We start from the raw sequence: 56,246 nt of genomic DNA on the forward strand, positions 1-56,246 counted from the left end.
TCTGGCGCAAGTGACACCGCCTCTGGCGCAAGTGACACCGCCTCTGGCGCAAGTGACACCGCCTCTGGCGCAAGTGGCACCGCTCTGGCGCAAGTGACACCGCTCTGGCGCGGGCGGCACCAGCTCAGGCGAGCGAGACCAGCTCGGCGTACTGGGGGTTCCAGAGGTCCTCCACGCCGTCCGGCAGCAGCAGCACCCGGTCGGGATCGAGGGCGTTCACCGCGCCCTCGTCGTGGGTGACCAGCACGACGGCCCCGGCGTAGGTTCTGATCGCCGCCAGCACCTCGGCACGTGACGCCGGGTCCAGGTTGTTCGTCGGTTCGTCGAGCAGCAGCACGTTCGCGCTGGACACCACGAGCGCTGCCAGGGCCAGCCGTGTCTTTTCCCCGCCGGAGAGCACCGACGCCGGCTTCTCCACGTCGTCGCCGGAGAACAGGAACGAGCCGAGGACCTTGCGGACGTCGGTGTCGTTGAGGTTCGGCGCCGCCGACTTCATGTTCTCCAACACCGAGCGCGAGGTGTCGAGCGTCTCGTGCTCCTGGGCGTAGTAGCCGAGCCGCAAGCCGTGGCCGGGGACCACACCTCCGGTGTCGGAGGACTCGACGCCGGCGAGGATCCGCAGCAGCGTCGTCTTGCCCGCCCCGTTCAGCCCGAGGATGACCACCTGGCTGCCCTTGTCGATCGCCAGATCAACTCCGGTGAAGATCTCCAGCGAGCCATAGGTCTTGCTCAGGTCTTCGGCCATCAGCGGCGTCTTCCCACACGGCGCCGGCTCGGGGAACCTGATCTTGGCCACCTTGTCCTGGGCCCGGACGTCGTCCAGCCCCGACATCAGCTTTTCGGCCCGCTTGGCCATGTTCTGCGCCGCCACGGCCTTCGTGGCCTTGGCCCGCATCTTGTCGGCCTGCGCCATCAGGTGACCGGCCTGTTTCTCGGCGTTCTGCCGCTCGCGACGACGCCGCTTCTCGTCGGTCTCCCGCTGTTGCAGGTAACGCTTCCAGTTCATCGCGTACACGTCGAGCTCGGACCGGTTCGCGTCCAGGTGGAACACCTTGTTGACCGTCTGCTCGAGCAGGCCGACGTCGTGGCTGATCACGAGCAGGCCGCCTGAATGGCCCTGCAGAAAGCTGCGCAGCCAGACGATCGAGTCCGCGTCGAGGTGGTTGGTCGGCTCGTCCAGCAGCATCGTCTGCGCGCCCGAGAACAGGATGCGCGCGAGCTCGACCCGACGCCGCTGACCGCCCGACAGGGTGTGCAGCGGCTGGTGCAGGACGCGGTCGGCCAGGCCGAGGTTGCTCGCGATCCGCGCCGCCTCGGCCTCGGCCGCGTACCCGCCGGCCGCCGCCAGCTCGGCCTCGGCCCGCCCGTACGACAGCATCGCCTTGTCCCGGACCTCGTCGGAGTCGTCGCCCATCGCCAGCCCGGCCCGGTTCAGCCGCTCGATCACCGTGTCCAGGCCGCGCGCGGAGAGGATCCGGTCCTTGGCCAGAGTGTCCAGGTCGCCCGTCCGCGGGTCCTGCGGTAGGTAGCCCACCTCGCCGCCGCGCGTGATCGTCCCGGCCGCCGGCGACGCCTCGCCGGACAGGATCTTGGTCAGCGTCGTCTTGCCCGCCCCGTTGCGCCCGACCAGGCCGATCTTGTCTCCCGGCCCGACCTGGAACGACACCCCCTGAAGGAGTAGGCGCGCTCCCGCGCGCACCTCGACATCCTTTGCGACCAACATGAGTTCTTGTCTGACTTTCTTCGGGTCTTGCTCGTGGCTTGCGGTGATGTGGCTGGGTCCGGCGCGGCGATCCGTCGATGGGGCCGGCCGCGAAACCTGCCCCTCAAGACCCGTGGAGACCGCGGCGTCGCTGGACTCAGGACTAACCCCATCTTAGGTTGAGCGGCCGGCCTCCATCGCCAGCTCGCCTCGCCTCGTGCCAAACGCGCGTGGGCGCCGAAAAAGTCCACGACGGTGCCGGCTTGGTCGTCGATCAGGGTGTCGGCGAGCGTGTGCAGCGGCTCGATCGGGGGCTGAGCGCGCCACAAGGAGCCAGAACTAGCGTGGGGCAGCAATTCTACGTTCGCGCAGATGACGACGGTCGCCTCTCGTGACCGATCTCGAGACGCTCGCGGGAGCGACCACCGGCGACCTGGATGGCACCTCTGGATCGCCGCCATCGCCCAAGCGAACGGGATGGACGTGGTCACCCAGGACGACGACTTCGACATCATCGAGGCCGCGGGCGGCCCCTCCGTCATCCGGCTCTAACCACAGAAAACAAGAAGCGCAACCTCTTCGAGGCCGACGACCACGCTCAGGGCGCGTCGACCGGTAAGCACCAACCGCAGGACAGGCCGCGACCCACACCTGAGGAGAGATCACCGAGGACGGCCGCCACCACCCGCGCTCGACCAACGCGACCACCGTAACCAGCGGAGCCGGGATCGTGAGGAGAGAGGGGGCCGGCCGCACACCTAAGATGCCGTCATCACGAGAGGCGCAGAGCGAGCGAGCGCAGCGAGATGAGGGGCAGGTTTCGGCCGGCCCCCTCTCTCATCACGAGCCCGGCTCCGCGGGACCACCAGCAGACTCAGACGTTGAAGCCCAGCGCGCGCAGCTGGTCGCGACCGTCCTCGGTGATCTTCTCCATGCCCCACGGGGGCATCCACACCCAGTTGATCGCAAAGTTCTCCACGAGGCCCTCGAGCGCGGTCGCGGTCTGGTCTTCGATCACGTCGGTCAGCGGGCAGGCGGCCGAGGTGAGGGTCATGTCGATGGTCAGGCTGTTGTCGTCTTCGAGGTTCAGCCCGTAGATCAGCCCGAGGTCGACGACGTTGATGCCGAGCTCGGGGTCGACGACGTCCTTGAGCGCCTCGGTCAGGTCCTCCACGGTGGCCCGGGCGCTCGGCACGTCCGCCGGCAGCTGGTCGCGGACCAGGTCTGAGGGTCGGCTCTCGCCACTGGTGATGGTCTCGGTCTGGATGTCGGTCATCGGACAGCTTCCTGCTCGTCGTGGATCTCGGTCGTGGGGGTCGAGGCCTGGGCCTGCAGGGCCGCGTCCTTGAAGGCGGACCAGCCGAGCAGCGCGCACTTCACGCGGGCGGGGAACTTCGAGACGCCGGCGAAGGCGATGGCGTCATCGAGGCGGTCCCCCCAGTCATCCAACACCGCCGGCTCCAGGGTGCCCTTGCTCTGCATCAGGGTCAGGAACTCCGCGTGCAGCTCGAGCCCGTGCTCGACGGGCCGACCGATCACCAGGTCGCTCATCACCGAGGTGGAGGCCTGGGAGATCGAGCAGCCCTGACCCTCGTACGAGACGTCGGTGACGGTGCCGCCGTCCAGGTGGACCCGCAACGTCACCTCGTCGCCACAGCTGGGGTTGACGTGGTGCACCTCGGCCTCGAACGGGTCGCGTAGACCGCTGTGGTGCTTGGCGCGGTAGTGGTCCAGGATGATCTCCTGGTACAGGTCCTCGACTCTCACCTGGTCCCTCCGAAGAATCGCATCGTGTAGCCCAACCCGTCGACGAGGGCGTCTATCTCCCCGCGCGTCGTGTAGAGGTAGAACGACGCCCGGGTGGAGGACTGGACGCCGAAGCGCTCGTGCAGCGGCCGGGCGCAGTGGTGACCGCCGCGGACGGCGATGCCGCGTGAGTCCAGCAGCTGGCTGACGTCGTGCGGGTGGACCTGGTCGCCGCGGGCGTCGGTGAGGGTGAACGAGATCGCCCCGCCGCGGTCGACCGGCTCGCTGGGTCCGAGGACCCGTAGGCCGGGGATGGTCGCCAGGCCCTGCAGCGCGTACGCGGTGATCTGCTGCTCGTGGGCGGCGATCTGGTCCATGCCGAGGTCGGTGAGATAGCTGGCCGCAGTCGCCAGGCCGACGGCTTGGGCGATCGGCGGCGTACCGGCCTCGAAGCGGTGCGGCGGCGGCGCGTAGGTGGAGCCCGCCATCGTCACGATCTCGATCATCTCGCCTCCGCCGAGGAACGGCGGCAGCTCGGCGAGCAGGTCGTAACGGCCCCAGAGCACGCCGATGCCGGTCGGGCCGACCATCTTGTGCCCGGTGAACACCAGCAGGTCCGCCCCGAGGGTCGACACGTCCACCGGCAGCTGCGGCACGGCCTGGGAGGCGTCGACCACGACCACCGCACCGACGGCGTGCGCGGCCGCGGCGATCTCTGCGACCGGGTTGAGAGTGCCGAGCACGTTGGAGACGTAGGCGACCGAGACGATCTTGGTCCGCTCGTTGAGCAGGCCGTCGCGGACCGCAGCGTCGAGGTCGAGCCTCCCCTCGTCGGTCACGTCGTACCAGCGCAGCACGGCGCCGGTCCGAGAAGCCAGCAGCTGCCAGGGCACGATGTTGGAGTGGTGCTCCATCACCGAGATGACGATCTCGTCGCCCGGCCGCAGCCGTGCGCCGAGCGTGTGGGCGACCAGGTTGAGCGCCTCGGAGGCGTTCTTGGTGAAGACGATCTCCTCGGAACGCTCGGCCCCGATGAAGGACGCCAGCGTGGCCCGGGCGCTCTCGAACGCCTCGGTCGCCTCAGCCCCCAGCAGGTGCATGGCCCGGGCGACGTTGGCGTTGTGGTTGAGGTAGTGGTCCTCGATCGCCTCGACGACCACCCGCGGCTTCTGCGAGGTGTTCGCACTGTCGAGGTAGACCAGCGGCAACCCGTCCGGCGTGGTGCGCTCCAGGATCGGGAAGTCGCCGCGGATCGCCTCGACGTCGAAGGGGATGGCCTCGTCGTGGGGCAGCTCCCCGACCGTCGCCGCGCCGACGGGCACGGTGAGCGGGTACTCGGGCAGCGTGCGGGCCGCCCCGACGTCAGTGCTCATGTCCTTACTCCGCTCCGGCCGTCGCCGCAGCGGCAGCCTTGACGTAACGGTCGTAGCCCTCGGCCTCGAGCTGCTCGGCCAGCTCCTGGCCGCCCTGCTCGGCCACCCGGCCGGCAACAAACACGTGCACGAAGTCGGGCTTGATGTAGCGCAGGATCCGCGTGTAGTGGGTGATCAGCAGGACGCCCCTCGCCTCGGAGGGGCTCCCTCCGGTCGCGGGGTCGCCCTGGGCCGAGAAGCGGTTGACCCCCTCGGAGACGATGCGCAGGGCGTCGATGTCGAGGCCCGAGTCAGTCTCGTCGAGGATGGCGAAGCGCGGGTTGAGCAGCTCGAGCTGGACGATCTCGTGCCGCTTCTTCTCACCGCCCGAGAAGCCCTCGTTCACGCTGCGGTTGGCGAACTCCGGGTCCATCTGGACCTTCGACATGGCGGAGTTGACGTCACGCACCCAGGTGCGCAGCTTGGGCGCCTTGCCGTCGATGGCGGTCTTGGCGGTCCGCAGGAAGTTCGACACCGAGACCCCGGGTACCTCGACCGGGTACTGCATGGCCAGGAAGAGCCCGGCCCGGGCACGGGCGTCGACGCTGAGGGAGAGGATGTCCTCCCCGTCCATGGTCACGCTGCCCGAGGTCACCTTGTACTTGGGGTGGCCGGCGATGGAGTAGGCCAGAGTGGACTTGCCGGAGCCGTTCGGGCCCATGATGGCGTGCACCTCACCGCTGTTGATGGTGAGGTCGACCCCCTTGAGGATCTCCTTGGGCCCGGACTCGGTGTCGACGGACACGTGCAGGTCGCGGATCTCGAGTGAGGTCATGGGTTCAGGACTCCTGTGTGTTCGATGAGGCACGTTCGGGCTGGTACGGGGCGGACACGTCGACGAGCAGGTCGTCGCCGTCCACCTGGGTGCGATAGACCGGCACCGGCTCGGTGGCGGGCAGCCCGAGGGGCCGACCGGTACGCAGGTCGAAGAGCGAGCTGTGCAGGAAGCACTCGATAGTGCCGTCGACCACCTCGCCGTCCGACAACGGGATGGACGCGTGCGAGCAGAGGTCCGCGATCGCGTAGTAGGCGTCGCCGCTGCGGACGACCGCCACCTCGGTGCCGTCGATCTCGACGGCCAGGGCGGTGTCCTCGGCGAGCTCGGCGAGCGCGCAGGCGCGTACCCAGCGGTTCGGGGTAGCGAGAGTCACGAGGACAGCTCCGAGCTGCCCGTGCCCAGCGGGATGCCGACGTTGACGGCGAGCTCGGCCTCGACGGCTGCGAGCAGCCGGCCCTCGACCGAGGGAATGCCGATCTTGCGGATGATGTCGGCGAAGAAGCCGTGCACCACCAGCCGTCGCGCCTCGTTCTCGTCGATGCCGCGGCTGCGCAGGTAGAACAGCTGCTCGTCGTCGAAGCGGCCGGTGGTGGAGGCGTGCCCGGCGCCGGCGATCTCGCCGGTCTCGATCTCAAGGTTGGGTACCGACCACGCGCGGCAGCCGTCGGTGAGCACCAGGTTGCGGTTCGACTCGTAGGTCTCGATGCCCTCGCCGGCCTTGCGGATCAGCACGTCACCGATCCAGACAGTGTGCGCATCCTGGCCCTGCAGCGCGCCCTTGTAGTCGACGTTGCTGATCGTCCGCGGCTGGTTGTGGTCGACGAAGAGCCGGTGCTCGAGGTGCTGGCCCGCGTCGGCGAAGTAGAGCCCGAGCAGGATGGCTTCGCCGCCGGGTCCGGCGTAGCGAGCGTTGGCGTTCAACCGGACGACGTCACCGCCGAAGGTGACCGCGGTGTGCTGGTAGTGGGCGTCCCGGCCGACCCGGGCCTCGTGCTGGCCGACGTGGACGGCGTCGTCGTCCCAGTCCTGGATCGAGACGACCTTGACGGTCGCACCCTCGCCGACGACGACCTCGAGGTTGCCGGCGTGGACGCCAGAGCCACGGTGCTCGAGCACGAAGGTGACCGAGGAGAACGGTGCCGCTTCGAGCACGGTGTGGGCGTGGCTGCGGCCACCGTGCCCGGTGACGGTGACCCGTACCGGCTCGTCCAGCACCAGCTCGGCCGGCACCCGGACGTGCAGACCCTGGGCGGTCCCGGCGGAGGCGATGGCCGCGGCCCGGTCGCCCGGGACCAGCGCCGTGCCCCGGGGGGCCTGGCCCGGCGCGAGGCGGCCGAGCTCGACCCCGGCCGGCGCCTCGACGTCGACCGTCGCAGCACCGGCGTCGTCCGCCAGATCCTCCACAGACAGGGGCTCCAAGACGCCGCGGAGACGCTTCAGCGGGGTGAAGCGCCAGATCTCCTCACGGCCGGTCGGCTGCGGGTGGTCCTCGACGGGGAACGAGGTCTGCGGGTGCAGGTGACTCGCCACCTTGTCCGACGTCTCGAGCGCCGCGGCTACGGCGCTGAGCGCCTCCTCGGCGGTCTGGTCAACGATCGTCACGATGTGTCTGTTCTCTTCCTGGTGGTGCGGGAGCGCCCTTCGACGGGCTCAGGGAGCGTCGGGGCGGCCTCAGCCGACCGCGCCCTCCATCTGCAGCTCGATCAGCCGGTTGAGCTCGAGGGCGTACTCCATCGGTAGCTCGCGGGCGATCGGCTCGACGAAACCGCGGACGATCATGGCCATCGCCTCGTCCTCACCCATCCCCCGGCTCATCAGGTAGAAGAGCTGGTCGTCGCTCACCTTGGAGACCGTGGCCTCGTGGGCCATCGACACGTCGTCCTCACGGACGTCCACGTACGGGTAGGTGTCGGAGCGGCTGATCTGGTCGACCAGCAGCGCGTCGCACTTGACCACGGACTTCGAGTGCGAGGCACCTTCCTGCACCTGGACCAGGCCGCGGTAGGACGTACGGCCGCCGCCCCGGGCCACGGACTTGGAGATGATCGAGCTCGAGGTGTACGGCGCGCAGTGAACCATCTTGGAGCCCGCGTCCTGGTGCTGGCCCTCGCCGGCGAAGGCGATCGACAGCGTCTCGCCCTTGGCGTGCTCACCCATCAGGTAGACGGCCGGGTACTTCATGGTGACCTTGGAGCCGATGTTGCCGTCGATCCACTCCATGGTGGCGCCGGCCTCGCAGGTCGCGCGCTTGGTCACCAGGTTGTACACGTTGTTCGACCAGTTCTGGATGGTCGTGTAGCGACAGCGCGCGCCCTTCTTGACCACGATCTCGACCACGGCGGAGTGCAGCGAGTCCGAGGAGTAGATCGGCGCGGTACAGCCCTCGACGTAGTGCACGTAGGCGTCCTCGTCGACGATGATCAAGGTCCGCTCGAACTGGCCCATGTTCTCGGTGTTGATCCGGAAGTAGGCCTGCAGCGGGATCTCGACGTGCACGCCCTTCGGCACGTAGATGAAGGAGCCACCTGACCAGACGGAGGAGTTGAGCGCCGAGAACTTGTTGTCTCCCACCGGGATCACCGTCGCGAAGTACTCGCGGAACAGCTCCGGGTACTCCTTCAGCGCGGTGTCGGTGTCGAGGAAGATGACGCCCTGCTTCTCGAGCTCGGAGTTGATCTTGTGGTAGACCACCTCGGACTCGTACTGAGCGGCCACACCCGAGACCAGACGGGCCTTCTCGGCCTCCGGGATGCCCAGCTTGTCGTAGGTCGACTTGATGTCGGCCGGCAAGTCGTCCCAGGTGGTGGCCTGCTTCTCGGTGGAACGGACGAAGTACTTGATGTTGTCGAAGTCGATGCCGTCGAGCTCGGCACCCCAGGTCGGCATCGGCTTGCGCTCGAAGAGCCGGAGGCCCTTCATCCGCAGGTCGAGCATCCACTGGGGCTCGCTCTTGAGCGCGGAGATGTTGGCGACCACCTCGGGGGTCAGGCCGCGCTTGGCGGTCGAGCCGGCGACGTCGGAGTCCGACCAGCCGAAGCGGTAGCGGCCGAGCGCCTCGAGGTGCTCGTCCTGGGTGTGCCCGGTGCCGACCGGACCCGCGGGCGCTGCGATGGTGTCGGGAACGGCAGCAGTGGGTTCAGCGATCTGGGTCATAGGACGGGCCTCTCCTCAGGGGTGGTCATCTCAGGGTCGTGCTGGTTCGTACGCGGGACATGAGTCGTGCAGACACCGTCGCCGTGAGCGATGGTGGCGAGCCGCTGGACGTGAACGCCCAGCAGCCGGGAGAACATCTCGGTCTCCACCTCGCAGAGCTGCGGGAACCGCTCGGCCACGTGGGCCACCGGGCAGTGGTGCTGACAGAGCTGCTCCCCCAGGGCCGACGGTCGGACCGAGGCGACGTACCCGTCCCCGGTCAGTGCGCCGGCCAAGGCGTGCGCCGGACTTGAGCTGGTGCTGCCGGCCATGACGTCGGCATAGCGAACTTCGGCCGAGGCAACCCGACTGGACGCAAACTTTCGTACGGACTCTGAACCTGCCTCGTCGGCCAGGAATTCCAGCGCGGCGATGGCCAGGTCGTCGTAGGCGGAGTAGAAGTCGGCCCGGCCGGCGTCGGTGAGGGCGAAGACCTTGGCGGGCCGGCCGCGGCCGCGGGCGCCGTAGACCCGCTGCTCACGCGCCACGAGCAGACCACGGTCGAGCAGCACGTCGAGGTGACGGCGGACGGCGGCGGCGGTCAGACCGAGCCGCTCGCCCAGCTCCGCCGCGGTGGACGGGCCGTGCTCGAGGATCGACTGCGCGACGCGGTGCCGGGTGGAGGCGTCGAGATCGGGCGTCCGAAACCCAGGAGCGCGCTCGACGACCTCGCGCGACAGATGCTGGGTCGTTTTCACTACGCCAGTGTGCGCTTATTCAACAGGCCCGTTCAAGCAAGGCGGGCCTTACTTCCGCCTCACTGACGGTGGCTGCCCGCGAGGATGTCGGCGAGGTCGTAGGTGACCGGTTCCTCGAGCTGGGCGTACGTGCACGAGCGGGGTTCACGGTCGGGTCGCCACCGGTTGAACTGGGCGGTGTGACGAAAGCGGTCGCCTTCCATGTGCTCGTAGCGCACCTCGACCACCAGGTCGGGCTGCAGCGGGACGAAGGACAGGTCCTTGCCGACGTTCCAGCGGCTGTACTCGGAGCTGCGCGGCGTCCGGCTCGTCTCCTGCTCACCGCCCCAGGCCCAGGGGTGCCCCTCGAACGTGGTCACCAGCGGCTGCAGCTCGGTGAAGAGCTCCTTGCGGCGCGCCGCCGGGAACGCTCCGATCACCCCGACGCTGGCCAGGTCGCCGGCGTCGTTGTAGAGGCCGAGCAGCAGCGAGCCGATGCTGTCGGGGCCGCTCTTGTGCACCCGGTAGCCGGCGACGACGCAGTCGGCCGTGCGCTGGTGCTTGATCTTGAACATGGTGCGGAGGCCCGGCTGGTAGGGGCCGGCCAGCGGCTTGGCGACGACCCCGTCGAGCCCGGCGCCCTCGAACTGGGCGAACCACTCCTGCGCGAGCGCGGAGTCGCGGGTGGCCGGGGTGAGGTGGATCGGCGCCTGCACGTCGGCCAGCGCCTCCTCCAGCGCGGCCCGGCGGACGGCGAACGGTTGACCGGTGAGGTCGTCGTCGCCGAGCGCGAGCAGGTCGAAAGCCACGAAGCGGGCCGGGGTCTCCTTCGACAGCTTGGTGATCCGGCTGACCGCCGGGTGGATGCGCTGCTGCAGCACCTCGAACTCCAGCCGGCCGTTCGCGGCGATGACAATTTCGCCGTCGACGACGCAGCGCTCGGGCAGGTTCGCGCGCACCGCGTCGGCGACCTCGGGGAAGTAGCGCGTCATCGGCTTCTCGTTGCGCGAGCCGATCTCGACCTCGTCACCGTCGCGGAAGACGATCGAGCGGAACCCGTCCCACTTGGGCTCGTAGGACAGCTCGCCGGTGGGGATGGTGGGCACCGACTTTGCCAGCATCGGCTTCATCGGGGGCATCACGGGCAGCTGCATCCGCCCATTGTGGCGCTGCACCGGATTGTGTGTTCACTTTCGTGGCGTAGTCGCCACGAAAGTGAACACAGTCAGCACTCGGGAACGGGCCGGTCAGCCGCGACGCGAGCTGCGGCTGAAGCCGGCGGCGCTGTGCGGCCGGGACGAGCTGGCGGAGCCGGAGGAGGACAGACCCGGGCTGGAGGTGGTGTAGACCGACGGCGCACTGCCGCCCGAGCCACCGCGACCGCCGCGGCCCTTGGCCGGGGCCGCGGAGCGTCCGCTGCCCTGGCCCTCGGAACGGCGGGGCTGACCGGGACCGCGACGACCGCGGCCGCCACCTCCGCCGTTAGCCGCGTTGCTGCGCTGGGCCGAGCCGGAGCTCCGGCGACCGGGGCCCTGCGGCTCGGGGACGTGGGAGCTGACCAGGCCGCCGGGGACGAGCACCCGCTCGCCCGGCGCCAACGTCTTGAGCACCGGGTGGTCGATGCCGGAGACCCGGGTGGTGGTCGGCTTGATGCCGGCCGCCCGGGTGAGCGCGCGGACGTCGGAGACCTGGTCGTCGGTCATCAGCGTGATGACGGTGCCGTCGTTGCCGGCGCGGGCGGTCCGGCCGGAGCGGTGCGTGTACGCCTTGTGCTCGACCGGCGGGTCGGCGTGCACGACGAGGGCCACGTCGTCGACGTGGATGCCGCGAGCCGCGATGTCGGTGGCCACCATCGTGCTGGCCGAGCCGGAGTGGAAGGCGTCCATGTTGCGGGTACGGGCGTTCTGGCTCAGGTTGCCGTGCAGCTCGACCGCGGGGATACCGCGAGCGTTGAGCTGCTTGGCCAGAGCCTTGGCGCCGTGCTTGGTGCGGGTGAAGACCATGGTCCGGCCGGGCGCGCTGGTCAGGTCCGCGAGCACGTCGATCCGCTGGTCGCGGGCGACGTGCAGGACGTGGTGCTCCATGGTCGAGACCGGCGACTGCGCGGAGTCGGCCTCGTGGGTGGCCGGGTTGTGCAGGAACTTGCGCACCAGGCCGTTGATCGCACCGTCGAGGGTGGCGGAGAAGAGCATCCGCTGGCCGTTCGACGGGGTCTGGCCGAGCAGCCGGGTGACCGCGGGCAGAAAGCCGAGGTCGGCCATGTGGTCGGCCTCGTCGAGGATCGTGACCTCGACCGAGGCGAGGGTGCAGGCGCGCTGCTTGATCAGGTCCTCGAGCCGGCCGGGGCAGGCCAGCACGATGTCCACGCCGTTGCGCAGCCCGGTCACCTGCGGTCCCTGGCTGACGCCGCCGAAGACGGTCATCGTGGTGAGGCCGGCGGTGGCCGCGAGGGGCTTGAGCGCCGCCTCGATCTGGCCGACCAGCTCACGGGTCGGGGCGAGGATCAGCGCACGCGGCGCCTTGGAGGTACGGCGGACCCGCGATGCGGTGAGCCGGGCCACCAGTGGCAGCAAGAAGGCGTACGTCTTGCCCGAGCCCGTGCGGCCGCGGCCGAGCACGTCGCGGCCGGCGAGGGAGTCGGCCAGCGTGGCGGACTGGATGGGCGTGGGGGTCTCGATACCGAGACCGGTGAGGACCTGGACCAGCTCAGCAGGAACGCCGAGCGCGGAGAAGGTGGTGGAGGCAGGCAGGGTCGTCATGTCGACAGACAGGGAGATCACGTTTCTTTGGCGTCTCACCAGAACAGGGTCGCGCCCCAGGACAGAACCAGGGACACGGTGCAGCAGTGCACAGCAGCGAGGAAGGAGCAGGTCGCTCACCATCACAGGTGCTTCGCGGCGAGACTCAGCGAGGCACTGTGGCCAACAATAGCGCACGGTCCTGGCGAGCGCCGACGAACGGGGGTCTCGCCGGGCGATGACGCCGCGTGAGAGCGTCGAGCCACCCAGCCTCCTACCCCACCTGATCGGAGCGTCCTCCTCATGCGCGGTGTCTTCCTGCCCGGTGACTCGACCACGGAGATCCGGGAGGTGCCCGACCCGACGCCGGGACCTGGTCAGGTGCTGCTGGCGATGCGGGCGTCCACGATCTGTGGCTCTGACATCCGCGCCATCTATCGCGAGCACCTGCAGGGCGACCCGGCCGAGATGTACCAGGGCGTCGTCGCCGGTCACGAGCCGGCCGGCGAGGTGGTCGCGGTCGGACCCGGGACCGTCCGGCTGGCCGTCGGGGACCGGGTCTGCGTCTACCACATCAGCGGCTGCGGCCAGTGCGACGACTGCGTCCGCGGCTACCAGATCAGCTGCACCTCCCCGCACCGGGCGGCGTACGGCTGGCAGCGCGACGGCGGCCACGCCGACCTGATCCTTGCTACGGAGCGCGACTGCATCGTGCTGCCCGACTTCGTCACCTTCCTCGACGGCGCCTGCGTCGCCTGCGGGTTCGGCACCGCGTACGAGGGCCTGCTCCGCGCCCAGGTCAGCGGCCGCGACGCCCTCGCGGTGGTCGGGCTCGGCCCGGTCGGCCTCGCCGCCGGACTCCTCGGCGGCAAGCTCGGCGCCACCCCCCGCGCCGGTTTCGACCCCAGTCCCGAACGCCGCCAGCTCGCCGTGGAGCTCGGCGCCGTCGACGTCGCCTACGCGCCCGACCAGGTCGACGACGCCCGGACCGCGCTCGGCGGCGGCGCCCACGTCGCCGTCGACTGCTCCGGCAGCGAACCCGGCCGTGCCACGGCCATCGCCGTGACCCGCGCCCGCGGCCGCATCGTCCTCCTCGGTGAGGGGAACGGGATGTCGGTGCCTGAGGTGAGCCCCACCCTGATCCACCCGACGATCACCATCATCGGCTCCTGGGTGACCAGCCTCGAACACATGCGCGAGCTCGTCGAACGCCTGCCGGTGTGGAACCTGCACCCCGAGATCGTTGTCTCCGACACCTTCGGCATCGCCGACGCCCAGGCGGCCTACGCCCTCGCCGACGCGGGACGCTCGGGCAAGATCGCCCTCGTCCCGTGAACGCGTCCGGCGCGTTCGCCGGCGGCCGCTCGACACGGCGACCTGGGTTTTCTAGGCGCCTAGACTGCATCGGTGCCCACCCCTCCTGCCGCTCTGGTGGTCACCGACCTCCGGGTCGCGTACGCCGGCCGGGCGGTGCTCGACCGTTTGGAGCTGACCGCGCAGACGAGCCAGCTGACGGCCGTGCTCGGGCCGAACGGCGCCGGCAAGACCACCCTGGTCCGCTGCTGCACCGGCCTCGTCGCCCCGGACGCGGGCACGGTCACCGTGCTCGGCCAGCGGGCCGGCGACCGTCGCACGACGAGCCGGGTGGGCCTGATGCCGCAGAGCGCGGGGGCGTGGTCGGGGATTCGGGCCGGTGAGCTGCTGCGCTACCTCGCCAGCCTCTACGCCACCCCCCACGACGTGGACGCACTCGTCGACCGGCTGCGCCTCGGCAGCTTTGTCCGCACCCCGTACCGGCGGCTGTCCGGCGGGCAGCAGCAGTCGGTCAACCTCGCCGCGGCTCTGGTGGGCCGGCCCGAGCTGGTGTTCCTGGACGAGCCGACGGCCGGGATGGACCCGCACGCCCGCCGCGCCACCTGGCGCCTGCTGCGCGAGCTGCGCGCCGACGGCGTCAGCATCGTCTTGACCACCCACGCGATGGACGAGGCCGAGGCGTTGGCCGACCAGGTCTTCATCCTCGACCGTGGCCGGGTGGCCGTGCAGGGCACGGTCGCCGAGCTGACCCGGGGCGGCTCGAGCCTGGAGGACGTCTTTCTCTCCCACACCTCGGTCGGGGCCGGCTGATGACCACGCTCAGCTTTGCGCCCGCCGCCGGGGCGGCACCGGCGTACCGGCGCGTTGTCCGGCACGCGCTGGTCGAGGCCCGGCTGCTCGTCCGCAACGGCGAACAGCTGCTGCTCGCGCTGGTCATCCCGCTCGCCATCCTCGTCGCCGGCCGGGTGCTCGGCGGCCGCTTCGGCTCGCTGACCACCCTCGCGCCTTCGGTGCTCGGACTCGCCGTCTGGTCCTCAGCGTTCACTTCCGTCGCGATCGCCACCGGCTTCGAGCGGCGGTACGGCGTCCTGGAGCGCCTCGCCGCCACCCCGCTGGGCCGCTCCGGACTGCTCGCCGGCAAGGCGCTCGCCGTCGTTCTGGTCCTGCTCGGCCAGCTCGTCGTGCTGTCCGCCGCCGCCGCGCTGCTCGGCTGGCGGCCCGCGTACACGGCCGCCTCGCTGGCGCTCGCCGTGCTGGTGGTGGTGCTCAGCACCGCGGCGTTCGTCTGCCTCGCGCTGCTGCTCGCCGGCCGGCTGCGCGCCGAGGCCATACTCGGCCTGGCCAACCTGATCTACGTCGTGCTGCTGGTCGGCGGGGGTCTCGTGCTGCCGCTCAGCCGGTATCCGGCCGCCGTCCGTACCGTGCTCGAGGTGCTGCCGACCGCGGCCCTCGGCGAGGGGCTGCGCGCGGCCGCCGTCGGACAGCTGCTGACCTGGCCGCTGCTGACCGTGCTCACCTGGCTGGTGCTGGCCGGCGCCGCCGCTTGGAAGGGATTTCGATGGACAGCGTGACCGAGCGGGCTCAGGTCCGCGAGCAGCGTACGGAGACTCCGCCACCCGGGCTGGGCGGCCGACTCCTTCGGGTCGTCCGAGGTCCGCGGGCCGTCGCCCGCTGGGCGGTCGCGTCCCTGGTGGTCAACATCGTCATCGTGGTCACCGGTGCCCTGGTCCGGCTGACGTCGTCGGGTCTGGGCTGCCCCACCTGGCCGCGTTGCACCACGGACTCCTACACCACCCACCCGGCGCTCGGTCTGCACGGAGCGATCGAGTTCGGCAACCGACTGCTCACCTTCGTGCTGGTGATCGTGGCCCTGCTCACCTGGGTGGCCGCGCTGCTGCACCGCGACGAGCGGCGGCCTGAGCGAGGTGGACGGCGCCGCGACCTGCGGTGGATCGCCGCCGGACTCGCCTTCGGCATCCCGGCCCAGGCCGTGATCGGCGGGATCTCCGTCCTCACCCAGCTCAACCCCTTCGTGGTCGGGCTGCACCTGCTGGTCTCGATGGTGCTGATCGCGCTCAGCGTCTGGCTAGTCCGACGCACCCGTGGCCTCGAGCCCGTGCCGGTCGGCCGCGGCGCCTCGCTGGCCGTCCGCGCGACGTTCGTCGCGATGTTGGTCGCGGTCTGGCTGGGCACCATCGTGACCGGCAGCGGGCCGCACGCCGGCGACGAGAACGCGGCCCGGACCGGCTTCGACGGTTCGTTCGTCACCCACCTGCACGCGGCGGCGGTGTACGTGGTCGTCGCCACCACGCTGGTCGCAGTCTGGCTGCTGCGCAGCCGGGCGGCGCTGCTGGTGCTCGGCGTCGTGGTCGCGCAAGCCGTCATCGGCATCGTCCAGTACGAGCTCGGGGTGCCGGTCGTGCTCGTCATGCTGCACCTGTTGGGCGCCTCGCTGGCCACCGCCGCCAGCGCCAACCTCTTCCTGTCGGTCCGTCGGTCCAGCCCGACGCCATCACGTCTTGGTACCAGTCCGGCGCGTTGACCGCAGGGTGACCCTCTGTATTCTTAGGCTCCGGGGGCACGGTCACTCTCACAGGAAGTCACTTCGTTGAGCAACCCCTACGGCCAGCAGCCCGGTTACGGCCAGGCTCTCCAGCAGGACCCGAACAACCTGGACGCCCCGCTCTACGGCGCGTCGATCGGCCAAGCGGTCACCCGCTTCTTCAAGAAGTACGCCACCTTCTCCGGCCGCGCGAGCCGCAGCGAGTACTGGTGGTGGACGCTGGTCAGCACCGTCATCGGTGCCATCCTGGGCGCCATCAACAGCGCCACGACGACCCCGGTGGCAGGCGACGCCATGAGTGCGTTCGGCCCGGTCTACGTCGTACTGGTCCTCTTCAGCCTCGCCACGCTGGTTCCTGGCCTAGCCCTGTCGATCCGTCGGCTGCACGACACCAACCGCAGCGGCTGGTGGGTCTTGATCGCGCTGATCCCTTTGATCGGCGCCATCGTCCTGATCGTGTTCTACGCGTCGGGCCCCAATCCCGCCGGCGCTCGCTACGACCTCAACGCCGGCACCGCCTACCCGAACGGGGCCTACGCCGGCTGAGCCTCTTCCCCGCTGCGCTAGCGTGAGGGCATGACCGACCCGGTCGCCCTGCTCACCCGACGGGCAGTGCTGACCTGGTGCACGCTCGCCGCCGGCCTCGGCCTCCTTGGTGGAGGCCTGGCCGGCTGCGGTGCGTCCGGGTCGACTCTGGTCAAGGCCGAGGTTGGCCGCCGGCCGGCCGACCAGGACGCCGCAGACGGCGCGGTGACCGCCGTAGCCGACTTCAGCCGGGACCTGCTGCGTGCGCTGGCCGACGACGCCAACCTGGTCTGCTCCCCGTTCTCGGTGCTGGTCGTCCTGGCCATGGTCCGGAACGGGGCGACCGGCGTGACCGCCCGTGAGATGGACCAGGCTCTCCACCTGCCGGACCTGGCCGCGCTCAACGCCGGGCTGAACGCGGTCGGCCAGACGCTCGCCAGCCGGAGCGGCAGCCGGCGGGACGCCCACGACGGCAAGGCCAAGGTCGAGCTGTCGGTGGTCCAGCAGGTGTGGGGCGACCAGCAGGACGTCTGGCAGCCGGCGTTCCTCGACACCCTCGCGGCCGACTACGGCACGGGCGTGCGGACCTCCGACATCGCCGGCAACCCCGAGGCTGCGCGCCAGACCGTGAACGACTGGGTCGCGGACGCGACCGCCGACCGGATCACGGAGGTGCTGCCATCCGGCAGCGTCAACGAGATGACCCGGCTCATCCTCGCCAACGCGCTGTACGTGAAGGCGCCGTGGCACGAGAAGCTCGACCCGGTCGGGACGCAGCCCTTCCAGACCCCGCAGGGACCGGTGTCGGCCGAGATGCTCAAGGTCACCCTGACCGCCGGCGGTCGCCGTGGCTCCGACTGGACCACCGCCTGCCTGCCGCTGGCCGGCCAGGACCTGGCCCTCACGGTCGTGCTGCCGGACGGGACGCCCGCGGACCTGTTGCGGCGGGTGACCGGTGCGGAGCTGGTCGACCTGCTCCGGCCGACGAAGTCCTCGGTCGACGTGACCATGCCGGCCTTCACCTTCCGCTCGAGGTTCTCGCTGCCGGAGGTGCTGCATACGCTGGGGATGACGCGGGCGTTCTCCGACGAGGCCGAGCTCGCGGGTCTCACGGCGACGGAGCCGCTGCGCGTCGCCCGGGTCGAGCACCAGGGCTGGATCGCCGTCGACCAGGACGGGCTGGAGGCCGCTGCGGCGACGGCGGCCACGGTTGAGGCCACCAGCGCGCTGCTGCCGCAGGTGAAGCTGGTCCTCGACCGCCCGTTCCTGTTCATCGTCCACGACGTCGCCCTCCGGCTGCCGCTGCTGGTCGGGATCGTCGCCGACCCGGCCGCCACCGGTGACTGAGCCGGCGGCGCTCGCGACCCTCGTCGACCGGGTCCCGGACGGCTGGACCGCGGTGGTCTACGCCCGCCGCCCGTACGGGCTGAGCCGCCGCGACCACGCCGACGGCCGCAGCGTCAGCCTCTACGCCGAAGAGCTGGGCGGCACCGACGTGGTCAGCACCAACGTCTACCGCACGGGGGCGGGCGTCCTGCTGCGTCCGTGCGAGATGCCCGCGGCGAAGGTGCTGGACTTTCTGCGCGACTGGACTCCCGCCTGATCCCGCTGGCTGTCCCGAGCCGGGGGGTCAGTGGCTGTGCCGACCCCGCGCGCTCTGCAGCACCGGCGCGATCCACCGGTCCGCCACCACGCCGGTCACCGTCGCGTAGACCGCCTTGTGCAGCACGTCAATGACCTGCTCGCCCGTCGGCCACGTCGTCGGGGGGGCGCCGACCCCGGTGACGTTCTCCACGGTCTGGTCGAAGTTGAGCCGCGCGACCGTGTGCCAGGCGTTCATCGCGGGTCCACGCATCCCGGTCACGGCCCAGACCCCGCGCAGCGCGCCGAGCACGGCCCCGGTCCCCCAGTGCATGGCGTAGTTCCACCCAGCCGGCCGGTCGCTGTCCCCGGGCTGCTGGCCGAGCGCGGTGAGCAGGGCCCGGGCCGGGACGTAGGAGTTGCGACGGTGCGTGACCGCCTGCTCGACCTTCTCGCTGGCGGTCATCGCCGCCACCCCGACGAGGCCGGCGGCAACGCCCATCGCGGCGGCTCGGGCGAGCGTGGCTACTCGGTCTTCAGACATGGGACTCCTTCGGATCGGGGGCACGGGTCGAGGGGCTTCCGGCCATGGTCTCCTACCCCGAAGGCCGCCGGGTCAGACGCACCGCAGCCGATCGGCCACCACGGTGACGCCGGCCAGCACCTCGGCGTAGGAGGTGCTGAGCGGGCTCAGCCCCAGCCGCAGTCCCGCCGGCGACCGGAAGTCCGGGATCACGCCGCCGCGCCAGAGCTCGGGCAGCAGCGTCCGGAAGCCCGGGTGGTCGAGGGTCAGGTGGGACCCGCGCCGGCCGGGCTCGACCGGCGTAGCCAGCTCGGCGCCGAGCGGCAGCAGCCGCGCCCGGCAGAGCTCCTCGGCGAACGCGATCAGGCCTTCCGACTTCGTGCGCACGGCCGGCATCCCGACGTCGGCGATCAGGTCGAGCATGTCCTGCATCGCCAGCATGCCGAGCACCGGCGGCGTCCCGCTGACCACCCGCTGGATCCCCGCGGCCGGGGTGTAGCCGGCGCCCATCTCGAACGCGTCCGCCCGGCCCATCCAGCCCTGCACCGGCTGGACGAACGCGTCCAGGTGGCGGGCGGCGACGTAGCCGAAGGCCGGTGAGCCGGGGCCGCCGTTGAGATACTTGTAGGTGCAGCCGACCGCCACGTCGACCTCCCACGCGTCCAGCTGCAGCGGCACCGAGCCGACCGAGTGAGAGAGGTCCCAGAGAACCAGCGCACCCACTCCGTGAGCCAGGGCCGTCAGCTCGGCGGCCGGGGCCAGGTGGCCGGACCGGTACGCGACGTGGCTCAGCAGCACCAGGGCCGTCCGGTCGCTGAGCGCCGGCGCCAGGTCGGCGACCTCAACGCCGGATCGCGGGTCGGACTCGACCCAGCGGACCGTCAGGCCGAGCTCGGCGGCGATGCCCTCCATCACGTACCGGTCGGTCGGGAAGTTGTCGGTGTCGACGACCACCTCGTCGCGACCGGGGCCTCGCTGCTGGCGGCTGAGCGCCACCCCGCCGCGGGCGAGCTTGTAGAGCAGCACCGTGGTGGAGTCGGCGACGGTGGTCTGGCCGGGCGCCGCGCCGAGCACGGTGGCGCCGATCCGGTCGCCGAGGGTGCTCGGCAGCGCGAACCACTCCTCGTCCCAGCCGCGGATCAGCCGGCCCGCCCACTGCTCGGAGACGAAACGGGCGATCCGGTCGGCGCTGGCCTTCAGCGGCCGACCGAGGGAGTTACCGTCCAGGTAGGCCAGCACGTCGTCGTCTGGACCGAGCAGGAACCGCTCACGGTGCTGGGCCAGCGGGTCGGCGGCGTCGAGCTGCGCCGCACGTCGGGTCCAGTCCTGCTCGCTACCGGTCACGTCGGCGACCCTACGGCGCCCGGGGCACCCGGCGGCGTCCGGACCGCTCCTCGTGTGGCACGGTGACCGGGTGACTGCACCCCGAGCCGTCGTGGCCGGAGGGTCCGGCTTCCTCGGGCCACCGCTGATCGCGGACCTCACCCGGCGAGGGTACGAGGTCGGCGTCATCGGCCGCCGCGGCCCAGACGCCCGTTGGGACACACCGGAGCGGATCCACGCGTTGGTCGACGGCGCGGACTTGGTGGTCAACCTGGCTGGGCGCAGCGTGGGCTGCCGCTACACCGACCGGAACCGCCACGAGATCTATGACTCCCGGGTCGACACCACGACGGCGTTGCACGAGGCCGTCGCCGGTTCGGCCCGGCCACCCCGGCTCTGGCTCAACGCCAGCACCGCGACGATCTACCGCCACGCGATGGACCGACCCCAGACCGAGGCCGACGGCGAGCTGGGCTCAGGCTTCTCGGTCGACGTGGCCCGGGCCTGGGAGAAGGCGTTCTTCGCCGGCGACCTGCCGACGACGCGCCGGGTGTCGCTGCGGATGGCGATCGTCCTCGGCGACGGGCCCGCCCTGGAGATGCTGGCGCGGGCGGCGCGGCTCGGCCTGGGCGGCCCCCAGCTGGACGGCCGCTGGTTCCCGCACCGGCGCTACCGCGGCATCGGCCCGGACGCCACCCCGGCGGCGCCCCCGCACCGGGCGACGCACGGGCGCCAGAAGTTCAGCTGGATCCACGTCGACGACGTCGTCGCCGCGGTCGCGTTCCTCGACGAGCACGCCGAGGTCGAGGGCCCGGTCAACCTGGCGGCGCCGGGGACCAGCACGAACGCCGAGCTGATGGCCGCGCTGCGCCGAGCGGTCAACGCCCCGGTGGGGATCCCTGCGCCGCGCTGGCTGCTCGAGCCCGGCATGCTCGTCCTGCGCCAGGAGTCCGAGCTGGTGCTCAAGAGCCGGTGGGCCGTCCCGGCCACCCTGCTGGCCGCGGGCTTCACCTTCGGCTGGAACGACCTGCCGGAAGCGATCGACGACCTGGTCGGCTGAGGCCGGCCCTCGCCCGGTACCTCAGCAGGGTCAGGTGTGCTCGACGGCCGCGCGCTGCACGGGCAGGGCCGCGACGAACCGGTCCGTGTACGCCGCAAAGCCCGCGACGTCGGCGGGGTCCGGCTCGGCGGTCTCGAGGGCGGCGTCGCCGAACACCTCGGCGTCGAGGAAGTCGCTGAGGCGCTGCCCGTCGGTCCGGCGGGCGCGAAAGGCCGCGAGCACCGCGATCCCCCAGGCGCCCCCCTCGGCGGCGATGTCTCCCACCACCACCGGGGTGTCGATTGCGGCCGCGAGGAAGCGCTGGGCCACTCCCTTGGTGGTGAAAAGCCCGCCGTGGGCGAACATCCGGTCCAGCCGGACGTGCTCGACGTCGGTCAGCACGTCCATCCCCAGCCGGAGGGTGGCCAACGAGCCGAACAGCTGGGCGCGCATGAAGTTGGCCAGCGAGAAGGTGCAACCAGGTGAGCGCAGCACCAGCGGCCGGCCCTCCTCCAGCTCGGTGATCGGCTCACCGGAGAGGTAGTTGAACGCCACCAGGCCGCCGCCGTCGGGCTCACCGTCCAGCGCGGCCCGGAAGAGTGTGCCGAAGGCCTGGGAGCGCTCGACCGGCGCCCCCGCCGCGGCGGCGAACTCGCAGAAGAGACCGACCCACGCGTCCAGCTCGCTGGCCCCGTTGTTGCAGTGCACCATCGCCACCGGGGCGCCGTCGGGGGTCATCACCAGGTCCAGCTCGCGGTGCGCGCCGGTCAGCGGACGCTCCAGCACGACCATGGCGAAGATGCTCGTGCCCGCGCTGATGTTGCCGGTCCGGGGTGCCACCGAGTTGGTGGCCACCATGCCCGTCCCGGCGTCCCCCTCGGGCGGGCACATCGGCGCGCCCGGCTGCAGCCGGCCGCGGGGATCCAGCAGCGCGGCCCCGCCGGCGGTCAGCTCGCCCGCGTCCGCACCCGCCGCCAGCACCTCCGGCAGCAGCGCGGTCAGCGACAGATGGGCGCCGGCCTCGGCGACCAGCTCGTCGGTCCGGGCGAGCAGCGCGGCGTCGTAGGTGCCGGTGGCGCTGTCGATCGGGAACATGCCGCTGGCGTCGCCCACCCCCAGCACCGGCCGGCCGGTCAGCCGGCGGTGCACGTACCCGGCGAGCGTGGTCAGCGAGGCCAGCCGGCCGACGTGCTCCTCGCCGTCCAGCACCGCCTGGAAGACGTGCGCGACGCTCCACCGGTGCGGGATGTTGACGCCGAGCTCCTCGCTCAGCCGCTCCACCGCCGGCCCGGTGTGGGTGTTCCGCCAGGTGCGGAACGGCACCAGCAGCTCACCGTCGGCGTCCAGGGCGAGGTAGCCGTGCATCATCGCCGAGACGCCGAGGCCGCCGACCGTCGTCAGCTCGACGCCGTAGCGGTCGGTGACGTCCGCGGCCAGAGCCGCGTAGCACTGCCGGATGCCGTCCCAGACCGCCTCGAGGGAGTAGGTCCACATCCGGTCGACGTACTGGTTCTCCCAGCCGTAGCCACCGACGGCCAGCGGCTGGGCGTCCGCGCCAACCAGCACCGCCTTGATCCGGGTCGAACCCAGCTCGATGCCGAGGTACGTCCGGCCGGACTCGAGGTCTTCCTGCGCGGTGGTCATCACCCGACTCTAGGAGGGTGGTGTCGAACGGCGGCCGTAGCGAGCAGGTGCCCGGGTACGTGCCGGGCAAGGCGCCGGAGGAGTCGGATAGCGGGGTTCTCTCCGCGACGACGGCAACGAAGCCCGGTGCGTGCCCGGGTGCCGCGCAGTAGGTCGGCGTTTGACACCACCCTCCTAAAAGCCCAGGCCGAGGCGGTAGGCGGCTTGGTTCCAACGGATCTCGTTGCCGAAGTTGCGTTGGTTGGTCGCGCCGTCGATGACCAGCAGCTCGACCCCGATGATGCGGGCGAAGTCGGTGAGCTCCTCGGTGTCGACCGACTGGGACAGCACCGTGTGGTGCGGGCCACCCGCCATCAGCCACGCCTCGGCGGAGCCGGCCAGGCTGGGCTTCGGCTCCCAGACCGCGCGAGCGACCGGCAGGTTGGGCAGCGGCTGGTCGGGCTCGACGACGTCGACCTCGTTCAGTACCAGCCGGAACCGGTCGCCCAGGTCGCAGATGCCGACCACCGCGGCCGGTCCGGTCGCTGCGTCGAAGACCAGGCGGACGGGGTCCTCGCGGCCCCCGATGCCCAACGGATGGATCTCGACGCGTGGCCGGCCGGACGCGATGGTGGGACAGACCTCGAGCATGTGCGCGCCGAGGATCTTCGGTGTGCCCGGCCCGAGGTGGTAGGTGTAGTCCTCCATGAAGGAGGTGCCCTGCGGCAACCCTGCGCCCATCGCCTTGATGGTGTGCAGCATCACCGAGGTCTTCCAGTCACCCTCGCCGCCGAAGCCGTAGCCCTCGGCCATCAGCCGTTGGACGGCGAGTCCGGGCAGCTGGCGCAGCCCGCCCAGGTCCTCGAAGTTGGTGGTGAACGCGCCGAAGCCGCCGGCGGTGAGGCAGGAGCGCAGGCCAGCCTCGATCCGGGCGCCGTAGCGCAACGACTCCTGCCGTGCGCCGCCCGGGGCCAGCTCAGGTGCGATCTCGTACAGGTCGGCGTAGTCGGCGACCAGCGCGTCGACGTCGGCGTCGCTCGCGCCGTCCACCGCCTCGACCAGGTCGTTGACGCCGTAGGTGTTGACCGAGGCGCCGAACCGCAGCTGGGCCTCGACCTTGTCGCCCTCGGTGACGGCGACGTCGCGCATGTTGTCGCCGAACCGGGCGAGCTTGAGGGAGCGGACGGCGGCCGCGCCGACGGCCGCGCGCTGCCAGGCCGCGACCCGGGCCAGCACGGTCGGGTCCGACACGTGGCCGACGACGGTCTTGCGGGCCACCCCGAGCCGGGTCTGGAGGTAGCCGAACTCGCGGTCGCCGTGCGCGGCCTGGTTGAGGTTCATGAAGTCCATGTCGATCTCGGACCACGGCAACGACACGTTCGCTTGGGTGTGCAGGTGCAGGAACGGCGTCCGCAGCGCGTCCATGCCCGTGATCCACATCTTGGCCGGCGAGAAGGTGTGCATCCACGCCATCACCCCGACCACACCGGCGTCGGCGTTGGCCTCGAGCACGGCGGCGTGGATCGACCCGGAGTCGGTCAGCACGGGCCGCCACTCGACCTCGAGCGGCAACGCACCGAAGGCGTTCAGCTGGCGGACGATCTCTTGCGACTGCTGCTCGACCTGGGCGACGGTCTCGGGGCCGTAGAGGCCCTGGCTGCCGGTCAGGAACCAGACCCGGCGCGAGGTGGGGGTCATGATCAACTCTTTCGATCGTGGTGCGGGAGCAAGATCAACTGAAGAGCGAGCAAGATCATCAGCGCTGGCCGTAGGCGTTCTGGTAGCGGTCGTACAGCCGGTCGACGTCGGCGTGCGGGATCGGCAGCGGCTCGCCGAGCTGGCGGGCGATGTGCACGGTCCGCGCCACCTCCTCGCAGAGGACGGCGGCCTTGACCGCGGCCTTTGCGCTGGCGCCGACGGTGAACGGGCCGTGGTTCTGCATCAGCACGGCCCGGGAGCGGTGCGCGCGCAAGGTGGCGACCAGCCCGTGGCCGATCGAGTCGTCGCCGATCAGCGCGAACGGGCCGATCGGGATCTCGCCGCCGAACTCATCAGCCATCATGGTCAGCACGCACGGAATCGGCTCGCCGCGCGACGCCCAGGCCGTGGCGTAGGTCGAGTGGGTGTGCACGACGCCGTTGACCTCGGGCAGGTGGGCGTAGACGTACGCGTGCGCGGCGGTGTCGGACGACGGGGCGTGCTCCCCCTCGACCAGCCGGCCCTCCAGGTCGCAGACCACCATGTTCTCGGGCGTCAGCTCGTCGTAGGAGACCCCGGACGGCTTGATCACCAACAGGTCCGCGCCGGGGACGCGCGCCGAGACGTTGCCGGCCGTCCAGGCGACCAGTCCGTTGCGCGGCAGCTCGGCGTGCAGCAACGCCACCTCGCGGCGGACGTCAGCCACCGCTGCGGCAACCGCGGCCGAGATGGTCATGCCTGCTCCATCGCTTTCGACACCCGTGGATGTTAGCGTTCACAAAACTTGAGGGTCAAGGTGCGGGCGCCCGCCGTGAAACTTGTGTTGAGAAACCCCTCGTAGTCGAGGGGTTTCTCAACACACCATGTGATCGGACCCCAGCGGCACAGCCCATCACGAGGGCCGGTGACAATCATCGACTGGTTCAGCAGCATCCCCGCCCTGCCGACGGCGTGGTTCGAGCGGCAGCCACGCCGTCGCGTCACGCGGCGTGACTGGGAGCAGCCAAGGTCGGGTCTGGCCACCTTGATCCCCGCCGCCGAGTCCGGCCCCGTCGCCGTCGAGTGGCTGATCGAGGCGCCGGACGGGCCGTTCGACAGCCGCGGCGGCTTCACCTGGTGGTGGCTGATCCGTCGGCCGCCCGGGAGATCGTCGAGCGGCCTGGGTCCGAGGACTGACCGGGGCTCGCGGCGCTGGCCCGGACGACCAGCTCGGGCTCGATCAGTGTCGCCGGGGGCGGGTCCTCCCCCGCCAACCGACGCAGTAGCAGCTCGACCGCCGCCCGGCCGAGCGCGCCGAAGTCCTGGCGCACGGTGGTGAGCGGCGGCCGGACGTACCCAGCCGCGTCGATGTCGTCGAAGCCGACCACCGAGACGTCCTCCGGCACCCGCCGGCCGCACTCGGTCAGCCCCCGGATCAGCCCCAGGGCCATCAGGTCGTTGGCGGCGAACACGGCGGTGACCTCGTCGGGCAGCCGGGTGGCCGCGGCGTATCCGCTCGCTGCCGTCCAGTCCCCGGCCAGCGGGCCGGGTGCGTCCAGTCCGTGGCTCTCCAGCTCCGATCGCCACCCGGCCAGCCGCTCGCCGGCGTCCAGCCACTCCGGCGGACCGGCGAGGTGCGCGATCGTGCGATGCCCCTGTTCGACGAGGTGCCGGACGGCGATCCGCGCGCCTTGGCGCTGGTCGACAGCGACGTGCACCCCACGGTTGGTCGGCAAGGGTGGCGCCATGATCACCATCGGCAGGTCGAGCGCCACCGAGGCAGCCGCCCGCACGGCGGCGTCCACCGGCGCGATGGCGATGATGCCCTCGACCCCCTGGTCGAGGAAGTGGTCGAGGGCCGCATGCACCGATGCCGGGTCGTACAGGCCGAGGCTGACCACGCTGACGTAGAGGCCGGCCGCCCGGGAGGCCTCCGCGACGGCGACCAGGGTGGAGACCGGACCGCCGAGGTTGGACGTGGTGGCCAGCAGCCCGATCGTGCCGCTGCGGTTGGTGGCCAGGGCGCGGGCGGCGGAGTTCCGCCGGTAGCCGAGGCTGCCGATCGCCGCCTGCACCTTGGCCCGGGTCTCGGCGCGGACGCTCGGATGGTCGTTGAGCACCCGCGAGACGGTCTGGTGCGAGACGCCCGCGAGCCGGGCGACGTCCTGCATCCCCGGGGCCCGCGCCATGCGGCGCACTCTATCCACGGCAATCTCGGACTTGTCAGAGCCTGACGGGGCTGGAGCACCGTGAGCGTCTGACAGCTCCGGTTCGAGAGGTCAGCGGAGGAGGGGGTCGACCGCGGCGGCCACGAAGACCAGCGCCAGGTAGGAGTTGGTCCAGTGGAAGAGCCGCATCGGCTTGAGGGCCGCGTCGGTCAGCCCGCGGCGGGCCCGGACCAGGAGCTGGAACGACTCCCAGAGCAGCGCCGCCCCGGTGAGCGCAGCGACGGTCGGGTAGAGCCAGCCGGTCCCGGCCACCGGCCACAGCGCCAGCGACACCGCGACGGTGACCACGGAGTAGATCATGATCCGGGCGGCGACGGCCGGGGCCGCCATCACCACGGGCAGCATCGGCACCTCGGCGGCCGCGTAGTCCTCGCGGTAGCGGAAGGCCAGCGCCCAGGTGTGCGGCGGGGTCCAGAAGAAGACGATGGCGAAGAGCACGAACGGCGCCCAGGCGAGGTGGCCGGTGACCGCGGTCCAGCCGATCAGCGGCGGGAAGCAGCCGGCGATCCCGCCCCAGACGATGTTCTGAGCGGTCCGGCGCTTGAGCCAGAGCGTGTAGACGCCGATGTAGAAGGCGTTGGCCGCCAGCGCCAGCCCGGCCGAGAGCCAGTTGACCCAGAGGCCGAGCGCCAGCGTGGCGGCGATCCCGAGCACGGCCCCGAAGAGGGTGGCGGCGAGCGGTCCGACCGCGTGCCGGGGCAGCGGCCGACGTCGGGTCCGGCGCATCCGCTCGTCGATGTCGCGGTCGAGCACACAGTTGAAGACGTTCGCACTGGCCGCAGCGAGACAGCCGCCGACCATCGTGGCCAGGACCAGCCGCAGCGAGGGCACGCCGCCAGCGGCCAGGAACATCGCGGGCACGGTGGTGACCAGCAGCAGCTCGATGATCCGTGGCTTGGTCAGGCCGACGTAGGCGCCGAGGACGTCTGTGAGGCTCGCCCGTGCGGCATCGCCGGCGGGTTGCCGGTCGACGTCGATCGGTGCCCGATCCCCGGCGGCAGGCCGCCCCGACACGTCGATACTCGCCACTCGCCCTCTTCATCCACCGTTGACCGCTGACTCACGGACCAAGGTCCGCCGGACGCTCCAACCCGTCGTCGGGAGAGCACCGCCGCCGAGTCTATGACGCGACCTGCGGAAAACCACCCCACCCGCCGAGGGCGCGGGCCGACACCGCGTTCCCCGCCAGAACCGTCCCCGATAGGCTCGGCGTGTTCGTGGCTCACCATGGGCTGCCTGCGCTCTCGGAAGGGAACCTCCGCCTGTGACCGACACCTCAGCATCCACCGCCGTCGTACCCGAAGGCTGGACCGACCTCGACAGCCGTGCCGTCGACACCGTCCGCCTGCTCGCCGCCGACGCCGTCCAGAAGGTCGGCAACGGGCATCCCGGGACGGCGATGAGCCTCGCCCCGGTGGCCTACCTCCTCTTTCAGAAGGTGATGCGGCACAACCCGGCCGAACCGCACTGGCCGGGCCGGGACCGTTTCGTGCTGTCCTGCGGCCACTCCAGCATCACGCTGTACATCCAGCTCTACCTCGGCGGCTGGGGCCTCGAGCTCGACGACCTGAAGGCCCTGCGCACCTGGAACTCGGCGACGCCGGGCCATCCCGAGTACGGCCACACCAAAGGCGTCGAGATCACGACCGGCCCGCTGGGCCAGGGCATCGCCAACGCCGTCGGGATGGCCATGGCCGCCCGCCGCGAGCGCGGTCTGCTCGACCCCGACGCCGCGCCCGGCAGCTCCCCGTTCGACCACCAGATCTTCTGCCTGGCCTCCGACGGCGACATCGAGGAGGGCATCACCTCCGAAGCGTCGTCCCTGGCCGGCACCCAGCGGCTGGGCAACCTGACCGTCATCTACGACCACAACCACATCTCGATCGAGGACGACACCAACATCGCCCTGACCGAGGACACCGCCGCGCGCTACGAGGCGTACGGGTGGCACGTCCAGAGCATCGACTGGACCAACGGCGAGACCACGTACGAGGAGAACGTCGCGGCGCTGAACGACGCGCTGACCGCGGCCCGCGAGGTCACCGACCGACCGAGCTTCATCAGCCTCCGGACGATCATCGGGTGGCCCGCCCCCAACCTGCAGGGCAGCGGCAAGGCCCACGGCTCAGCGCTTGGCGACGCCGAGGTCAAGGCCACCAAGGAGATCCTGGGCTTCGACCCGGAGCAGACCTTCGAGGTGTCGGAGGAGGTCATCGGCCACACCCGGTCCCTGTTGGACCGGGGCGCCGCCGCGCAGGCCGAGTGGCAGGGTGCGTTCGACACCTGGGCCGCGGCCAACCCCGACGGCAAGACGCTCTACGACCGTTTCGTGGCCGACGAGCTGAGCCCGGGTTGGGAAGAGGCGCTGCCCACCTGGGAGGCCGACCCCAAGGGCATCGCGACCCGGGCCGCCTCGGGCAAGGTACTGAGCGCCCTGGCGTCGAAGATGCCCGAGCTGTGGGGCGGTTCGGCCGACCTCGCCGAGTCCAACAACACGACGATGGCGGGCGAGCCGAGCTTCCTGCCCACCGACCGCCAGACGAAGGCGTTCTCGGGCGGCCCGTACGGGCGCACCCTGCACTTCGGCATCCGTGAGCACGCGATGGGCGCGATCATGAACGGCATCAAGGTGCACGGCGGCACCCGCCCCTACGGGGGCACCTTCCTCACCTTCAGCGACTACATGCGCGGGGCGGTCCGGTTGTCCGCGCTGATGCGGGTGCCCGTCACGTACGTCTGGACCCACGACTCGATCGGTCTGGGCGAGGACGGCCCCACCCACCAGCCGATCGAGCACGTCGCCGCCCTGCGGGCCATCCCGGGCCTGGACGTGGTCCGACCGTCCGACGCGAACGAGACGGCGGCGGCCTGGGCAGCGATCCTCAAGAACGGTGACCGACCGGCCGGGCTCATCCTCAGCCGGCAGAACCTGCCGATCGTGCCGCGCGGCACGGACGGCTACGCCGACACCTCGAACGTGGCCAAGGGCGGCTACGTGCTGCGCGACAGCGACGGCGAGCCTGACGTCATCCTGGTCGGCACCGGCTCGGAGGTCCAGCTCGCCGTGGCTGCGGCCGACGAGCTGGCCGGCGAAGGCGTCCACGCCCGGGTGGTCTCGATGCCCTGTCGCGAGTGGTTCGACGAGCAGGACCAGGCCTACCGCGACTCGGTCATCCCGCCGACCGTCAAGGCCCGGGTCAGCGTCGAGGCCGGGGTGAGCCTCGGCTGGCGCGACATCGTCGGTGACGCCGGCCGGATCATCAGCATCAACCACTACGGCGCCAGTGCCGCTGGGGCCAAGCTCTTCGAGGAGTTCGGCTTCACCCCGGCCACCGTCGTGGCCGCCGCGAAGGAGAGCATCGAAGCCGTGGGCTCCGACGCTGCGCCCACCCACACCGCCGCGAGCGGACCCAAGACGACCGGCGACCAGGAGCCCGACGCCGGCGCCACGATCAGCTGACCATCCACCCCTCCTTCCAGGAAGAAGTCCCATGAGTGACCACCTGAAAGAACTGTCCGAAGCGGGCGTCTCCATCTGGCTCGACGACCTGTCGCGCGAGCGGATCAAGACCGGCAACCTGCAACAGCTCATCGACGACTCGTCGGTGGTCGGCGTGACCACCAACCCGACGATCTTCGCGTCCGCGCTGGCCAAGGGCGAGCAGTACGACGAGCAGGTCCGCGAGCTGGCGGCGATCGACGCGAGCGTCGAAGACGCCATCAAGGCCATCACGACCGACGACGTCCGCAACGCCTGCGACCTGTTCTCGGGCCTCTACACCTCCACCGGCGGCTACGACGGCCGGGTCTCGATCGAGGTCGAGCCGGGTCTGGCCATGGACACTGCCGGCACGTCGGCCGAAGCGGCCGACCTGTTCAAGATCGTCGACCGGCCGAACGTGCTGATCAAGATCCCGGCGACCAAGCCCGGCCTGCCGGCGATCACCGCCTCGATCGCCGAAGGGATCAGCGTGAACGTGACGCTGATCTTTGCCCTCGAGCGCTATCGCGGCGTCATCGACGCCTACCTGAGTGGGCTCGAGCAGGCGGCGGCCAACGGGCACGACCTCAGCACGATCCACTCGGTGGCGTCCTTCTTCGTCTCCCGGGTGGACAGTGAGGTCGACAAGCGTCTCGACGCGATCGGCACCGACGACGCGACCGCGCTCAAGAGCAAGGCCGCCCTCGCCAACGCCCGGCTGGCGTACGCGTTGTTCGAGGAGGAGTTCAGCTCCGAGCGGTTCGCCGCCCTCGAGGCCAAGGGGGCCAACCGACAGCGGCCGCTGTGGGCCTCGACCGGGGTCAAGGACCCGAATCTGCCCGACACCCTGTACGTGTCCGAGCTCGTCGTGGCCAACACCGTCAACACCATGCCGGAGAAGACCTTGCAGGCCTTCGCCGATCACGGCGAGGTCCAGGGTGACCGGGTGACCGGTACCGAGGCCGAGGCGCAGCAGGTCTTGGACGAGCTGGCTGCGGTGGGGATCGACTTCGACGACGTGGTGGACGTGCTCGAGCGCGAGGGCGTGCAGAAGTTCGACGCCTCATGGGCCGAGCTGGTCGAGACGGTCAAGACCGCTCTCGAGGACGCCACGACCGGTAAGGACCCGGGCGAGTCTGCCGACCCGGACGTCACCCACGACTCCGTCTAGTCAGCTGGAAGCGGGCCGCCACCCGGGTGTCAGCGCCCGGTGGCGGCCCGCTGCCGTTCCGTCCACCGAAAGGGTCCCCGATGACCGTCAGTCACCTTCCCGTGCCCGAGATCGTCCAGTTCGCCGACGCGGGTGAGGTGGCCGAAGCCCTCGCCGCCCGCCTGATCTCCCGGCTCACCGAGCTGCAGGTCGACGGCGGGACCCCTCAGCTCTGCCTGACCGGCGGCCGGATCGCCACCCGGGCGTACGGCCGGCTGGCCGCCGATGGGCCGGGGTCGGACGTCGACTGGTCGCGGGTCGACCTGTGGTGGGGCGACGAGCGATTCGTCGCCGCCGACGACGACGACCGCAACGCCGGGGCCACCCTGGAGCTGCTACGGGGGCCGCTCAGCCTGCCCGCCGAGCGGATCCACGAGATGCCGGCCAGCGACGGGGAGCTCGTCGATCTCGACGCGGCGGCCGAGGCCTACGCGTCCGAGCTGGGCCCGACCACCTTCGACGTCTGCCTGCTCGGGCTGGGGCCGGACGGCCACATCGCGTCGCTCTTCCCCGAGCACCCGTCCTCGACCGCCACGGGAGACGTGATCGCCGTCCGCAACTCACCGAAGCCGCCGCCGGACCGGATCAGCCTGACCCTCGCCGTGATCAACCGCTCAGCCGAGGTGTGGTTCCTGGTCAGCGGCGAAGACAAGGCCGAAGCCGCTGCGAAGGCGCTCTCTGGCGCCGGTCCCGAGCCCGTGCCGGGCGCCTTGGCGCACGGCGTCACCCGTACGGTCTGGCTGATCGACGCCGCCGCCGCCTCGCTGCTGCCCACCGGCCCGTAGGAACGCGCCCTGAGCTTGTCGAAGGCCCCGAAGGGGTTGCGCTGACGTCAGCAGGAGAAAGCGCAACCTCTTCGAGGCCCTCGACAAGCTCGGGACGCGTGGAGGTCAGTAGATGACGTCGCCGCGGGCGCGGCGGTCGCGCAGGGTCTGCAACGCTTCGCTGAGGATGTCGGCGGCCTCGGTCTCGCTACGCCGTTCCTTCACGTAGGCGAGGTGGGTCTTGTACGGCTCGATCTTCGGCGGCGGGGGCGGGTTGGCCGAGTCGAGGTTGGCCGGCAGACCGCAGCGCGGGCAGTCCCAGCTCTCCGGGACGGTCGCCTCAGCCGCGAAGGCGGGGCGGGTCTCGTGGCCGTGGGAGCAGAAGTAGGAGACGAAGAGCCGTGGTGCGGCGTCACCGCGTTCAGCCTCTCCCATCGGTCCAGCGCCGACTCGGCTGCCACGGATCGCACTGCCACCAGCCACGTTCGTTCCCCCTCGAGTGTCTTACCGGTCAACCGTTGTCGAACGGGGCCGCCGTTCTCGCCCGGCCCCCGGCGTCTTGCGTTCCTGAGGTCAGCCGCTGATCTTGTAGAGCAGGCCGAGGGCCACGATGGCCGCCAGCCAGACCACGCCGATGATGATCGTGAGCCGGTCGAGGTTGCGTTCGGCCACCGAGGAGCCGCCCATCGAGGACGAGATACCGCCACCGAAGAGGTCGGACAGGCCGCCGCCGCGACCCTTGTGCATGAGCACGAAAAGGGCCAGCACGACGCTGGTCAGCACGAGGACGATCGAGAAGATCAAGATCGGCGTCGTCATCATGGGCACGAAAAACACGTGCAAAGCCTAACTCACAGCCGACGACATGCGCACCGCTGAGACCGTTCGACAGGCCCAGCGAGCGAAGCCGCGAAGCTCAGGGAGCGACGTCAGAGGACGGGCAGGTCGTAGAAGCGCGCGATCGCGGCGAACTCGTCGACCTGCAGGCTGGCCCCACCGACGAGGCAGCCGTCGATGTCGGGCTGGGCCATGATGGCCGCGATGTTGTCGGCCTTGACCGAGCCGCCGTAGAGGACGCGGATCTGGTCGGCGGCTGCGGCGGTGAAGCGGGCTCCGACCAGCCTGCGGATGGCCGCGCAGACCTCCTGCGCGTCGTCCGGCGTCGCCACTGCCCCGGTGCCGATGGCCCAGACGGGCTCGTACGCGATCACCAGGGAGGCGATCTGCTCGTTCGTCAGGTCGGTCACGGCGGTGTTGATCTGGCCCAGGCAGAACGCCACGTGGTGCCGCGCCTCGCGGACCTCGAGGTTCTCGCCGACGCAGATGATCGGGGTGACCCCGCCGTTGATCGCTCGCTGGGCTTTCTGGTTGACCACGTCGTCGCTCTCGGCGTGAAACTTCCGACGCTCCGAGTGGCCCACCAGGACGTAGCTGCAGTGGAGCTTGGCCAACATCTCCACCGAGACCTCCCCGGTGAAGGCGCCGCTCTTGTGTGCGGAGACGTCCTGGGCGCCGTACCCCAGCGTCAGTCGGTCGCCCTCGACCAGGGTCTGCACGGTGCGCAGGTCGGTGAACGGCGGCAGCACGACGACCTCGGACCGCTTGGGGTCGTGCTTCTTGTCGTCCAGCGTCCACGTCAGCTTTTGCACCAGACCGACGGCCTCGACGTGGTTGAGGTTCATCTTCCAGTTGCCGACCATCAGGGGCAGGCGAGCCATGTCAGGCCCCTTCCGTCTCGAGCACGGCCAGGCCGGGCAGGGTCTTGCCCTCCAGGTATTCCAGGCTGGCGCCGCCACCGGTCGAGATGTGGCCGAACGCGTCGTCGGCGAAGCCGAGGTCGCGGACCGCCGCAGCGGAGTCCCCGCCGCCGACCACGGACAGCCCGTCGACCTCGGTGAGCCCTTGGGCCACCGCACGGGTGCCGCCGGCGAAGCTCTCCCACTCGGCCACCCCCATCGGGCCGTTCCAGAACACCGTCTTGGCCGAGGCGATCACCGCCGCGAACACGCGAGCCGACTCCGGTCCGATGTCGAGCCCGATCTGGTCGGCCGGCATCGCGTCCGCCGACACGACGGTCGGGGTCGAGTCGGCCTGGAACGCCGGCGCCACCACGATGTCGGACGGCAGCACGATCTGCTTGCCGGTCGACGCGGCGACGTCGAGGTAGCCGCGGACGGCCTCGATCTGGTCGGCCTCGAGCAGGGAGCGGCCGACCTCGTAGCCCTGGGCGGCTAGGAAGGTGAAGACCATCCCGCCGCCGACGACGAGGGTGTCCGCGGTCTGCAGCAGGTTGGCGATCACGGCCAGCTTGTCGGAGACCTTAGCGCCGCCCAGGACCACCACGTACGGACGCTGCGGCTCCTCGGTCAGCCGCTTCAGTACCTCGACCTCAGCCAGCACCAGACCACCGGCCGCGTTCGGCAGCCGAGCGGCCAGGTCGTAGACCGACGCCTGCTTGCGGTGCACGACGCCGAAGCCGTCAGAGACGAACGCGTCGCCGAGCGCGGCGTAGCGGTCGGCGAGCTCGCCGCGGACCGCCTCGTCCTTGGACTCCTCCCCCGGCTCGTAGCGGACGTTCTCCAGCATCGCGACCTCGCCGTCAGCCAGGGCCGAGACCGTGGCCTGCGCCGACTCCCCGACCACGTCGGTGGCCAGGGTGACCGGACTGCCGAGCAGCTCGCTCAGCCGGGCCGCGGCGGGGGCGAGGGAGTACGTGGGGTTCACCTCACCCTTGGGCCGGCCGAGGTGCGCGAGCACGACGACCTTGGCGCCCGCGTCCCGCAGCGAGGTCAGCGTCGGCACCGAGGCGCGGATCCGGCCGTCGTCGGTGATCGTCGTGCCGTCGAGCGGGACGTTGAGGTCGCAGCGAACCAGGACGCGCTTGCCGCGCAGGTCGCCGAGGTCGGACACCGAGTGCATGAGCAGATCTCCTTAGCGGGGCGGACAGACACGCAACCGCTCCCCGAACCCGATGACAGGCGCGGGGAGCGGTGGGCGGGTCAGAGGTGGCTGCCGACCAGGCCGACGAGGTCGACGAGGCGGTTGGAGTAGCCCCACTCGTTGTCGTACCAGCCCACGACCTTGACCTGGTTGCCGATGACCTTGGTCAGGCCCGAGTCGAAGATGCAGGAGTGCGGGTCGGTCACGATGTCGCTGGAGACGATCGGGTCCTCGGTGTAGAGCAGGTAGCCCTTCAGCGGACCCTCGGCTGCGGCCTTGATGGCGGCGTTGACCTCGGCGGCGGTCGTCTCGCGACCGGCCTCGAAGGTCAGGTCGGTGGCCGATCCGGTGGGCACGGGCACCCGCAGCGCGTAGCCGTCCAGCTTGCCCTTGAGCTCGGGCAGCACCAGGCCGATGGCCTTGGCCGCGCCGGTGGAGGTCGGCACGATGTTGAGGGCCGCAGCGCGGGCGCGACGCAGGTCGGCGTGCGGGCCGTCCTGCAGGTTCTGGTCCTGGGTGTAGGCGTGGATCGTGGTCATCAGGCCCTTGACGATGGTGAACTCGTCGTTCAGGACCTTGGCCATCGGCGCCAGACAGTTCGTGGTGCAGGAGGCGTTGGAGATGATGTGGTGCGCGGCCGGGTCGTAGTCCTCGTGGTTGACACCCATCACCACGGTGAAGTCGTCGTTCTTGGCCGGCGCGGAGATGATGACCTTCTTGGCGCCGCCGTCGAGGTGGGCCTTGGCCTTCGTGCCGTCGGTGAAGAACCCGGTCGACTCCACGACGATGTCGGCGCCGATCTCGCCCCAGGGCAGGTTGGCCGGGTCGCGCTCGGCGTAGGACTTGATCAGGTGGTCGCCCACCTGGATGCCGCCCTCGACGACCGACACGGGCTGGCCGAGGCGGCCCAGGATCGAGTCGTACTTGAGCAGGTGGGCCTGGGTGTCGTCGGAGCCGAGGTCGTTGAAGGCCACGACCTCGATGTCGGCGCCGGAAGCCTGCACCGCCCGGAAGAAGTTGCGGCCGATGCGGCCAAAGCCGTTGATGCCCACGCGTACGGTCATGAAAGCGTTCTCCTCTGGAGTGCGACGAGCCCCTCGATCGGGACGTCCCCACCCTAACGAACTCCGGTCGGTCGCGTACCGACCGGGTGGCGACTGGTCTGATACCAGTGGTCCAGTGGTGTTACGCGGCCGTAACCCAGGCAGCGGACGTTCGAACCCGACGGAGGGCTCGGCTCAGTCGGCGTCCTCGAGCATGTCGGCGCTCAGGTTGGCCTCGGTCGAGGGGATGCCCAGCTCGACGGCCCGCTTGTCGGCGGTCGCCAGCAACCGCCGGATCCGACCCGCGACGGCGTCCTTGGTGAGCTGCGGGTCGTGCAGCTGGCCGAGCTCCTCGAGCGAGGCCTGCTTGTTCTGCACCCGCAGCATGCCGGCGGCCTTGAGGTGGTCAGGCACGTCGTCGCCCAGGATCTCCAGCGCCCGCTCGACCCGGGCTCCGGCCGCCACGGCGGCGCGGGCGGAACGGCGCAGGTTGGCGTCGTCGAAGTTGGCCAGCCGGTTGGCCGAGGCGCGCACCTCGCGCCGCATCCGCCGCTCCTCCCACGCCATCAGCGACTCGTGTGCACCGAGGTGGGTCAGCAGGGCGGCGATGGCGTCGCCGTCGCGGATCACGACCCGGTCGACCATCCGGACCTCGCGCGCCTTGGCGGCGATGCCGAGCCGGCGGGCGGCGCCGACCAGGGCAAGCGCGGCCTCCGGTCCGGGGCAGGTGACCTCCAGCGACATCGAACGGCCCGGCTCGGTGAGCGAGCCATGCGCCAGGAAGGCCCCGCGCCACGCAGCCGCGCAGTCACAGAGCCCACCACTGACCACCTGCGACGGCAGTCCGCGGACGGGACGGCCGCGAGAGTCGACCAGACCGGTCTGCCGGGCGAGGGCGTCCCCGTCCTTGACCACCCGGACCACGTAGCGGGTGCCGCGCCGGATACCGGCCGCGTTGACGACCACAAGCTCGCTCGGGTGCCCGAAGACCTCGCTGATGTCGGTCCGCAGCCGGCGGGCGGCGGCCCCGGTGTCCAGCTCGGCCTCGATCACGATCCGGCCGCTGACCAGGTGCAGCCCCCCGGCGAACCTCAGCGTCGCTGCGACCTCGGACTTGCGGCAGCAGGGCTTGGTGACCTTGATGGTCGCCAGCTCCGCCTTCACCTGCGCGGTCATAGCCATGCGGGGAATGATGCCACGCCGGCGTGTCGGCGCCCGACCGGACGGGGAGGCAGGGCGCCGGCACCCTCGGCGAGAAAGACGTTGCGACATCGTGCCGCGAGTACGCGGCACCATGTCGCCACGTCTTTGGCTCGGCCTGACTCTCGAGCTCAGCGGTCCATGATCTCGGCGTACGCGGAGGCGAGCCGCAGGGTGTCGTGCCGGGGCGAGCCGTCGCGGGCGGCCAGGTCGGCGACCACCAGCTCGGCGCCCAGCGACTTGGCCCAGCCGGGCAGGTGCGGGTCGCCGCCGGCGAACCGGGCGTCGGCCAGCACCACGTCGAGCCGCAGGTGCGGCGCGTGCTCGGCCAGCAGCTCGATGTGCTTGGCCGGGGAGAAGCCGGCCGTCTCCCCTGCCGGCTCGAGGTTGAGGGTGAGCAGCCGCCGCGCCGGCGTGGTCTCGATCGCGTGCGCGAGCGTGGGGACGAGGAGGTGCGGGATCACCGAGGTGAACCACGAGCCGGGTCCGAGCACGATCCAGTCGGCGGCCAGCACCACCTCGATCGACTCGGGACAGGCCGGCGGGTCCGCCGGCTCCAGGTGCACGGCCAGCACCTCGGCGCTGGTCTTGGCCACGGCAGCCTGACCGCGGACGGTGGCGGGCTCGTCGGGACGGCGCGGGTCCAGACCGATCACCTCGGCCACGATCTCGAGCGGGACGGCGGCCATCGGCAGCACCCGGCCCTTGGCTCCGAGCAGCTTCGCGACCATGTCGAGCCCGGCGACGGGATCGCCCAGCCGCTCCCAGAGCCCGGCGATCAGGAGGTTGCCGATCGCGTGGTCGCGCAGCGGTCCCGAGCCGGCGAACCGGTACTGCAGCACGTCCGCCCAGGTCCGACCGGACTGGTCGTCGTCGCACAACGCGGCCAGCGCCATCCGCAGGTCGCCCGGCGGCAGGCAGTTCAGCTCGGCGCGCAGCCGGCCGGACGAGCCACCGTCGTCGGCGACCGTGACCACCGCGGTCAGCCGGTCGGTCACCCGGCGCAGGGCGCTCAGCGACGCCGACAGGCCATGACCCCCGCCGAACGCGACCACCGCCGGTCGAAGCGGCCGCGACCCCACGACCGACGCGTTCACTCCCGGCCCAGGTCGCGGTGCAGCACGGTGGTCGGCCGGCCGCTGGCCCGTAGCCGCCGGGCGAACTCCTCGGCCATGGCCGTGCTTCGGTGCTTGCCGCCGGTGCAGCCGATCGCGATGGTGGCGAACCGCTTGCCTTCGCGGACGTAGCCGCCGGCCACCACCTCGAGCAGGCCCCGCAGGTGCTCGAGGAACGCTTCCGCGCCCTCCTGACCGAGCACGTAGTCACTGACCGGTCGGCTCAGGCCCGTCTGCGGTCGCAGCTCGGGAACCCAGTGCGGGTTGGGCAGGAACCGGACGTCCACCACCATGTCGGCGTCGACCGGCACGCCGTTCTTGAAACCGAACGACAGCAGCGTCACCCGCAGCTCGTCGAGCCCCTCGCCGCCGTACGCGTGCCGGACCCGGGAGCCCAGCTGGTGCACGTTCAGCGACGAGGTGTCGATGACCAGGTCGGCCGCCGCCCGCAGGGTGGCCAGCAGCTCGCGTTCGCGGGTGATCCCGTCGAGCAGCCGGCCGTCGCCCTGCAGCGGGTGCGGCCGCCGGACCGACTCCTGGCGGCGGACGATGACGTCGTCGGAGGCCTCGAGGAACAAGATCTCGGGCAGCGTACCGACGTGACCGAGGTCGGCGAACATGGTGGCGAGCTGCTCGAAGAACGAGCGGGTACGCACGTCCAGCACCACGGCCAGCCGGGTGATGCCGCTCTGCCGCGCTTGCCGGCAGACCTCCGGCAGCACGTTCGGCGGCAGGTTGTCGACCACGTACCAGCCGAGGTCCTCGAGGTTGTCGGCGGCGGTGGAACGCCCGGCCCCGGACATACCGGTGACGACGACCAACCGCAGCGACCCCGGGCCGGGACCGTCGACAACGGGCCCGGGCTCGGGATCGGGGGGCGCCTGGGAACCGGCGGACTCGGTGCTCACCGGCTCATTATCGTCAACCGGCATCCTCACTCCGCGCCGGTCAGGATCTCACCGGTCGCGGTGTTGACGGCCTCGGCCTGAGGTGCGGCGGCCAAGGCGTCCAGGATCGACTGGGCCAGCTTGGGCCCGAAGCCCGGTACCGCGGCGATCTCGCCCACGCTCGCCTGGCGCAGCTTCTTGAGCGAGCCGAAGTGGGTCATCAAGGCCTTGCGGCGGACCTCACCCAGCCCCGGCACCTGGTCGAGCAGCGACTCCACCATCGACTTGCTGCGGCGGGAGCGGTGGTGGGTGATGGCGAACCGGTGCGCCTCGTCGCGCAGCCGCTGCAGCAGGTACAGGCCCTCGCTGGTCCGCGGCAGGATCACCGGCTCCTCCAGGTCGGGCAGCCAGACCTCCTCCAGCCGCTTCGCCAGGCCGCAGAGCGCAACGTCGACGATCCCCAGCTCGTCCAGCGCCTGCGCCGCGGCCGCCACCTGGGGCGGGCCGCCGTCCACCACGACCAGGGCGGGGGCGTACGCGAACCGTCGCGGCGCGCCGGTGGTCGGGTCGACCAGCAGCGGCCCCTCGTTGCCGCCGTCCGCCTCGGCGGTGGCCAGCGCAAGGCGGTCGTCCAGCAGGCGGCGGAAGCGGCGGGTGATCACCTCGTGCATAGCCGCCACGTCGTTCTGGCCGTCGACGCCCCGGATGACGAAACGCCGGTACTCGCTCTTGCGCGGCAGCCCGTCCTCGAAGACGACCATCGACGCGACCACCTCGGTGCCTTGGAGGTTGGAGATGTCGTAGCACTCCATCCGCAGCGGCACCGACGGCAGCTCCAGCGCCTCCTGGATCTCCTCCAGCGCGCGGTTACGGGTGGAGAGGTCACCGGCGCGCGTGGTCTTGTGTCGGATCAGCGCCTGTTGCGCGTTGCGGGCGACCGTCTCCATCAACGTGCGCTTGTCGCCACGCTGCGGCACCCGGATGTCGACGTGCGACCCGCGTCGCTCGCTGAGCAGCTCGGTCAGCGACTCCAGCGACGGCGGCAGCGCCGGCACCAGGATCTCCTTCGGCACCGCGTCCCGGTCGGTCGTGCTGGGCTCGGACTCGGAGTAGAGCTGCAGCAGGAACGACTCGATCAGCTCTCCGGTCTCGCTCTCGTCGAACCGGTCGGCCACCCAGCCGCGCTCGCCGCGGACCCGGCCGCCGCGGACGTGGAAGATCTGGACGGCGACCTCCAGCGGGTCCTCCGCGACCGCGACCACGTCGGCGTCGGTCCCGTCCTTGAAGACGATCGCGTTCTGCTCGCTCGCTCGTTGCAGGGCGCCGATGTCGTCCCGGATCCGGGCCGCGCGCTCGAACTCGAGCTCGTCGCTGGCCCGGCGCATGTCGCGTTCGAGCCGCTTGATCATCGGCGCGGCCTGGCCGGCCATGAAGGTGCAGAACTCGTCGACGATCGCGCGGTGCTCGTCCGGGGTCACCCGGCCGACGCAGGGGGCGGAGCACTTGCCGATGTAGCCGAGCAGGCAGGGCCGGCCCAGCTGGCGGTGGTTCTTGAACACCCCGGGGCGGCAGGAGCGCATCGGGAAGACGCGCAGCACCAGGTCGACGGTCTCGCGGATGGCCCACGCGTGGGAGTAGGGACCGAAGTAACGGGTGCCCTTGCGCTTGGGGCCGCGACCGACCGTCACCCGCGGGAACTCCTCGCTCAGCGTGACGGCCATCCAGGGGTAGGACTTGTCGTCGCGGTACTTGACGTTGAAGCGGGGGTCGTACTCCTTGATCCAGGAGTACTCCAGCTGCAGCGCCTCGACCTCGGTCTGGACCACCGTCCAGTCCACCCTGGTCGCGGTCAGCACCATCGTCTGGGTCCGGCTGTGCAACGAGCCCAGGTCGGCGAAGTAGGAGTTGAGCCGCGAGCGCAGGCTCTTCGCCTTGCCGACGTAGATGACCCGGCCCTCGGCGTCGGAGAAGCGGTAGACCCCCGGCTGCTCGGGGATCGACCCGGGCGCCGGCCGGTACGCCAGCGGATGCCGTGACGGAGGACGGACAGAGGGAACAGCCACGGACCTCACTGTAGGTGGCGCAACTGACAGTGCCGGATGACGCTGAGCCCGACAGCGGGGTCCGGCCAGAAAGGTCGGCGGTGTCGTCGACTACGTGCTGAGCCACGGTCAGGTCGCACCACGAGATCGCGCCAGATCACCCTGGACAGCCGCGGCGTTCCCAGCAAGCCTGAACGCGAAGACGGCCACGGCGCCGGCCTCCACCTGCTCGTTCGGGTCGGCGTCGTGCTGGTTGAGCACGAACTGCCCGATGTTCGGGAGGCGGGGACGCCGGAGCGCGGTGACCGCTACGGCGACGCGGTCGTGGTGAGCTCCCTGCAGCCTCAGGAGGGAAGAGGACGAACACGAGGGCGCTCAGCCGCGGATGCAGACACAGCCACACGCGCCCTGAGCCTGTCGAAGGCCTCGAAGAGGTTGCGCTCACCCAACAGCAAGCGTGACCGTACCCCCTCGGAGCCATCGACAAGCTCGGGACGCGTTGGGGTCAGGCGCGGACCACGACCTTGTCGCCCGCCACGGTGACCGCCGACTCCTTCAGCGGCGAGCTGGCCGGCGGCTTCGTGACCGAGCCGTCCTTGATGGAGAAGGCGCTGCCGTGGCACTTGCAGATGATGGCGCCGTCGGCGATCTCGGAGACCGGGCAGCCCTTGTGGGTGCAGATCTTGCTGAAGGCCTTGAAGTCGCCCTTGGTGGGCTGGGTGACCACGTAGTCGGCGTCTTTCATGATGACGCCGCCGCCCACCGGCACGTCCGAAGTGGCCACGCTCGGACCGGACGGTACGGCGGGCGCGCTCGGCTTGGGGGTGGAGGCCTTGGTCGCGGACGGCGGGGCCGACGACGCCGGGGTGGAAGGGGCGGGAGCGGAGGTGGCCGGTGCGGCCGACTCGACCGGAGCGGGGGTGCCGGCGTCGGACGAGCAGGCCGCGAGCGCGGCACCCCCGCCGGCCAGGACCACGACCCCAGCCGTCCGGAGGACGGTGCGGCGGGAGGGGGAAGCGTCGGAGCGGACAGGGCTGGCGTGGTCGGACATGGGACCTCCGGGACGGGTATGGGCCTGGCTCGGGCGACGGCTGGGGTCAGCCGTTACCCGGTGAGACGAGCGGGCGAGCCCGAACGTTCGACATAACTCGAAGATTCAACTGGCTTTGCGTGCCGGGACCGCTTTCCGGGGCGGTACGGCCTTGGTGGCGGCGACCTTCTTCGCCGCCGCCTTGGCGGCACGCTCCTCCGCGGCGATGGCCTTCTGCGCCTTCTTCGTGAGCGGCCGACTCGGGACCAGGGACGGCTGGGCCTGGCCCACCGGCACGGCCCGACCTTCGAGCAGCGGCCGCAGGTACTCCCCGGTGAAGGACTCCGGGCTGGCGGCGATCTTCTCGGGCGTGCCCTCGGCGATCACCGTGCCGCCGCGCGAACCACCCGCAGGACCCATGTCGATCAGCCAGTCGGCCGTCTTGATCACGTCAAGGTTGTGCTCGATCACCACCACGGTGTTGCCGGCGTCAACGAGCTTGCCGAGGACCAGCAGCAGCCGCCGGATGTCCTCGAAGTGCAGACCGGTGGTCGGCTCGTCCAGCACGTACAGGGTGCGGCCGGTCGAGCGCTTCTGCAGCTCGCTGGCCAGCTTGACCCGCTGCGCCTCACCACCAGACAGCGTGGTGGCCGGCTGACCGAGCCGGACGTAACCCAGCCCGACGTCGACGAGGGTGCTGAGGTGCCGAGCGATCGAGGGCAGCGCCGCGAAGAACTCGAGCCCCTCCTCGATGCTCATGTCGAGCACCTCGGAGATCGACTTGCCCTTGTAGTGCACCTCGAGGGTCTCGCGGTTGTACCGGGCGCCGTGGCAGACCTCGCACGGGACGTACACGTCCGGCAGGAAGTTCATCTCGATCTTGATCGTGCCGTCGCCGGTGCAGTTCTCGCAGCGGCCGCCCTTGACGTTGAACGAGAACCGGCCCTGCTGGTAGCCCCGGACCTTGGCCTCCTGGGTCTCGGAGAACAGCCGCCGGACGTGGTCGAAGACGCCGGTGTATGTCGCCGGGTTGGACCGGGGCGTCCGGCCGATCGGGGACTGGTCGACGTGGATGATCTTGTCGACCTCGTCGGCGCCGGTGATGGAGCGGTGCCGGCCCGGGACGTCGCGGGCGTTGTAGATCCGCTTGGCCAGCGCGGTGTAGAGGATGTCGTTGACCAGCGTCGACTTGCCCGAGCCCGAGACGCCGGTGACCGCGATCAGCTGGCCGAGCGGGAAGGAGACGGTGACGTCGCGCAGGTTGTGCTCGACCGCGCGGTGGACGGTGATCTCGCGGCCCTTGGTTCGCGGTCGACGCACCGCCGGCAGAGCGATCTCGCGGCGACCGGACAGGTAGGCACCCGTCAGCGAGGTGGGATGGTCGAGCAGCTCCTGGACGGTGCCGGAGTGCACGACGTGTCCGCCGTGCTCGCCGGCGCCGGGGCCGATGTCGACGGCCCAGTCGGCGACCTTGATCGTGTCCTCGTCGTGCTCGACCACGATCAGGGTGTTGCCCATGTCCCGCAGCCGGATCAGGGTGTCGATCAGCCGCCGGTTGTCGCGCTGGTGCAGGCCGATGCTCGGCTCGTCGAGGACGTACAGCACCCCGACCAGTCCGGAACCGATCTGGGTGGCCAGCCGGATCCGCTGCGCCTCCCCGCCGGAGAGGCTGCCGGTGGGTCGGCTGAGCGACAGGTAGTCCAGGCCGACGTCGAGCAGGAACCGCAGCCGCTCGTTGATCTCCTTCAACACCCGTTCGGCGATCTGCCGCTCGCGGTCGCTGAGCTCGAGCTGCAGCAGGAAGGCCGCCGCCTCGTCGATCGACATCGACGAGATCTCGGCGATGTTCTTGCCGCCCAGGGTCACCGCCAGCGAGGTCGGCTTGAGCCGGGCACCGTGGCAGGTCGTGCACGGCACCTCGCGCATGTACCCGGCGAACCGCTCGCGGGAGGTGTCGGTCTCGGCCTCGGCGTGCCGACGCTCGATGTAGGAGATGACGCCCTCGTACTTGGCGTTGTACGAGCGCTCGCGACCGTACCGGTTCTTGTACCGCACGTGCACCTGGTTGGGCACGCCGTGCAGCAGGATCTTCTGCGCCGCCGCCGGCAGCCGGTGCCACGGCACGTTCGTGCTGAAGCCGACACTCTCGCTGAGCGACTCGATCAGCCGCAGGAAGTAGTCGGCCACGTGCGCGGAGGACCACGGGGCGATGGCGCCCTCGGCCAGGGTCAGCTCGTCGTCGGGAACGACCAGGTCGGGGTCGACCTCCATCCGGGTGCCGAGCCCTGAGCACTCGGGGCAGGCGCCCCACGGGCCGTTGAAGGAGAACTGCCGCGGCTCCAGCTCCTCGATCGCGATGTCGTGGTCATTGGGACAGGCCATCTTCTCGGAGTACCGACGCTCGCGTAGCGGGTCCTTCTCGTCCAGGTCGACGAAGTCGACGGCCACCACGCCCTGGGCCAGGCCGAGGGCCGTCTCGACCGAGTCGGTCACCCGCTGCTTGGAGCTGGGCTTGACCGCGAGCCGGTCGACGATGACGTCGATCGAGTGCTTCTTCTGCTTGTCGAGCACCGGCGGCTCGATCAGCTGGACGACCTCGCCGTCGACCCGCACCCGGCTGAAGCCGTCGCCGGCCAGCTGGCGGAAGACCTCGACGTACTCGCCCTTGCGGCCACGGACGACCGGCGCGAGCACCTGGAAGCGGGTGCCTTCGGGCAGCGCCATCAGCCGGTCGACGATCTGCTGCGGCGACTGACGGCTGATCGGCTCGCCGCAGACCGGGCAGTGGGGCCGGCCGGCGCGCGCGTAGAGCAGCCGCAGGTAGTCGTAGACCTCGGTGATGGTGCCGACCGTGGAGCGCGGGTTGCGGCTGGTCGACTTCTGGTCGATCGAGACCGCCGGGGAGAGGCCCTCGATGAAGTCGACGTCGGGCTTGTCCATCTGGCCCAGGAACTGGCGCGCGTACGCCGACAGCGACTCCACGTAGCGACGCTGGCCCTCGGCGAAGATCGTGTCGAAGGCCAGGCTGGACTTCCCGGAGCCCGAAAGTCCGGTGAACACGATCAACGCGTCGCGGGGGAGGTCGAGGGAGATGTTGCGCAGGTTGTGCTCGCGAGCACCCCGGACGATTAGACGGTCCATCACGATGCACCATCGTAGGTGGGGCCTGTGACAGTTCTCGAAGACGTGAGCTCCCGACCGCTACGGTGGGACCGTGCCCGACGCCGAGACCCTGCCTGACGCCGTGTCGGAAGCCGCTCCGGCGGCGGCAGCTGGGCAGCAGGCCCAGCTCGCGAGCCTGCGGGCCGAGCTGCTCGAGGCGACCAGCCGGCTGCTCGGCCACACCATCGCGGTCGCCGACCCGGACTGGCGTGGACCGAGCCGGCTGCCCGGCTGGAGCCGCGGCCACCTGGCGACGCACATCGCCCGACAGGCGGACGGGCTCGGCCGGCTCGCCGGCTGGGCCCGGACGGGGATCCGGCAGGACATGTACGACTCCCCCGAGCAGCGCGAGGAGCAGATCGACGAGGGCGCCGGCCGGTCGGGCCTCGAGCTGCAGATCGACCTCGACACCTCAGCCGGCCGGCTCGACCGGGCGTTCGAGGAGCTGGACGAGCACGGCTCCTGGGACGCGGTGGTCACCCTGCGCGGCGGCTTGGCGGTGCGGGCCCGGCTGCTGCCGCTGGCCCGGCTGCTCGAGGTGGTGCTGCACCACGTCGACCTCGACACCGGTTACGAGCTGTCCGACGTCGAACCGGCGACCGCTGACTGGCTGCTGGAGTGGTGCGCCTTCCGGCTGCGCGAGCGCGACGAGTTCCCGCGGCTCGAGCTGGTCTCCGACACCACGACGATCGCCGTCGGCAGCTCCGGCGAGCCACGGACCGTCCGCGGCCCCAGCGCCGACCTGCTGGGCTGGCTGACCGGACGCAGCGACGACGCCGCGCTCACCGGCGGCGACGGCCTGCGGCTGCCGGCGTTCTGACCCACCCGCTGCCCCCTGCTGCTTCCTCCGAGAGGACTCCTGATGCCCGGACTGAACCACGTCGACGCCGGCGGCGAGCCGCTCACCCTGTCGCTGTCGGCCACGCTGACCGTGACCAAGCTCAGCGTCGGCCCGATGGACAACAACGCCTACCTGCTGCCCAGCGGTGACGCCTCTCTGCTGGTCGACGCCGCGGCCGACGCGCCGCGACTGCTGGCGGTCACGGGGAACCAGCTCGACACCATCGTCACCACCCACCGGCACGGCGACCACTGGCAGGCCCTGAGCGAGGTGGCCGAGGCGACAGGTGCCGTTCTGCGCTGCGGTCGGCCGGACGTGCACGCGATCGCCACCGGCGCGTGGGTGGAAAACCTCAGCGGGCTCTGGGACGGCGACCAGGTGGTCGTCGGGAACGAGCGGCTCGAGGTGATCGGCCTGGTCGGGCACACCCCCGGGTCCATCGCCCTCGCCTACGGCGGGCCGGACGGGACGCACCTCTTCACCGGCGACAGCCTCTTCCCCGGCGGGCCGGGCAAGACCGCGAGCAGCGTCGATTTCTCCTCGCTGATGGACGACCTGGAGCAGAAGGTGTTCGCCCGCTTCGACGACGACACCGTCGTCCACCCGGGCCACGGCGACGACACCACCCTCGGCGCCGAACGTCCGCACCTGGCCGAGTGGCGGGCCCGCGGCTGGTAGGGACCAGCCGCGGACGAGACCACCACGGTCCAGGCCGGATCACCGGACCGGCAGCCCGGTCAGGTGAGGTTCGGGATGCCCCCGAAGGCCGCGCCGTCGTGGTTGGCGCGAGCCGCACCGCTGGCGGCGTGGCCGCGGGCCACCGCCAGCAGCAGCCAGAGCACGACCACCAGGAAACGGAGACGGCCACGAGGGCACCGCACGCGCACGGGTGCTCCCTTCAGCTGGGTCGGCTGACGTGACGAGCAGAGGGACCAGACCCTGGTCCGACCCGGGCCGGACCGCAGGCCGACGTCGCTCTTCGCCTCGCCTGGAACCCTGGAGCCGTGACCACGGATGAGCCTCGGGCCCAGCGGATCCCGCCGGTGAGCCGGCGCGGGCTCCTCGGGCTGGCCGGGGCCGGGGCCGCGACGATCCTGCTCGGCGGCTGCACCCCCGCGACCCGGGACCCCGCGGCCGACAATCCGCCGGCGACGCCGGACCGCTGCGTCTCCCGTGGCTCCCTCGACGAGCACGGCACCCTCGCCAAGCTGCCGCTGGTCTATGAGATCAGCCAGGAGCGCGCCTCGTTCGCGTTCGACGGCGGCTTCCACACCCAGCTGGGCGACTGGCTCGGCGGCTACCGGGAGCGGTCGGGGCTGACCGCACCCGACCAGGTGTGGACCTACGGCGCGTACGTCGCCGGCGGCTCCGACTGCAGCTCGTGGCACGCGGCCGGCCGGGCGTTCGACCTGGCCCGGCTGCGGCTGCGCGGTGGGGACTTCGTGTCCTGCCGCTACGACCGCTGGCGCTCGACGACCGGGGCCGAGCGGCAGCGGGCCCAGCGCCGCTACTGGGCCCTGGCCGCCAGCCTGCACCTCGACTTCGCCTACGTGTTGACCTATCTCTACAACGCGACCCACGCCAACCACATCCACATCGACAACGGACGCTCCGGCCGCGGCCGTTCGACCCTGTCCACGTCGTCGCCGTCACAGCTGCAGGCGGTCCAGGCCATCTGCACCCACTTGTGGGACGACCCGGTGGAGGTCACCGGCCGCTGGGACTCCCCCACCCGCCGGGCAACCAAGCGCGTGCTGGCACAGATCGGCCACGGCGGCGACCTCGACGACTCGGTCGACGCCTGGCGCGCGTTCCTGACCGCCTCCGTCCCCCGCGGCGCCGAAGCAGGCTGAACGTGCAACAAGTTGCGACATGGTGCCGCGTACTCGCGGCACCATGTCGCAGGTTGTTGACCAACAGCCTCTTGCCCGGTTCGGTAGGAGCCCTTACGATTACTTCGTAAGGAAGCCTTACCCGTCCAACGGAGGATGATCCCATGACCAGCACCACGACCGGCACGGCCCGGAGCGAGCTCACCGGACTGCCGCACTGGGAGACCCAGCCCGATGACCTGGCCGCGGCGACACGCGAGATCAAGCACGCCCTGCGGGAGCGGATCGCCGCCTCAGGGCGCACGGTCGGGGACGTCGTGGCCGAGGTCGAGGACTTTCTCCGCGCCGAGATCGCCGACATCCTCACCACCCGTGCCCGCGGCGAAGAGGTCTGGCCGGTGGTCGACTACGCCGACATCGAGGCCGGCACGGTGAGCGAGGAGACGCTCGCGCTGGTGCAGCGCCGGGGCTGCGTGGTGGTCCGCGGACATTTCGAGCGGAAGCAGGCCGAGCAGTGGGACCGCCAGATCGTCGACTACGTGGACGGCAACCACTTCTTCGAGCACTACGCCGGACCGGCCGACGACTTCTTCGGCGACCTTGACGCCGGCAAGCCCGAGATCTATCCCGTCTACTGGTCCTGCGCCCAGATGGAGGCCCGGCAGCACCCCCGGATGGCCCGGGTGCAGTCGTTCCTGAACGCGCGCTGGACGTCGGCGAGCGAGGGCCGGAGATGGTTCGACCCCGAGCGCGACAGCCTCTACCCCGACCGGATCCGCCGCCGTCCGCCGGGCGCCGACTCCGGCGGCCTCGGCACCCACCTCGACCCCGGCACGCTCGACCTGTGGATGACCGAGGGCTACCAGCAGACCTTCCGGCACCTCTTCGCCGGCGACTTCGCGGCGTACGACCCGTGGGACGCCTCGTACCGGACCGAGGCCGCGCAGTTCCCCGGCTCGACCATGTGCTCGGCGTTCCGCACCTTCCAGGGCTGGACCGCGCTGAGCGAGATGCCCTCCGACCAGGGCGTCCTGCACACGGTACCGATCCCCAAGGCGATGGCCTACCTGATGCTGCGGCCCCTGCTGGACGACGTCCCCGAGGACAGCATGTGCGGGGTCAAGCCCAACCACACGTTCCCGGTGACCGAGGAGTGGCATGCGCTGCTGATGGACGCCGTCTCGGGCATCCCGAGCGTCCAGCCGGGCGACTCGGTCTGGTGGCACTGCGACCTGGTGCACGCGGTCGCGCCGGTGACCGACCAGCAGGGCTGGGGCAACGTGATGTACATCCCGGCCGCGCCCTGGTGCCCCAAGAACGAGCAGTACGCCGGTCTGGTCCGCGACGCGTTCCTGGCCGGTCGGAGCCCGTACGACTTCCCGGAGGAGCACTACGAGGTCGCCTGGCCCGACCGCTTTGCCCCTGACCAGCTCAACGCGATCGGCCGCCGCGGCCTGGGCCTGTGACCCTGCCCGTCGAGGAGCCGTTGCGGCCGTCGCTGGAGATGGTGCGGCAGCTGACGGACCGTCGGGTGTTCGAGCAGCTGCTGGCGGCGAGCCCCCTGACCCGGGCGGCGATCGCCGCTCGTACCGGGATATCCAAGCCGACCATCTCCGAGAGCGTGCGCCGACTGATCGAGGCCGGCGTGGTCGTCGAGGACGGGCTGCAGCTCGGTGGTCGGGGTCGGGCCGGTACGGCCTGCCGACTGCGGCTGGACGCCGCCGCGGCCCTGGCCGTCTCGGTCGGACCGGACGGCGTCGTGGTCGACACGTTCGACCTGCTGGGCGAGCGGCTGGCGCACGTCGAGCAGCCCGTACCGCCGCCACCGCTGGAGGGCCGAGAGCTCGTCCCGATCCTGCAGGCGGCCGTCCAGGCGGCGGTTCGGCAGACCCCCGGCGTCATCCGCAGCTGTGCGGTCAGCGTGGCCGGTCCGGTCGACCGGCGGAACGGTGCCCTGCTCCCGCTGCCGCACGCCCCGTTCCTGGTGGGTGAGTTCGCGGCCGCGGACGTGCTGGCCGGCGTCGCCCCGACGGTCGAGGTCGACAACGACGTCAACTGGGCGGCCCTGGCCGAGCGCAGCCACGGCAATGCCACCGACCTCGACGACGTCGTGCTGGCCTACCTCGGGGCCGGGGTCGGTGGTGCCGTCATGCTCGGCGGCCGGGTGGTCCGGGGAGCCACCGGGATGGCCGGCGAGCTGGCCCACGTACGAACCGACGGGCCGGGTGGCCGGAGCCGCACGCTGGTCGAGTGCTTCGCTGCGTGGGACCTGATGCGGCCCGGCTCGGAGGCGATCGACGTCTCGCGGGTCCGCGGCATCCTGCTCAGCGACGCACCGGCCGACCGCCGGACCGGCGACGCGATTGCGGCCGCCGTCGCCGGCGCGCTCGGCTCGGTCGTCGCCCTGCTCGACCCCCAAGGCGTCCTGGTCGGCGGACCCTGGGGCAGCACAGTGGGCTTCCTGCAGCGGGTCACCGACCGGATGGAGATGTCGGAGCGTGCCCTGGTGATGCGTCCCACCGCGCTCGTCGACGCCCCCGAGCACGACGGCGTCCGGATCCGGGCCGTGGCCAGCGCCCGCCAGGCCGTGGTCAACGCGTTCTGAGCGGGGCACCTCGTCACTAGGCTCTGGGCCGTGCGACGGTTCGACGAGGTGCTGACCCCGCGGCTACGGCTGCGCCGCTGGCGAGACGCCGACCGGCAGCCGTTCGCTGACCTGAACGCCGACCCCGAGGTGATGCGCTACTTCCCGTCGACGCGCGACCGGGCGGCGAGCGACGAGCTGGTGGAGCGGATCGAGGCCCGGTTCGACGAGCAGGGCTACGGGCTGTGGGCGCTCGAGCGGCTCGCGGACGGCGCGTTTCTGGGCTTCACCGGGCTCAACTCGATGCCGGACGGTACGCCGGGCGTCGGTGACACCGAGGTCGGCTGGCGGCTCGCGCGCTCGGCCTGGGGTCACGGCTACGCCACCGAGGCCGGGACCGCCGCGTTGCGGATCGCCTTCGCCGAGCTGGGCCTGCCGCACATCTGGTCGATCACCACGGTGGGCAACGTGGCCTCCCAAGCCGTGATGCGGCGGCTCGGCTTGACCGAGCACTCGCGCTACCGCCAGCCGACCCTGCCGCTGGACCACGAGCTGTCCGCCGCCGTGGCCTTCCGCAAGCAAGCGGACCACTCCTGAGTCTCATGCGCCCGGCCCGCCCAGATGCGCCCGGCCGGCGGGGCGCATGACGGCCGCCGGGGCGCACGGACGGGCGTGACCGTCTCGACGAGCGGTCGCTACTCCCCCGTCGACCCGTCGACCGACTCCCGCAGCAGGTCAGCGTGGCCGTTGTGCCGGGCGTACTCCTCGATCAGGTGCAGCAAGACGTAGCGCACACTGGGCCGCCGGCCGTCCGGCCAGGGTGGCCGCTGGACCAGGCCGTCCAGACCACCGTCGGCGAGCGCCTCGGCGACCGCCGTCCGGGACCGGTCCACCGCCGTCTGCCACCGCTCGCGCAGCTTCTCCGGCGAGTCGGACGCGGCCGACGTGAACTCCCAGTCCGGGTGTGCGGTCCAGTCGACCGCCCTCCAGTACGGGTCGCGGTCCCGGGCGTGCAGGCACCACCAGCACCAGTGGTCCTCCACCCAGGCCAGGTGGTTGAGCAGCCCGCCCAGGGTCATCGTCGACGTCGCGGTGGTCGCACCGAAGCCCGACGCGTCCAGCCCGGCACACTTCCAGGCCAACGTGGCCCGCTGCCAGTCGAGGAATCCGAGCACCATGGCGGCCTCGTCCCCGTCGAGCGGCGGCTCGGGCCGACCATGTTCGTCGACGTCAGGCATGGCGGACAGGTTAGTGGCACCTTCCGCACCACGCGAGGGTGCGGCAGCATGACGGGATGACCACACTCACGGGCCAGCAGGTCGCCGACGCCGGGCTGACCGGCTGGGCCAACCTGCTCGGCAGTCTGCAGACCCGGATCATCACCTCCGACTTCACCACCGGGCTGGCGCTGCTGAACGCGATCGGCGCCGCGGCGGTGGAGATGGACCACCATCCCGACCTCGACCTGCACTACGGCCACCTCGGCGTCCGGCTCACGAGCCACGACGCGGGCGGCATCACCGGGCGCGACATCCGGCTGGCCCGACGCATCACCACCCTCGCGGCGGCCACCGGGCTCGAGCTCGGTTCGGCGCACCTCACCCAGGTCGAGATGGGCCTCGACACGCCGGCGTCCGCGGCGATCCTGCCGTTCTGGGCCGCCGTCCTGGCGGTGGACCCCCCGCCCGCCCCGGAGGCCCACGAGCTGCCCGACCCGTACGGCGACTTCCCGACCGTCTGGTTCCAGACCTCGGGCAGCGAGGAGCCCCGACAGCGCTGGCACCCCGACCTCTGGGTCGATCCCGCGGCCGTCCAGCCGCGGATCGACGCCGCCCTCGCCGCCGGCGGCACCCTGGTCAGCGAGGACGAGGCCCCGGCCTTCTGGGTGCTCGCCGACCCCGAGGGCAACCGCGTCTGCCTGTGCACCTGGCAGGACCGGGACTAGTTTGCTGGACCGGTCAGGGGTTGACGGCCAGGAAGCCGAAGGCGGCGAGCAGCACGAGGTGGACCACGCCTTGGAGCCGGGTGGCGCGGCCGGGGACGACGGTCAGCACACCGACCACGACGGTCAGGGCGAGCAGCACCATCTGGGTGGAACCGAGGCCGAGCTCGAGGGGGACGTCGATCCAGATGGTGGCGACCGCGATGGCCGGGATGGTCAGCCCGATGCTGGCCATCGCCGAGCCAAGGGCGAGGTTGAGGCTGGTCTGGATCCGGTCCCGCAGGGCGTTCCGCGAGGCGGCGAGCGTCTCGGGCAGCAGGACCAGCAGGGCGATCACCACCCCGACGAAGGAGGGCGGCAGGCCGGCCGCCTCGACGCCCGCCTCGATGGCCGGTGACTCCACCTTGGCGAGGCCGACGACGGCGACGAGCGCGACCAGCAGCAGCGCCAGACTCGTGATGGCCCCCCGGTCGGTGGGCGGGTCGGCGTGCTCCTCCGCCTCGATCACCACCCCGGCCGAGGTCACCGGCAGGAAGAAGTCGCGGTGCCGCACGGTCTGGGTGAGCACGAACGCGCTGTAGAGGACGAGCGACGCGAGCGCGGCGAAGGCCAGCTGCGACGGGGAGAACTCCGGCCCCGGCCGGCTGGTGGTGAAGGTCGGCAGCACCAGGCTCAGGGTCGCGAGCGTGGCGACCGTGGCCAGCGCGGCCCCGGTGCCCTCGGCGTTGAACAAGGTGATCTTGTAGCGGACCGCCCCGATCAGCAGCGAGAGCCCGACGATCCCGTTGACGGTGATCATCACCGCCGCGAACACCGTGTCCCGCGGCAGCGTCGCCGTCTTGGCGCCGCCGGACAGCATCAGCGTGATGATCAGCGCCACCTCGATGATCGTCACCGCGACGGCCAGGACCAGCGATCCGAACGGCTCGCCGACGCGGTGCGCGACCACCTCCGCGTGGTGTACCGCGGCCAGGACCGCCCCGCCGAGGACCAGCGCCACGAGGGCCACCACCACGCCGGGAAGGTCCCGACCCCAGGTCAGCGCCAAGACCACCAACGCCAGCACGGGCACGAGCACGACCCAGGACAGGCCTGGTCGGAGTGCGCTGATCATGGCGTCAAGGATGACAGAGGCGGCGCCAACCGGCGGGACGCAGACTTGACGGCAGCACCACGAAGCAGGTTAGCCTTACCTAACTAGGACGAGGAGATGCCATGACCCTGACCCGCCGCCACCTGCTCGCCACCGCCGCCGTGGCCGCCATCGGACTGCCGCTCGCTGCCTGCTCGACCGGCCCGTCGAACACCGCCGCCCCAGCTGCCCCCGCGGCCTCCGCGGCCTATCCGGTGACCGTCACCCATGCGTTCGGTGAGACCACGATCACCGCGCCGCCGACCCGGGTGGCCACCGTGTCCTGGGTCAACGCCGACGTCGCGCTCGCGCTCGGCGTGGTCCCGGTCGGCATGCCCAAGGACGAGTACGGCGGCAACGCGGCCGGGTCCACGCCGTGGAAGGACACCGCGCTGGCGGCGGCCGGGGCGGCGATCGGCACCGGCAGGGCGCCGGCCCAGTACTCCGAGGCCGACGGCGTGAACGACAACGCCATCGCCGCGGCGACGCCGGACCTGATCCTGGCCGCGTACTCCGGACTCACCCGCGAGGAGTACGACAAGCTCAGCAAGATCGCGCCCGTCGTCGCCTACCCGAAGGTGGCGTACGGCACGCCGTGGCAGGAGTCGACGGCCCTGATCGGGAAGGCGCTCGGCCGCGACGCCGAGGCCACCGACCTGATCGCGCGGACCGAGAAGACGATCGCCGACAAGGCCGCCCAGTACCCCCAGCTGAAGGGCAAGACCTTCATCTACGGCAACCTCGAACCGGCCAAGGGCGGGGTCAACGTCTACACCGCCAACGACAACCGACCGCGGTTCCTGACCTCGATCGGCATGACCCAGGCGCCCGTCGTCGCCGCGAACACCAAGGACGAAGCCTTCTTCTTCCCCTGGTCGGCCGAGCGCGCCGACGAGCTGGAGTCCGACGTCTTCGCCACCTGGGTGCCCGACAGCAAGACCGCAGGCCAGATCATCTCCGACCCGCTGCTCGGCCAGATCCCGGCGGTCAGGCGAGGCGCCCTGGTCGCCGACTCCGACAACACGCTGACGCTGGCCATCTCGGCGTCCAGCCCGCTGAGCCTGCCGTGGGCGCTCGACACGTTCCTGCCCCAGCTCGCCGCCGCGGCGGACAAGGTCAGCTGATGTCCCCGGCCGCGACGCTCCCCGTCCGGGCTCGGCCGAGCGCCCGTAGGGGTCGATGGCCGCTGCCGGTCGTGCTCGGCCTGGCCCTGCTCGGTGTTGTCGCGGTCGGTACGGCCTCGTTCGCCCTGGGCGCCCGCCCGGTGCCGTGGCCGACCGTGCTGGAGGCCTGGACCAGCTATGTCCCCGGCGACGGCGACCACGCGGTGGTCCGCTCCCGGGCGCCGCGGACCGTGATCGGTCTCGTGGTCGGCGGCGCGCTCGGCCTCGCCGGCGCGGCCATGCAGGGCGTGACCCGCAACCCGTTGGCCGACCCCGGCATCCTCGGTGTCAACGCCGGCGCGGCGCTGGCCGTCGTGACCGGGATCCAGGTCTTCGGCGTCACCGACCTGAGCGGCTACGTCTGGTTCGCGCTGGCCGGCGCCGGCGTCGCAGCCCTCGTCGTCTACGGGGTCGCCAGCCTGGGGCGTGAGGGCGCGACCCCGGTCAAGCTGGCCCTGGCCGGAGCGGCCGTCGGGGCGGGGCTGTTCTCGCTGCTGAACGCGATGCTCGTCGCCAGCGCCGCCACCTGGGACAGCTACCGCTTCTGGGCGGTCGGCGCACTCACGGGACGCGACTGGCCGCAGCTGAGCGCAGCGGCTCCCTTCCTGGCGGTCGGCGCGGTCATCACTTCGGTCACCGGCCGAATCCTGAACGGCCTCGCCTTCGGCGACGACCTGGCGCGCGGCCTCGGCCAACGGGTCGGTCTCGGCCGCGCCATCACCGCGCTCGGGGCGGTGCTGCTCTGCGGGGCCGGGACCGCGCTGGTGGGGCCGATCGCCTTCGTCGGGCTGGTGGTGCCGCACGTGGCCCGGGTCCTGGTCGGCGCCGACTACCGGCGGGTGCTGCCGCTGTCGATGCTGCTCGGGGCCGTGCTGCTGCTGGGCGCCGACGTCGTCGGCCGAGTGGTGCAGCCGCCCGGCGAGGTCCCGGCCGGCCTGCTGACCGCCCTGCTCGGCGCCCCCGTGTTCGTCTGGCTGGTCCGGCGCCGCCGGACGGTGACGCTGTGACCGCCGTTCTCGCCGACACCACCGGGATCCCCACGGGCCCGGCCCCCGTGACCCCGGCCGCCGTCCGGACTCGGACACGTCGGCGCCGCGCCCGGGTGCTGGCCCTGCTCGGGCTGGCCGTGGTCGGCCTGTTCGCGGTGAACGTGCTGCTCGGCCGGTACCCGGTGACGATTCCCGACTTCGTCCGGATCCTGGCCGGTGAGCAGATCCCCGGCGCCTCGTTCATCGTG

General features: G+C 71.2%; 54 protein-coding genes (1 of these 54 running past the window's edge). 22 read left to right on the forward strand and 32 right to left on the reverse strand.

The features are described 5' to 3' along the window. Positions 1-124: 124 nt before the first annotated feature. The gene (locus ACFE76_RS12020) at positions 125-1,723 is read right to left on the reverse strand and encodes an ABC-F family ATP-binding cassette domain-containing protein (protein WP_375431996.1); all 1,599 of its coding nucleotides are present in this window, start codon (positions 1,721-1,723) and stop codon (positions 125-127) included. Between the two features lie 351 nt (positions 1,724-2,074). Here ACFE76_RS12020 and ACFE76_RS12025 point away from each other — a divergent pair, with 351 nt between their 5' ends. Next, entirely contained in the window at positions 2,075-2,254 is a 180-nt protein-coding gene (locus tag ACFE76_RS12025) for a hypothetical protein (RefSeq protein ID WP_375431997.1), read from the forward strand. A 322-nt stretch (positions 2,255-2,576) separates the two neighbouring features. Here ACFE76_RS12025 and ACFE76_RS12030 read toward each other — a convergent pair whose 3' ends face one another. The 10 genes from ACFE76_RS12030 to ACFE76_RS12075 form a co-directional block, all read right to left on the reverse strand. Continuing rightward, positions 2,577-2,978 carry a metal-sulfur cluster assembly factor gene (locus tag ACFE76_RS12030; RefSeq protein ID WP_375431998.1) on the reverse strand — a complete coding sequence of 134 codons (402 nt, stop codon included), beginning with the start codon at positions 2,976-2,978 and terminating at the stop codon, positions 2,577-2,579. Next, a complete protein-coding gene (gene sufU, locus ACFE76_RS12035; protein ID WP_375431999.1) occupies positions 2,975-3,469 on the reverse strand; it encodes a Fe-S cluster assembly sulfur transfer protein SufU in 495 nt (164 codons plus the stop codon). The genes ACFE76_RS12030 and sufU overlap by 4 nt, the downstream gene beginning before the upstream one ends. Then, positions 3,466-4,722, reverse strand: a complete 1,257-nt coding sequence (locus ACFE76_RS12040; RefSeq protein WP_375432079.1) for a SufS family cysteine desulfurase — start codon at positions 4,720-4,722, stop codon at positions 3,466-3,468. The genes sufU and ACFE76_RS12040 overlap by 4 nt, the downstream gene beginning before the upstream one ends. A gap of 103 nt (positions 4,723-4,825) precedes the next feature. After that, on the reverse strand, positions 4,826-5,635 hold the full coding sequence (gene sufC, locus ACFE76_RS12045) for a Fe-S cluster assembly ATPase SufC (protein WP_375432000.1): 810 nt from the start codon (positions 5,633-5,635) through the stop codon (positions 4,826-4,828). Between the two features lie 4 nt (positions 5,636-5,639). After that, positions 5,640-6,011 (reverse strand): non-heme iron oxygenase ferredoxin subunit, encoded by a 372-nt coding sequence (locus ACFE76_RS12050; RefSeq protein ID WP_375432001.1) that lies wholly within the window; start codon positions 6,009-6,011, stop codon positions 5,640-5,642. Next, positions 6,008-7,240 (reverse strand): Fe-S cluster assembly protein SufD, encoded by a 1,233-nt coding sequence (sufD, locus tag ACFE76_RS12055; protein WP_375432002.1) that lies wholly within the window; start codon positions 7,238-7,240, stop codon positions 6,008-6,010. Before sufD ends, ACFE76_RS12050 begins: the two co-directional genes overlap by 4 nt. Positions 7,241-7,309: 69 nt before the next feature. Then, positions 7,310-8,791, reverse strand: a complete 1,482-nt coding sequence (sufB, locus tag ACFE76_RS12060; RefSeq protein ID WP_375432003.1) for a Fe-S cluster assembly protein SufB — start codon at positions 8,789-8,791, stop codon at positions 7,310-7,312. Beyond that, complete coding sequence (locus tag ACFE76_RS12065; protein ID WP_375432080.1) at positions 8,788-9,510, reverse strand: helix-turn-helix transcriptional regulator; 723 nt, start codon at positions 9,508-9,510, stop codon at positions 8,788-8,790. The genes sufB and ACFE76_RS12065 overlap by 4 nt, the downstream gene beginning before the upstream one ends. Positions 9,511-9,587: 77 nt before the next feature. After that, positions 9,588-10,661: an ATP-dependent DNA ligase gene (locus tag ACFE76_RS12070; RefSeq protein WP_375432004.1), complete on the reverse strand. Its 1,074-nt coding sequence runs from the start codon at positions 10,659-10,661 to the stop codon at positions 9,588-9,590. Between the two features lie 93 nt (positions 10,662-10,754). Beyond that, positions 10,755-12,266: a DEAD/DEAH box helicase gene (locus ACFE76_RS12075; protein WP_375432005.1), complete on the reverse strand. Its 1,512-nt coding sequence runs from the start codon at positions 12,264-12,266 to the stop codon at positions 10,755-10,757. Positions 12,267-12,548: 282 nt separating this feature from the next. Here ACFE76_RS12075 and ACFE76_RS12080 point away from each other — a divergent pair, with 282 nt between their 5' ends. The 7 genes from ACFE76_RS12080 to ACFE76_RS12110 all read left to right on the forward strand — a co-directional run bounded on the left by ACFE76_RS12080 (position 12,549) and on the right by ACFE76_RS12110 (position 18,250). After that, a complete protein-coding gene (locus ACFE76_RS12080) occupies positions 12,549-13,580 on the forward strand; it encodes an alcohol dehydrogenase catalytic domain-containing protein (RefSeq protein WP_375432006.1) in 1,032 nt (343 codons plus the stop codon). A 72-nt stretch (positions 13,581-13,652) separates the two neighbouring features. Continuing rightward, positions 13,653-14,369, forward strand: coding sequence for an ABC transporter ATP-binding protein (locus ACFE76_RS12085; protein WP_375432007.1), 717 nt, complete (start codon positions 13,653-13,655; stop codon positions 14,367-14,369). Then, positions 14,369-15,130 (forward strand): ABC transporter permease, encoded by a 762-nt coding sequence (locus ACFE76_RS12090; protein WP_375432008.1) that lies wholly within the window; start codon positions 14,369-14,371, stop codon positions 15,128-15,130. The genes ACFE76_RS12085 and ACFE76_RS12090 overlap by 1 nt, the downstream gene beginning before the upstream one ends. Further along, positions 15,118-16,101 carry a heme A synthase gene (locus ACFE76_RS12095; RefSeq protein WP_375432009.1) on the forward strand — a complete coding sequence of 328 codons (984 nt, stop codon included), beginning with the start codon at positions 15,118-15,120 and terminating at the stop codon, positions 16,099-16,101. The genes ACFE76_RS12090 and ACFE76_RS12095 overlap by 13 nt, the downstream gene beginning before the upstream one ends. A gap of 66 nt (positions 16,102-16,167) precedes the next feature. Further along, positions 16,168-16,668 carry a DUF805 domain-containing protein gene (locus ACFE76_RS12100; RefSeq protein WP_375432010.1) on the forward strand — a complete coding sequence of 167 codons (501 nt, stop codon included), beginning with the start codon at positions 16,168-16,170 and terminating at the stop codon, positions 16,666-16,668. Between the two features lie 30 nt (positions 16,669-16,698). After that, positions 16,699-17,994, forward strand: coding sequence for a serpin family protein (locus tag ACFE76_RS12105; RefSeq protein WP_375432011.1), 1,296 nt, complete (start codon positions 16,699-16,701; stop codon positions 17,992-17,994). Then, entirely contained in the window at positions 17,987-18,250 is a 264-nt protein-coding gene (locus ACFE76_RS12110; RefSeq protein ID WP_375432012.1) for a peptide methionine sulfoxide reductase, read from the forward strand. Before ACFE76_RS12105 ends, ACFE76_RS12110 begins: the two co-directional genes overlap by 8 nt. 27 nt (positions 18,251-18,277) lie before the next feature. Here the strand turns inward: ACFE76_RS12110 and ACFE76_RS12115 are convergent, their stop codons facing one another. Beyond that, positions 18,278-18,772 carry a hypothetical protein gene (locus tag ACFE76_RS12115; protein WP_375432013.1) on the reverse strand — a complete coding sequence of 165 codons (495 nt, stop codon included), beginning with the start codon at positions 18,770-18,772 and terminating at the stop codon, positions 18,278-18,280. A gap of 72 nt (positions 18,773-18,844) precedes the next feature. Continuing rightward, complete coding sequence (locus ACFE76_RS12120) at positions 18,845-20,095, reverse strand: kynureninase (RefSeq protein ID WP_375432014.1); 1,251 nt, start codon at positions 20,093-20,095, stop codon at positions 18,845-18,847. Between the two features lie 70 nt (positions 20,096-20,165). Here ACFE76_RS12120 and ACFE76_RS12125 point away from each other — a divergent pair, with 70 nt between their 5' ends. Next, positions 20,166-21,134, forward strand: coding sequence for an epimerase (locus ACFE76_RS12125; protein WP_375432015.1), 969 nt, complete (start codon positions 20,166-20,168; stop codon positions 21,132-21,134). 30 nt (positions 21,135-21,164) lie between these two features. On the opposite strand, the gene ACFE76_RS12130 is transcribed toward ACFE76_RS12125, so the two are convergent. The 5 genes from ACFE76_RS12130 to ACFE76_RS12150 all read right to left on the reverse strand — a co-directional run bounded on the left by ACFE76_RS12130 (position 21,165) and on the right by ACFE76_RS12150 (position 27,655). Beyond that, positions 21,165-22,757 (reverse strand): xylulokinase, encoded by a 1,593-nt coding sequence (locus ACFE76_RS12130; RefSeq protein WP_375432016.1) that lies wholly within the window; start codon positions 22,755-22,757, stop codon positions 21,165-21,167. Between the two features lie 174 nt (positions 22,758-22,931). Further along, positions 22,932-24,434, reverse strand: coding sequence for an L-arabinose isomerase (gene araA, locus ACFE76_RS12135; RefSeq protein ID WP_375432017.1), 1,503 nt, complete (start codon positions 24,432-24,434; stop codon positions 22,932-22,934). 58 nt (positions 24,435-24,492) lie between these two features. Continuing rightward, entirely contained in the window at positions 24,493-25,170 is a 678-nt protein-coding gene (locus ACFE76_RS12140) for an L-ribulose-5-phosphate 4-epimerase (RefSeq protein WP_375432018.1), read from the reverse strand. Positions 25,171-25,543: 373 nt separating this feature from the next. Then, complete coding sequence (locus ACFE76_RS12145; RefSeq protein ID WP_375432019.1) at positions 25,544-26,602, reverse strand: LacI family DNA-binding transcriptional regulator; 1,059 nt, start codon at positions 26,600-26,602, stop codon at positions 25,544-25,546. A 90-nt stretch (positions 26,603-26,692) separates the two neighbouring features. Then, on the reverse strand, positions 26,693-27,655 hold the full coding sequence (locus tag ACFE76_RS12150) for a heme o synthase (RefSeq protein ID WP_375432020.1): 963 nt from the start codon (positions 27,653-27,655) through the stop codon (positions 26,693-26,695). A gap of 250 nt (positions 27,656-27,905) precedes the next feature. Here ACFE76_RS12150 and tkt point away from each other — a divergent pair, with 250 nt between their 5' ends. From tkt to pgl, 3 genes are all read left to right on the forward strand, one after another. Next, the gene (tkt, locus tag ACFE76_RS12155) at positions 27,906-30,101 is read left to right on the forward strand and encodes a transketolase (RefSeq protein ID WP_375432021.1); all 2,196 of its coding nucleotides are present in this window, start codon (positions 27,906-27,908) and stop codon (positions 30,099-30,101) included. A 31-nt stretch (positions 30,102-30,132) separates the two neighbouring features. Further along, entirely contained in the window at positions 30,133-31,293 is a 1,161-nt protein-coding gene (gene tal, locus ACFE76_RS12160) for a transaldolase (RefSeq protein WP_375432022.1), read from the forward strand. A gap of 80 nt (positions 31,294-31,373) precedes the next feature. Then, complete coding sequence (pgl, locus tag ACFE76_RS12165) at positions 31,374-32,117, forward strand: 6-phosphogluconolactonase (protein WP_375432023.1); 744 nt, start codon at positions 31,374-31,376, stop codon at positions 32,115-32,117. Positions 32,118-32,222: 105 nt separating this feature from the next. On the opposite strand, the gene ACFE76_RS12170 is transcribed toward pgl, so the two are convergent. The 11 genes from ACFE76_RS12170 to uvrA all read right to left on the reverse strand — a co-directional run bounded on the left by ACFE76_RS12170 (position 32,223) and on the right by uvrA (position 45,494). Beyond that, positions 32,223-32,579, reverse strand: a complete 357-nt coding sequence (locus ACFE76_RS12170) for an RNA polymerase-binding protein RbpA (RefSeq protein WP_375432024.1) — start codon at positions 32,577-32,579, stop codon at positions 32,223-32,225. Positions 32,580-32,669: 90 nt separating this feature from the next. Then, complete coding sequence (gene secG, locus ACFE76_RS12175; protein ID WP_375432081.1) at positions 32,670-32,915, reverse strand: preprotein translocase subunit SecG; 246 nt, start codon at positions 32,913-32,915, stop codon at positions 32,670-32,672. Positions 32,916-33,025: 110 nt separating this feature from the next. After that, positions 33,026-33,814, reverse strand: a complete 789-nt coding sequence (tpiA, locus tag ACFE76_RS12180; RefSeq protein WP_375432025.1) for a triose-phosphate isomerase — start codon at positions 33,812-33,814, stop codon at positions 33,026-33,028. Position 33,815: 1 nt separating this feature from the next. Further along, positions 33,816-35,015, reverse strand: a complete 1,200-nt coding sequence (locus ACFE76_RS12185) for a phosphoglycerate kinase (protein ID WP_375432026.1) — start codon at positions 35,013-35,015, stop codon at positions 33,816-33,818. A gap of 80 nt (positions 35,016-35,095) precedes the next feature. After that, positions 35,096-36,100 (reverse strand): type I glyceraldehyde-3-phosphate dehydrogenase, encoded by a 1,005-nt coding sequence (gene gap / locus ACFE76_RS12190; RefSeq protein ID WP_375432027.1) that lies wholly within the window; start codon positions 36,098-36,100, stop codon positions 35,096-35,098. A gap of 174 nt (positions 36,101-36,274) precedes the next feature. Beyond that, on the reverse strand, positions 36,275-37,261 hold the full coding sequence (gene whiA, locus ACFE76_RS12195) for a DNA-binding protein WhiA (protein ID WP_375432028.1): 987 nt from the start codon (positions 37,259-37,261) through the stop codon (positions 36,275-36,277). 149 nt (positions 37,262-37,410) lie between these two features. Then, positions 37,411-38,361, reverse strand: a complete 951-nt coding sequence (yvcK, locus tag ACFE76_RS12200) for a uridine diphosphate-N-acetylglucosamine-binding protein YvcK (RefSeq protein WP_375432029.1) — start codon at positions 38,359-38,361, stop codon at positions 37,411-37,413. A gap of 11 nt (positions 38,362-38,372) precedes the next feature. Then, the gene (gene rapZ / locus ACFE76_RS12205; RefSeq protein ID WP_375432030.1) at positions 38,373-39,302 is read right to left on the reverse strand and encodes an RNase adapter RapZ; all 930 of its coding nucleotides are present in this window, start codon (positions 39,300-39,302) and stop codon (positions 38,373-38,375) included. A gap of 26 nt (positions 39,303-39,328) precedes the next feature. After that, positions 39,329-41,344, reverse strand: coding sequence for an excinuclease ABC subunit UvrC (gene uvrC, locus ACFE76_RS12210; RefSeq protein ID WP_375432031.1), 2,016 nt, complete (start codon positions 41,342-41,344; stop codon positions 39,329-39,331). Between the two features lie 484 nt (positions 41,345-41,828). Beyond that, the gene (locus tag ACFE76_RS12215; protein ID WP_375432032.1) at positions 41,829-42,374 is read right to left on the reverse strand and encodes a Rieske (2Fe-2S) protein; all 546 of its coding nucleotides are present in this window, start codon (positions 42,372-42,374) and stop codon (positions 41,829-41,831) included. Positions 42,375-42,479: 105 nt separating this feature from the next. After that, positions 42,480-45,494, reverse strand: a complete 3,015-nt coding sequence (gene uvrA, locus ACFE76_RS12220) for an excinuclease ABC subunit UvrA (RefSeq protein ID WP_375432082.1) — start codon at positions 45,492-45,494, stop codon at positions 42,480-42,482. 73 nt (positions 45,495-45,567) lie between these two features. On the opposite strand from uvrA, the gene ACFE76_RS12225 reads away from it, so the two are divergent. Both ACFE76_RS12225 and ACFE76_RS12230 read left to right on the forward strand, forming a co-directional pair. After that, complete coding sequence (locus tag ACFE76_RS12225; protein ID WP_375432033.1) at positions 45,568-46,335, forward strand: maleylpyruvate isomerase family mycothiol-dependent enzyme; 768 nt, start codon at positions 45,568-45,570, stop codon at positions 46,333-46,335. A gap of 42 nt (positions 46,336-46,377) precedes the next feature. Next, a complete protein-coding gene (locus tag ACFE76_RS12230) occupies positions 46,378-47,034 on the forward strand; it encodes an MBL fold metallo-hydrolase (protein WP_375432034.1) in 657 nt (218 codons plus the stop codon). 59 nt (positions 47,035-47,093) lie between these two features. Here ACFE76_RS12230 and ACFE76_RS12235 read toward each other — a convergent pair whose 3' ends face one another. Continuing rightward, positions 47,094-47,243, reverse strand: a complete 150-nt coding sequence (locus ACFE76_RS12235; RefSeq protein WP_375432035.1) for a hypothetical protein — start codon at positions 47,241-47,243, stop codon at positions 47,094-47,096. Between the two features lie 117 nt (positions 47,244-47,360). Between ACFE76_RS12235 and ACFE76_RS12240 the strand changes: the two genes are divergently transcribed. From ACFE76_RS12240 to ACFE76_RS12255, 4 genes are all read left to right on the forward strand, one after another. Then, positions 47,361-48,209 carry an extensin family protein gene (locus ACFE76_RS12240; protein ID WP_375432036.1) on the forward strand — a complete coding sequence of 283 codons (849 nt, stop codon included), beginning with the start codon at positions 47,361-47,363 and terminating at the stop codon, positions 48,207-48,209. A 143-nt stretch (positions 48,210-48,352) separates the two neighbouring features. Next, entirely contained in the window at positions 48,353-49,654 is a 1,302-nt protein-coding gene (locus ACFE76_RS12245; RefSeq protein ID WP_375432037.1) for a DUF1479 domain-containing protein, read from the forward strand. After that, complete coding sequence (locus ACFE76_RS12250) at positions 49,651-50,793, forward strand: ROK family protein (RefSeq protein WP_375432038.1); 1,143 nt, start codon at positions 49,651-49,653, stop codon at positions 50,791-50,793. The genes ACFE76_RS12245 and ACFE76_RS12250 overlap by 4 nt, the downstream gene beginning before the upstream one ends. Before the next feature lie 30 nt (positions 50,794-50,823). Beyond that, positions 50,824-51,369 (forward strand): GNAT family N-acetyltransferase, encoded by a 546-nt coding sequence (locus tag ACFE76_RS12255; RefSeq protein ID WP_375432039.1) that lies wholly within the window; start codon positions 50,824-50,826, stop codon positions 51,367-51,369. Between the two features lie 98 nt (positions 51,370-51,467). Here the strand turns inward: ACFE76_RS12255 and ACFE76_RS12260 are convergent, their stop codons facing one another. Next, positions 51,468-52,010: a DinB family protein gene (locus tag ACFE76_RS12260; protein ID WP_375432040.1), complete on the reverse strand. Its 543-nt coding sequence runs from the start codon at positions 52,008-52,010 to the stop codon at positions 51,468-51,470. Between the two features lie 56 nt (positions 52,011-52,066). Between ACFE76_RS12260 and ACFE76_RS12265 the strand changes: the two genes are divergently transcribed. Further along, the gene (locus ACFE76_RS12265) at positions 52,067-52,717 is read left to right on the forward strand and encodes a 4a-hydroxytetrahydrobiopterin dehydratase (protein ID WP_375432041.1); all 651 of its coding nucleotides are present in this window, start codon (positions 52,067-52,069) and stop codon (positions 52,715-52,717) included. Between the two features lie 13 nt (positions 52,718-52,730). Here the strand turns inward: ACFE76_RS12265 and ACFE76_RS12270 are convergent, their stop codons facing one another. Then, a complete protein-coding gene (locus ACFE76_RS12270) occupies positions 52,731-53,828 on the reverse strand; it encodes a calcium:proton antiporter (protein WP_375432042.1) in 1,098 nt (365 codons plus the stop codon). 101 nt (positions 53,829-53,929) lie between these two features. On the opposite strand from ACFE76_RS12270, the gene ACFE76_RS12275 reads away from it, so the two are divergent. The 3 genes in view from ACFE76_RS12275 to ACFE76_RS12285 are tightly spaced (each overlapping or abutting the next) and all read left to right on the forward strand, a layout consistent with a single transcriptional unit that may run on beyond the window. Beyond that, positions 53,930-54,970: an iron-siderophore ABC transporter substrate-binding protein gene (locus tag ACFE76_RS12275; RefSeq protein ID WP_375432043.1), complete on the forward strand. Its 1,041-nt coding sequence runs from the start codon at positions 53,930-53,932 to the stop codon at positions 54,968-54,970. Then, positions 54,970-56,016, forward strand: coding sequence for a FecCD family ABC transporter permease (locus tag ACFE76_RS12280; protein ID WP_375432044.1), 1,047 nt, complete (start codon positions 54,970-54,972; stop codon positions 56,014-56,016). Before ACFE76_RS12275 ends, ACFE76_RS12280 begins: the two co-directional genes overlap by 1 nt. After that, positions 56,013-56,246 carry the beginning of a FecCD family ABC transporter permease gene (locus tag ACFE76_RS12285; protein ID WP_375432045.1) on the forward strand. It continues 834 nt past the right edge of the window, so only the first 234 of its 1,068 coding nucleotides appear in the window; the start codon lies at positions 56,013-56,015; its stop codon lies beyond the right edge, outside the window. The genes ACFE76_RS12280 and ACFE76_RS12285 overlap by 4 nt, the downstream gene beginning before the upstream one ends.

It is taken from the genome of uncultured Friedmanniella sp., assembly GCF_964244005.1.
In the GTDB taxonomy this organism is placed as follows: Bacteria; Actinomycetota; Actinomycetes; order Propionibacteriales; family Propionibacteriaceae; genus Microlunatus.

Bases quoted from the DNA above. Each gene is read 5' to 3' on its own strand.
- ACFE76_RS12145 (WP_375432019.1), bottom strand. From the start codon at position 26,602: ATGGCGCGGGCCCCGGGGATGCAGGACGTCGCCCGGCTCGCGGGCGTC.
- ACFE76_RS12020 (WP_375431996.1), bottom strand. From the start codon at position 1,723: ATGTTGGTCGCAAAGGATGTCGAGGTGCGCGCGGGAGCGCGCCTACTC.
- ACFE76_RS12280 (WP_375432044.1), top strand. From the start codon at position 54,970: ATGTCCCCGGCCGCGACGCTCCCCGTCCGGGCTCGGCCGAGCGCCCGT.
- pgl (WP_375432023.1), top strand. From the start codon at position 31,374: ATGACCGTCAGTCACCTTCCCGTGCCCGAGATCGTCCAGTTCGCCGAC.
- tpiA (WP_375432025.1), bottom strand. From the start codon at position 33,814: ATGGCTCGCCTGCCCCTGATGGTCGGCAACTGGAAGATGAACCTCAAC.
- sufC (WP_375432000.1), bottom strand. From the start codon at position 5,635: ATGACCTCACTCGAGATCCGCGACCTGCACGTGTCCGTCGACACCGAG.
- ACFE76_RS12265 (WP_375432041.1), top strand. From the start codon at position 52,067: ATGACCACACTCACGGGCCAGCAGGTCGCCGACGCCGGGCTGACCGGC.
- ACFE76_RS12070 (WP_375432004.1), bottom strand. From the start codon at position 10,661: ATGCAGCTGCCCGTGATGCCCCCGATGAAGCCGATGCTGGCAAAGTCG.
- ACFE76_RS12245 (WP_375432037.1), top strand. From the start codon at position 48,353: ATGACCAGCACCACGACCGGCACGGCCCGGAGCGAGCTCACCGGACTG.
- tal (WP_375432022.1), top strand. From the start codon at position 30,133: ATGAGTGACCACCTGAAAGAACTGTCCGAAGCGGGCGTCTCCATCTGG.
- sufB (WP_375432003.1), bottom strand. From the start codon at position 8,791: ATGACCCAGATCGCTGAACCCACTGCTGCCGTTCCCGACACCATCGCA.
- araA (WP_375432017.1), bottom strand. From the start codon at position 24,434: ATGACCCCCACCTCGCGCCGGGTCTGGTTCCTGACCGGCAGCCAGGGC.
- uvrA (WP_375432082.1), bottom strand. From the start codon at position 45,494: ATGGACCGTCTAATCGTCCGGGGTGCTCGCGAGCACAACCTGCGCAAC.
- ACFE76_RS12115 (WP_375432013.1), bottom strand. From the start codon at position 18,772: ATGTCTGAAGACCGAGTAGCCACGCTCGCCCGAGCCGCCGCGATGGGC.
- ACFE76_RS12260 (WP_375432040.1), bottom strand. From the start codon at position 52,010: ATGCCTGACGTCGACGAACATGGTCGGCCCGAGCCGCCGCTCGACGGG.
- ACFE76_RS12185 (WP_375432026.1), bottom strand. From the start codon at position 35,015: ATGCACTCGGTGTCCGACCTCGGCGACCTGCGCGGCAAGCGCGTCCTG.
- ACFE76_RS12270 (WP_375432042.1), bottom strand. From the start codon at position 53,828: ATGATCAGCGCACTCCGACCAGGCCTGTCCTGGGTCGTGCTCGTGCCC.
- whiA (WP_375432028.1), bottom strand. From the start codon at position 37,261: ATGGCTATGACCGCGCAGGTGAAGGCGGAGCTGGCGACCATCAAGGTC.
- ACFE76_RS12075 (WP_375432005.1), bottom strand. From the start codon at position 12,266: ATGACGACCCTGCCTGCCTCCACCACCTTCTCCGCGCTCGGCGTTCCT.
- ACFE76_RS12230 (WP_375432034.1), top strand. From the start codon at position 46,378: ATGCCCGGACTGAACCACGTCGACGCCGGCGGCGAGCCGCTCACCCTG.
- ACFE76_RS12140 (WP_375432018.1), bottom strand. From the start codon at position 25,170: ATGACCATCTCGGCCGCGGTTGCCGCAGCGGTGGCTGACGTCCGCCGC.
- ACFE76_RS12130 (WP_375432016.1), bottom strand. From the start codon at position 22,757: ATGACCACCGCGCAGGAAGACCTCGAGTCCGGCCGGACGTACCTCGGC.
- ACFE76_RS12090 (WP_375432008.1), top strand. From the start codon at position 14,369: ATGACCACGCTCAGCTTTGCGCCCGCCGCCGGGGCGGCACCGGCGTAC.
- ACFE76_RS12105 (WP_375432011.1), top strand. From the start codon at position 16,699: ATGACCGACCCGGTCGCCCTGCTCACCCGACGGGCAGTGCTGACCTGG.
- secG (WP_375432081.1), bottom strand. From the start codon at position 32,915: ATGACGACGCCGATCTTGATCTTCTCGATCGTCCTCGTGCTGACCAGC.
- ACFE76_RS12080 (WP_375432006.1), top strand. From the start codon at position 12,549: ATGCGCGGTGTCTTCCTGCCCGGTGACTCGACCACGGAGATCCGGGAG.
- ACFE76_RS12095 (WP_375432009.1), top strand. From the start codon at position 15,118: ATGGACAGCGTGACCGAGCGGGCTCAGGTCCGCGAGCAGCGTACGGAG.
- ACFE76_RS12215 (WP_375432032.1), bottom strand. From the start codon at position 42,374: ATGTCCGACCACGCCAGCCCTGTCCGCTCCGACGCTTCCCCCTCCCGC.
- ACFE76_RS12025 (WP_375431997.1), top strand. From the start codon at position 2,075: ATGACGACGGTCGCCTCTCGTGACCGATCTCGAGACGCTCGCGGGAGC.
- ACFE76_RS12030 (WP_375431998.1), bottom strand. From the start codon at position 2,978: ATGACCGACATCCAGACCGAGACCATCACCAGTGGCGAGAGCCGACCC.
- ACFE76_RS12275 (WP_375432043.1), top strand. From the start codon at position 53,930: ATGACCCTGACCCGCCGCCACCTGCTCGCCACCGCCGCCGTGGCCGCC.
- gap (WP_375432027.1), bottom strand. From the start codon at position 36,100: ATGACCGTACGCGTGGGCATCAACGGCTTTGGCCGCATCGGCCGCAAC.